General features: G+C 26.4%; 42 protein-coding genes (1 of these 42 running past the window's edge). 17 read left to right on the forward strand and 25 right to left on the reverse strand.

Annotated features, from left to right (window positions below):
- Nucleotides 1-121: 121 nt before the first annotated feature.
- Nucleotides 122-517: a secondary thiamine-phosphate synthase enzyme YjbQ gene (locus R4K56_RS03180; protein ID WP_335757289.1), complete on the forward strand. Its 396-nt coding sequence runs from the start codon at nt 122-124 to the stop codon at nt 515-517.
- 353 nt (nt 518-870) lie between these two features.
- The gene (locus tag R4K56_RS03185) at nt 871-1,878 is read left to right on the forward strand and encodes an aldose epimerase family protein (protein ID WP_335760516.1); all 1,008 of its coding nucleotides are present in this window, start codon (nt 871-873) and stop codon (nt 1,876-1,878) included.
- 80 nt (nt 1,879-1,958) lie between these two features.
- Here R4K56_RS03185 and R4K56_RS03190 read toward each other — a convergent pair whose 3' ends face one another.
- The 5 genes from R4K56_RS03190 to R4K56_RS03210 form a co-directional block, all read right to left on the reverse strand.
- On the reverse strand, nt 1,959-2,645 hold the full coding sequence (locus R4K56_RS03190; RefSeq protein WP_335771827.1) for a hypothetical protein: 687 nt from the start codon (nt 2,643-2,645) through the stop codon (nt 1,959-1,961).
- A 12-nt stretch (nt 2,646-2,657) separates the two neighbouring features.
- A complete protein-coding gene (locus R4K56_RS03195; RefSeq protein WP_335771826.1) occupies nt 2,658-3,368 on the reverse strand; it encodes a hypothetical protein in 711 nt (236 codons plus the stop codon).
- Nucleotides 3,369-3,419: 51 nt separating this feature from the next.
- Entirely contained in the window at nt 3,420-4,586 is a 1,167-nt protein-coding gene (locus R4K56_RS03200; protein WP_335771825.1) for a hypothetical protein, read from the reverse strand.
- Nucleotides 4,587-4,598: 12 nt separating this feature from the next.
- Nucleotides 4,599-7,967, reverse strand: coding sequence for a DUF4132 domain-containing protein (locus R4K56_RS03205; RefSeq protein ID WP_335771824.1), 3,369 nt, complete (start codon nt 7,965-7,967; stop codon nt 4,599-4,601).
- A 519-nt stretch (nt 7,968-8,486) separates the two neighbouring features.
- Nucleotides 8,487-10,445 (reverse strand): hypothetical protein, encoded by a 1,959-nt coding sequence (locus R4K56_RS03210; RefSeq protein ID WP_335771823.1) that lies wholly within the window; start codon nt 10,443-10,445, stop codon nt 8,487-8,489.
- Between the two features lie 251 nt (nt 10,446-10,696).
- On the opposite strand from R4K56_RS03210, the gene R4K56_RS03215 reads away from it, so the two are divergent.
- From R4K56_RS03215 to R4K56_RS03225, 3 genes are all read left to right on the forward strand, one after another.
- Entirely contained in the window at nt 10,697-11,467 is a 771-nt protein-coding gene (locus R4K56_RS03215) for an HAD-IIA family hydrolase (RefSeq protein WP_297299800.1), read from the forward strand.
- A 113-nt stretch (nt 11,468-11,580) separates the two neighbouring features.
- Complete coding sequence (locus tag R4K56_RS03220; RefSeq protein ID WP_335770373.1) at nt 11,581-12,753, forward strand: MFS transporter; 1,173 nt, start codon at nt 11,581-11,583, stop codon at nt 12,751-12,753.
- Nucleotides 12,754-12,786: 33 nt separating this feature from the next.
- Complete coding sequence (locus R4K56_RS03225; RefSeq protein WP_335771822.1) at nt 12,787-13,713, forward strand: DMT family transporter; 927 nt, start codon at nt 12,787-12,789, stop codon at nt 13,711-13,713.
- Between the two features lie 39 nt (nt 13,714-13,752).
- Here R4K56_RS03225 and R4K56_RS03230 read toward each other — a convergent pair whose 3' ends face one another.
- The 16 genes from R4K56_RS03230 to R4K56_RS03305 all read right to left on the reverse strand — a co-directional run bounded on the left by R4K56_RS03230 (nt 13,753) and on the right by R4K56_RS03305 (nt 35,773).
- Complete coding sequence (locus tag R4K56_RS03230; protein WP_335757298.1) at nt 13,753-14,259, reverse strand: DUF2147 domain-containing protein; 507 nt, start codon at nt 14,257-14,259, stop codon at nt 13,753-13,755.
- Nucleotides 14,260-14,457: 198 nt separating this feature from the next.
- Nucleotides 14,458-15,363: a hypothetical protein gene (locus R4K56_RS03235; RefSeq protein ID WP_335760508.1), complete on the reverse strand. Its 906-nt coding sequence runs from the start codon at nt 15,361-15,363 to the stop codon at nt 14,458-14,460.
- A gap of 83 nt (nt 15,364-15,446) precedes the next feature.
- Entirely contained in the window at nt 15,447-15,947 is a 501-nt protein-coding gene (locus R4K56_RS03240; RefSeq protein WP_297299790.1) for a DUF2147 domain-containing protein, read from the reverse strand.
- A 104-nt stretch (nt 15,948-16,051) separates the two neighbouring features.
- Entirely contained in the window at nt 16,052-17,683 is a 1,632-nt protein-coding gene (locus R4K56_RS03245) for a phytoene desaturase family protein (protein WP_335771821.1), read from the reverse strand.
- A gap of 425 nt (nt 17,684-18,108) precedes the next feature.
- Nucleotides 18,109-18,666, reverse strand: coding sequence for a flavodoxin domain-containing protein (locus tag R4K56_RS03250; protein WP_335771820.1), 558 nt, complete (start codon nt 18,664-18,666; stop codon nt 18,109-18,111).
- 82 nt (nt 18,667-18,748) lie between these two features.
- Nucleotides 18,749-20,791 carry a GTPase ObgE gene (gene obgE / locus R4K56_RS03255; protein WP_335771819.1) on the reverse strand — a complete coding sequence of 681 codons (2,043 nt, stop codon included), beginning with the start codon at nt 20,789-20,791 and terminating at the stop codon, nt 18,749-18,751.
- Between the two features lie 236 nt (nt 20,792-21,027).
- Nucleotides 21,028-22,239, reverse strand: coding sequence for an OmpA family protein (locus R4K56_RS03260; RefSeq protein WP_335757303.1), 1,212 nt, complete (start codon nt 22,237-22,239; stop codon nt 21,028-21,030).
- Nucleotides 22,240-22,254: 15 nt separating this feature from the next.
- Entirely contained in the window at nt 22,255-25,104 is a 2,850-nt protein-coding gene (locus tag R4K56_RS03265; protein WP_335771818.1) for a methyl-accepting chemotaxis protein, read from the reverse strand.
- 213 nt (nt 25,105-25,317) lie between these two features.
- Nucleotides 25,318-28,152 (reverse strand): methyl-accepting chemotaxis protein, encoded by a 2,835-nt coding sequence (locus R4K56_RS03270; RefSeq protein WP_335771817.1) that lies wholly within the window; start codon nt 28,150-28,152, stop codon nt 25,318-25,320.
- A gap of 73 nt (nt 28,153-28,225) precedes the next feature.
- The gene (atpD, locus tag R4K56_RS03275; RefSeq protein WP_335771816.1) at nt 28,226-29,638 is read right to left on the reverse strand and encodes a F0F1 ATP synthase subunit beta; all 1,413 of its coding nucleotides are present in this window, start codon (nt 29,636-29,638) and stop codon (nt 28,226-28,228) included.
- A gap of 60 nt (nt 29,639-29,698) precedes the next feature.
- Nucleotides 29,699-30,619 (reverse strand): inositol monophosphatase family protein, encoded by a 921-nt coding sequence (locus R4K56_RS03280; protein ID WP_335771815.1) that lies wholly within the window; start codon nt 30,617-30,619, stop codon nt 29,699-29,701.
- 27 nt (nt 30,620-30,646) lie between these two features.
- Nucleotides 30,647-31,423 carry an MlaD family protein gene (locus tag R4K56_RS03285; RefSeq protein ID WP_335771814.1) on the reverse strand — a complete coding sequence of 259 codons (777 nt, stop codon included), beginning with the start codon at nt 31,421-31,423 and terminating at the stop codon, nt 30,647-30,649.
- Nucleotides 31,424-31,461: 38 nt separating this feature from the next.
- Complete coding sequence (locus R4K56_RS03290; protein ID WP_335757068.1) at nt 31,462-32,241, reverse strand: ABC transporter ATP-binding protein; 780 nt, start codon at nt 32,239-32,241, stop codon at nt 31,462-31,464.
- 3 nt (nt 32,242-32,244) lie between these two features.
- Nucleotides 32,245-33,216: a type I phosphomannose isomerase catalytic subunit gene (locus tag R4K56_RS03295; RefSeq protein WP_335771813.1), complete on the reverse strand. Its 972-nt coding sequence runs from the start codon at nt 33,214-33,216 to the stop codon at nt 32,245-32,247.
- Nucleotides 33,217-33,254: 38 nt separating this feature from the next.
- A complete protein-coding gene (locus R4K56_RS03300; protein ID WP_335771812.1) occupies nt 33,255-33,692 on the reverse strand; it encodes a 2-thiouracil desulfurase family protein in 438 nt (145 codons plus the stop codon).
- Between the two features lie 98 nt (nt 33,693-33,790).
- Nucleotides 33,791-35,773 (reverse strand): tetratricopeptide repeat protein, encoded by a 1,983-nt coding sequence (locus R4K56_RS03305; protein WP_335771811.1) that lies wholly within the window; start codon nt 35,771-35,773, stop codon nt 33,791-33,793.
- Between the two features lie 190 nt (nt 35,774-35,963).
- Between R4K56_RS03305 and frr the strand changes: the two genes are divergently transcribed.
- From frr to R4K56_RS03350, 9 genes are all read left to right on the forward strand, one after another.
- A complete protein-coding gene (gene frr / locus R4K56_RS03310) occupies nt 35,964-36,512 on the forward strand; it encodes a ribosome recycling factor (RefSeq protein ID WP_297297181.1) in 549 nt (182 codons plus the stop codon).
- Complete coding sequence (locus R4K56_RS03315; protein WP_335757072.1) at nt 36,509-37,231, forward strand: isoprenyl transferase; 723 nt, start codon at nt 36,509-36,511, stop codon at nt 37,229-37,231. Before frr ends, R4K56_RS03315 begins: the two co-directional genes overlap by 4 nt.
- Before the next feature lie 7 nt (nt 37,232-37,238).
- Nucleotides 37,239-38,144 (forward strand): phosphatidate cytidylyltransferase, encoded by a 906-nt coding sequence (locus tag R4K56_RS03320; protein WP_335771810.1) that lies wholly within the window; start codon nt 37,239-37,241, stop codon nt 38,142-38,144.
- Between the two features lie 52 nt (nt 38,145-38,196).
- Nucleotides 38,197-39,525 (forward strand): ABC transporter substrate-binding protein, encoded by a 1,329-nt coding sequence (locus R4K56_RS03325; protein ID WP_335771809.1) that lies wholly within the window; start codon nt 38,197-38,199, stop codon nt 39,523-39,525.
- Nucleotides 39,526-39,697: 172 nt separating this feature from the next.
- On the forward strand, nt 39,698-41,017 hold the full coding sequence (locus R4K56_RS03330; RefSeq protein ID WP_335771808.1) for an ABC transporter substrate-binding protein: 1,320 nt from the start codon (nt 39,698-39,700) through the stop codon (nt 41,015-41,017).
- Between the two features lie 171 nt (nt 41,018-41,188).
- Nucleotides 41,189-42,511: an ABC transporter substrate-binding protein gene (locus tag R4K56_RS03335; protein WP_335757077.1), complete on the forward strand. Its 1,323-nt coding sequence runs from the start codon at nt 41,189-41,191 to the stop codon at nt 42,509-42,511.
- Nucleotides 42,512-42,716: 205 nt separating this feature from the next.
- Nucleotides 42,717-44,051, forward strand: a complete 1,335-nt coding sequence (locus tag R4K56_RS03340) for an ABC transporter substrate-binding protein (RefSeq protein WP_335771807.1) — start codon at nt 42,717-42,719, stop codon at nt 44,049-44,051.
- Nucleotides 44,052-44,161: 110 nt separating this feature from the next.
- Nucleotides 44,162-45,019: a carbohydrate ABC transporter permease gene (locus tag R4K56_RS03345; protein WP_335759880.1), complete on the forward strand. Its 858-nt coding sequence runs from the start codon at nt 44,162-44,164 to the stop codon at nt 45,017-45,019.
- Entirely contained in the window at nt 45,016-45,849 is an 834-nt protein-coding gene (locus tag R4K56_RS03350) for a carbohydrate ABC transporter permease (protein ID WP_335757080.1), read from the forward strand. Before R4K56_RS03345 ends, R4K56_RS03350 begins: the two co-directional genes overlap by 4 nt.
- Nucleotides 45,850-45,955: 106 nt before the next feature.
- Here R4K56_RS03350 and R4K56_RS03355 read toward each other — a convergent pair whose 3' ends face one another.
- The 3 genes from R4K56_RS03355 to murD all read right to left on the reverse strand — a co-directional run bounded on the left by R4K56_RS03355 (nt 45,956) and on the right by murD (nt 50,883).
- Nucleotides 45,956-47,536, reverse strand: coding sequence for an amidohydrolase (locus R4K56_RS03355; RefSeq protein ID WP_335771806.1), 1,581 nt, complete (start codon nt 47,534-47,536; stop codon nt 45,956-45,958).
- Nucleotides 47,537-47,552: 16 nt separating this feature from the next.
- On the reverse strand, nt 47,553-49,370 hold the full coding sequence (locus R4K56_RS03360) for an ABC-F family ATP-binding cassette domain-containing protein (protein ID WP_335771805.1): 1,818 nt from the start codon (nt 49,368-49,370) through the stop codon (nt 47,553-47,555).
- Between the two features lie 97 nt (nt 49,371-49,467).
- On the reverse strand, nt 49,468-50,883 hold the full coding sequence (gene murD, locus R4K56_RS03365) for a UDP-N-acetylmuramoyl-L-alanine--D-glutamate ligase (RefSeq protein ID WP_335771804.1): 1,416 nt from the start codon (nt 50,881-50,883) through the stop codon (nt 49,468-49,470).
- A 203-nt stretch (nt 50,884-51,086) separates the two neighbouring features.
- On the opposite strand from murD, the gene R4K56_RS03370 reads away from it, so the two are divergent.
- From R4K56_RS03370 to R4K56_RS03380, 3 genes are read left to right on the forward strand one after another with little or no spacing between them, the layout of a single operon-like run.
- Nucleotides 51,087-52,748, forward strand: a complete 1,662-nt coding sequence (locus R4K56_RS03370; protein WP_335771803.1) for a dynamin family protein — start codon at nt 51,087-51,089, stop codon at nt 52,746-52,748.
- Between the two features lie 17 nt (nt 52,749-52,765).
- Nucleotides 52,766-55,057, forward strand: coding sequence for a dynamin family protein (locus R4K56_RS03375; protein WP_335771802.1), 2,292 nt, complete (start codon nt 52,766-52,768; stop codon nt 55,055-55,057).
- Nucleotides 55,058-55,078: 21 nt separating this feature from the next.
- The gene (locus R4K56_RS03380) at nt 55,079-56,971 is read left to right on the forward strand and encodes a dynamin family protein (RefSeq protein WP_335759874.1); all 1,893 of its coding nucleotides are present in this window, start codon (nt 55,079-55,081) and stop codon (nt 56,969-56,971) included.
- A gap of 189 nt (nt 56,972-57,160) precedes the next feature.
- Here R4K56_RS03380 and R4K56_RS03385 read toward each other — a convergent pair whose 3' ends face one another.
- A protein-coding gene (locus R4K56_RS03385; RefSeq protein ID WP_335757084.1) for a cation diffusion facilitator family transporter crosses the window boundary here: on the reverse strand, nt 57,161-57,671 show its 3' portion. 368 nt of this gene lie beyond the right edge of the window; the window shows 511 of its 879 coding nt (coding positions 369-879); its start codon lies off the right edge, out of view — the gene reads right to left on this strand; the stop codon is at nt 57,161-57,163.

Consider the following 57,671-nt stretch of genomic DNA (forward strand, 5'->3'; position numbering starts at 1 on the left):
TATAAGGAATACCATCTTTTTTTTAAACTAAAAGTGTGCAATATCTATGGCTCTTAAACAAATTGACAATCAAAGTATTATCGTATAGGATATAAACAATATAAAAATAAAAGGATAAAAAATGCATACTATTAATGTAAAAACAAATGCCAGATTTGATATTGTTGATATAACAAGCGAAGTTCAAAAATGTGTAAATGAAGAAAAAATACAAAGCGGAATTGCTGTAATATTTGTTCCTCATACTACTGCTGCTGTTGGAATAAATGAAAATGCTGATCCAGATGTAGTATTTGATATGAAAAATGCTTTTAATAAATTAGTACCTCAGCATGATAATTATGAACATGGAGAAGGAAATTCTCAAGCTCATGTACTTTCATCATTAGTAGCACCAAGTTTAACTGTAATAATTGAAAACTCTAAAATAGTATTAGGCACTTGGCAGGATATATACTTTTTTGAATTTGACGGCCCAAGAAACAGAAAAGTTCACATACAAGTGATCGGTAAATAAACAATTAATAAAATATCATAAATAATGTACCAAGGAAGAAATTAATCTTCCTTGATATCGATGGGGTAAATCAAATCTATTAAATATATGGTAAACTACTACCTAATTGTCTTAGTACCTTTGTTAAAGAATTTATTTTTTATAAAATTTGTAATTGAACCAATTAACTCTATTAATAGTCACATATTATACCTTATAAATATTATCTATACTAAATAGTATATACATAAAAACTCATTTGTCAATATACCTTATACATGTATATAAAAATAATTTATTCTAAACTTTTTCTATATAAATAAAATTCAAAATAATGTATAATATATAATATAAACCACTATAAGGATATTATTATGTTTAGATCAAAAAAAGAAGATTTTGGCAACAATTCATACCTGTACATTTTAGAAAATGATAAGGGATTAAAAGTAAAATTAGCTGAAGTTGGAGCCACTATAACAGGAATATTTTTTAAAGATAAAAACAATAAAGAAATAGAAGTGGGATTCGGCTCTGATGATATAGAATTTTATTCAGAAAAAGCTAAAAATGGTCACATGGGAGCTACTGTCGGCAGAGTGGCAGGAAGAACTATGGGAGCTAAATTCAAAATAGATGATAAAGAATACAATATAACTCCTAATAAATCTCCAGATCATACTCATGGCGGTGTAAAAGGTTTTTCTTATGTAACATTTAATTCTGTACAAAAAAAGGATAATGAAGTTTTATTCTCATACGTTTCAAAAGATGGTGAAGAAGGATATCCCGGAAATGTTAATTTAATGGTAAAATACACTATAACTGATGAAAATGAAATAATAATAGACTATATTGCTACAACTGATAAGGCAACTCCTTTAAATATAATGAATCACTCATACTTCAATTTAAATGGAGGCGGTAAAATAAATGATCATGAAATATTTATAGATGCTAAATATTATTTGCCTAGTGATGAAAATGATATGACTTCCGGTGAAATATTAAAAACTAAAAATACTCCTTATGATTTTACTGAATCTAAAAAAATAGATGAAATAATAAAAGCTAAAGGCGGATGTGATAACTGCTTTATATTTGATGATAATGATATAAACAAAAAAAGAGTAAAAGTTTTATCAAAAGAAACTTCAATAAGTTTGGAAGTATTTACTACTATGCCTTCTGTATTATTTTATACTGCTAATTCTCTTAATAATTGTAAGGTTAGAAATCAAACACTTAATAAACATGAAGCATTCTGTTTAGAAACACAATATTTCCCTTGTGCTTTGAATTTTAATCATTTCCCTAGTATAATTGTATATCCTGACAGAGAATTTAATCATAGAACAATATATAAATTTGGTTTAAATTAATTCAAAAATAATAATATATAAATAAAAAAGGGCTTTGTAATTAATACAAGGCCCTTTATTTTTATAATAAAATATTAATATTATCTGCTTAAGAAATACATACCAAATTGGAAGCCTATATCAAATGCTGCCAATGATTCTTTATTTATACTAATCTCTTGTAATGGTCCAGTTTTATCTATATTAATAGGAAAATCATAATTTGCATATACACCAAATGAAAGCATAAATTTTCTCTTAGTTTTAATCAAAAAATCAGCTGAAACTTTCACATAAGGTATATACCAATTTTCAAAAGAATCTTTTATATCCCCAAAATCTAATGAATATCTATCATGGCTGTAACCATCACCCTCTATGCTGTATTTTAAAGAAAATGGCAATTTAATACCACCTCCAACACCTATAGAGAAAAATCCTATATTAAGTCTAGGAAATAAACCAAATGATATACTGCTGAATTTATAATTTTCTAGAACTCTTTTTCCATTAAGTGTGTATTTTATTTCATATCTGTCTTTATTATATCCTATATCAAATAAAAATGCTGAAGATAATAAATCATCATATCCCCAAAATACGCCAGGCTGAAAAGAAAAAGAGCTGTCAAAATCTCTAAAATCTGTTGTGAATATTTTACTTCTGTCTGTTGTAGCACTGCTTGCACCAAATCTGCCAATAATACCTGCTATAAAATCAGCACCATAAGCTTGACTGAATGATGCAAATAAAAAAACAGATAACATAGAAATAATTATTTTTTTCATATATCCCCCCCATTACAAATAATAATATTTATCTCTATCAAAATCTATATTGATATAATAGCCAAATTGAATACCTATATCCAATGCACTTATTGAGTCTTTATTAATAATGACATCATTTATATAATTATTATATTGGAAATAAAGAGGAAAATCATAACTTGCATATACACCTATTAATAAATAGTTGAATACAGTAAAATCAAGTGAAAATCTCACATAAGGTATAACAACATTTTCAAATATATCGCTTAAATCTCCAAAATTAAATCTATAAAATCTATGACGGTCATAAGAATTTAGTTTATATGTGGCAGAACCTGGAATTTTAGCTCCTCCGCCTGCTCCTAATGATATAAATCCAAAATTTAATCTTGCATATCCGCCAACTAAAAAACTTTCAAACTGATAATTTTCAGTTGCCCTTCTTCCATCTATTGTATATTTAAAATCATAAGAATCATGATAATATCCTAAATCAAGCAATAATGAAAAAGATATCTTTGATGATGAAGAAATAGGCTGATTAAGTCCTATTGAAAAAGCAAATCCTGAATCAAAATCCCTGAAACCAGAAGGAAATATTTTTGAAGAATTTGTATTAGCGCCGCTCATACCAAATTGGCTTATAGCACCTAATGCTAAATTAGCCGCACTTGCATTATAAGGAATAATGATTAATACAAAAAAACTTATTAAAAATAATTTTTTACTAAAACTCATAAAACTCCTTATTTGTACCCATATCTAGTATAATATATAAAAATTATAAAGTCAATAAAATAATGATATAAATAAAAAGATTATATACAAATAATTATATAGAAATATGAATTTTATATACTTTTTAATAATACAAAATACTATATTATATATAAAATTGGTAATTATAATAATATTAAAGATTATAATAAATACTTCTGAAAATTTATTAATACAATTTATTAATATAAAGGCAGAAAATATTAATCCTGATACATTTGAAACAATATATATAATATAATCAAATATTTTAGCTTCTTTATCTATTCTAAATAAAATAATATTAAATACAAAAAATACCATGAAAACAAAACAGGCAAGCAATAAGAAATAATTATAATGATGATTAAACAAATTATATTTATAAATCATAACTATAATAAAAATTGAAAATGCTGATATAAATAAAGAAAGTACCCTTGAAATATTAATTGAGAGCTTAGTATTAATCATCTTATTATAAATAACATAAGAAAAATATATAATAGAAACCTTTAATACAATAAAAATTGACATTAGTATTTTTAATTTCTTCATATCATTTCTTAATAAAAATTTAATTGCACTTTTTATTTCTATCTTTCCATTAAAATAAAATAAAGCAATAACAGAAGATACTATCAAAGAAATTATAAATAATATTAATAAACTCCATATTATAATTTCAGCAATCATAGTATAAAAATCAGATAGAATATATAATTTTTTAATATCATATTTAATATATGCTAATCCCACAATAAAAAGCATAATAAAATTTGCTGCTATAATATGTATAATTAATTTTATAAAATAATCTAAATTATCAACAGGTTCTATCAATATATTATAAGGAAGTTTATATAAATAAAATGCAGTTAAAAAAATTAATACAAAAGATATTAATAAGGACTTTAAACTAATAGGATTCAGAACAAAAAGAAACATGAATATAAAAAAAGTTAATGGCATTAAAAAAGAAAAAAATATTTTTGTATAATAAATAAAATTTTCTGTTAAAATACTTTCTAATAATCCCAAATCTGTATTGGAATTTAATTGAGGAATATGAACATTAAATACAGAAGTAATATATATTATAGATACAAGCATTATAAAACTAATGCCTATAACTATATTAAAATTTCTCACTATATTTTTATAAAATATTGTATTCTTATTGTTTTCTATATTATCCACTATTATAAAACCTTACAATTCTTTAACTAAACCGCATATAGAAGATACAAATCTTTTATTCAATTCCAAAGGATTGCTTGGAGAATTAAAATCAAAATTATTATCTTCATCTAATTTATAAAACACTGCTCTTTCAATATCAACATCTTCTTCCTGAACATAACCAACCATCAAATAATTAAAATGAATTACAAACATTATTTTTGCTATTTCATCTTTCAAAGAATATTCAAAAAAAGTTCCTGCATCTAAAACATCTCCCCTTTTCATATCAAGAGAAGCTGCCAATTTCATTAATGCATAAGGATTAACCTTTTTATCATGATATACTATTTCAAGATTTTTATTTATATCTTTTTCTTCTGGAAGCTCATAAATCATATTAAGCTGTTCTATAGGCTGTGCAATATCATAATCTGCTAATTGATTTTTCCATTTCAATAAAATATCATTATCAAGTTCTATAGGGTGAATTAATGTTATATTCTTTTTATCTTTTAATTCATCTTTAAATATATATTCTTCATCATGTACTGTATTAAAAGAACCGTCTTCCGTATATCTGAATGACTCTATTAATTTATTATTATCATCATAAATGCCCCATATAAGTTTTTGAGAGAATATATTCATTAAAGGGTTATCCACAAATACTTCTTTAAATCCTTTATAACTCCATTTCCTGCCATTTAATAATACTTTTTTCAATCTTATAATTTGATTCTCTACAGTATTTTTTATAGATTTTTTTAATTCTGTTAATTCTTTTTTTGCTTTTGAGGCAGTATCTTTATCATCTTTACTATTTGGAGCTGGCAAAGATTTTATTATTTTATCATTTTGATTGTCTTTAATAGATAAACTAAAATCATTATTTATGCTTATAATAAAAGTTCTTTGAGCTTCTCCTCCATAAGATAAAATCTTTTGTCCTTTGCTGTCAAAACCAAAATCAGGTATTATTTTATCAATAAGTTCATCTCTGCTAATTCCAAGTATAGAAGAAACATTTTCTAATGCAGTTTTAGCAGCATTTTTAACTTGATTATTTTTATACTTTAAAGAAATAGAATCAAGCATAACAAGAACCAATTTATTTCCATTCAATGCCATACATTGTACTATATGTGCCGCCAATGCTCCTCTGGCATTATTAGTTAAATAATCAATTTCATTTTTTAATTTTAACACTGCTTCGTCATTCATATATAAAGAGTAAAGAATATATATGTTTTTTAATTCTATAGGATATTTCAAATTAACAAATTCATTATAAATATTTGATAAAGCATTTCTGAAAGATTCAATATCAAAATGATTAATGATTTTTTCTATATCTATTAATTTATTTATTTCTTTTAATGCTATATATTCAGTAAAAATATACTTCATTACTTTTAACGGCACTAATGTTTTTTTATCTTTTAATAATACATTTGATATTTCCTTTTCTATAAAGCTATACTTATTGATTTTTTCTTCATATCCTTCATTATAATATTTATCTACATGAGAGATTATTTCTTCTATATTTTCAAATTCAAAACTTTCATTAAATCTGCTCATATCCCAAATTCTTATTATGCTTTTTAATGAAGTTTCAAATTCTCCTTTAGCTTTATCAAGTTTCTGAATTACATCATCTTTTACTTTGCTTTCCGATTTTTCTAATATTTTAATGCATGTCTTTTTTATTTCTTTTGATTTTGATGTTTCAAGAAGTTTTAATACTAATTTATAATTTTCTATTTTACTTTCTTTGTTATATAAAGTATTCAAAAAATCTATGGTAAAATTAATATCCTTAGAAATATTTTTTATAAACTTATCATCATTAATAAACTTATAAATATCTTTTAAATAATCATTACCTATTTCTGTAATATTATATATATTCAACAATGTTTTTTTCTTGTTATCTGCAGAATATATAGCATTTGTATAAATATAGTAAGTTAAATAAATATCTATTATATTTACTTTATCATTTAAAGTAAATATTTCTTTTACAATATTGAAAACTGTTTCATCATATAAATAATTTCTAGCTGAAATAAAACTATTTATTGTAATATAAGAATAAAGAGTTGAGTTTATAAAGTTTTTAGCCTTATCATTATAATCGTATAATAAAGCAAGCATATAAGTATGATATTCAAATATATTATGTATCAAATATTTATAATCATTATAATCATCATAACATTCAGGAAGCGGATCTAAAAAATTAAATAGAAAATCTACTGCCCTATCAACTATATTATTGTATATAATTTCATTTTCTTTTTTATTAAATAAAAATGCAGACATAAGTAAATAAATATCAATACAATTATCTACAAAATGCATGTTATTATATTTTAATTGAGGATTAGAATTATTATAATCAAGCAATACAGATTCCTGATATAATTTATACATGCTATAAAAATTATCTCTATCATCATTATATAATAATTCTATTAATTCCAATTTTATACTTTGAGAATTAGATTTAAATAAATAAAACATTTTCTGTAATATTTCAGGAAGCTCATTAATAAATGGATATGTTAAAGTTACATTATTATATTTATTATCTGATGTGGTATAATTAACATCTATTATATACCTTATAAAATATTCGCTTTTATAAAAGACATTAATATCCTTCATAAATAAAGCTGATGAACCTTTATTATTTAATAAAATTTCTACAAACTTATTTTTTATTTCCTCTGACACATCAATTATTAAAAATAAAGAACATAAAATATTTCTAATTATTATATTTTCATTATTTTCTATTTTTGAAATTATAGATAATAATTTTAGAGCCAAGTTTTTATCTTTGGTATGTATTATTAATTGTGATAAAATATATAATGGACAGTATATTTGATAATCTTTATATTCATTAATTATTTCATCATCAGTTTTATTTTTTATTTCTTCTATAAATCTATTAAAAGAATTTTTTATTTTATTATCTATTGTTACTAATTCTTTAAAAATTAAATTATAACATTTTAAAAAATCTATAAAAAAATGAATTCCTATAATATTTTCTTTGTTTTCAAAAATATAATAAAGAAAAGCATTTTTTACAGAATCATCTAAATAATAAAATTTTATAATATTGTAAGTATTAGTTTCTCTATATTCATAATTATTATGTATATAAAGAATAAGCAGTCTTTTATATGATTCTCTCTCATCTTGTCTGCATTTACTTAAATCATTAATAAAAGCATCAAAATCATTTCTATTCATTATAGAATGAACTCTTTCAGGTACTTCATCACTTTTCAAATACACATAATCTTCAACACTACGCTTAATCTCATCTGAAATATCTTTACTATTTGTAACTTTTTTTATATGACTTTCTATACTTCCCATACAATATCCTACAATAAAAATTATATAAAATATATAATAGAATTCTTTTTAAATCAATTTAATTGAAACATTTGATATTATATACTGAAAATTTTTAAGTTTGTCATCTGATACACTTTATATAAATGTTACCTACTTTTTTGTCGCACAAAAAAGTAGCAAAAAACGCAATTGCTAGAACTTTATATTTTAATGATACATTATTAAATATAGGATATATTCTACATTTGGATTACACATAAAGGTGGACTTCGTCAAATGCAGTTGTTCGTGTAGTGTATCCAAGTTTATCAAGGATATAGGTTCTCGCCAAAGGCGGGCTATGCCTTATACCAATACTTACAGTACTTCCTTCGGTCGTAAAAGAAGTGGTGGTATTGCGTAAGCACGCAGAGCTGCACACTGTGTGCTTAGCAGTGGGTAAATCCCAATATATTAAAAAGAAAATATAATTTTATTTTTGATAAAATATAGCTGTTTAGGTAAATTTTAGATTATCAAAATAATTTAATTAATCAATTATTCTATACCAAGTATATTAAGCATTTCTTTTTCTATTCCTAAAACATCGCCATGTTTATCTTGAATTAATTTTATTTCGGCACGTCTGTTTTCTAATAGCTTATCACGTCCTTTTTCATCTAACTTTTCACGTTCTTTGTAGTAATTATCACTTATAAGTTTATCAGCCATTCTTAAAGTTTTATCAGATACTATAACCTTATCAGAATCGCTTCCTGCTTTAAACATATCAAAACTAGCATCAGTTTTTAAAGCTCCTTCTGGAACACCATTTTCTATTTCACCTTTCCATAATAATTTAGAATCAAAACTATAACTTTTATAAGTAAATTCATCTACCTTAACAACATCTTTATCACAGAATACATCTTGCGCTATATTAGCTATTGTATCTATAAGAAGAATTTTATTCTTTCCATTTTCATTATATATTTTTTGTTTAGAATTTAATCCCTGCCTATCTAAATTGTTTACAGCCTTACCAGAAATACTTTCCAAATCTAATTCTAAATTATCTTTTAAAAGCAAAGTATAAGATGCTATTCCACCCACTTTACCAGGATTCTTATAAGTACCGCTTAACATTATTTCTTCTTTACCATCATTATTTATATCACATAAGAAAATCAAAGGATTATTTAAAGGAAAATATAATATTTCATCTAAATACTTAGCATATTCCTCTTTATCTATTTTTCCATTAACTACAAATCTTGAATCTTTTGCCAATTCTATTACATCAGCAATCTTTATAATATTTGTATTTGAAGAAATTAATTTTGAATCATCACCAAGACGGAAATTGAATGTTTCTATTGTTTCAAAAGAAGCATACTTTGTATTTCCAATAAATGCCGGATTAAAATAATATACATCTTCTAATTTATCATTATAAAGAGAATAAACAAATGTATTTTTCTTAAACTCTAAGAAATATAAATCTGCCATTTCATCGTATTTTTCTTTAGGATATGAATTATCAAGATTATAAAAATTTCTATAATAAGCATCATTAGTCATTCTTGATTTAGGCAAAGTGGTTTTTACATAAGTTTGTAAATATTTATTCATTATATTAGTATTAACTTTATCTTCTACTATATAGAAATAGGCAAGATTATTATTTGTACCTTCATAAACTATTGAAGAAAGATTATAATTATTTTCATTATAAATATCTAAATAACCGGAAGTTTTAGATATATCATTCAAAAATCCATTTTGATAAGCATCTGCTACAAGTTTTTCAACAGCCAAATCTTTTGGAGCTTCTATTATATAATTAATAAATCTCATTTTATTAGAATAAACTTTATTTATATTATTAGCCTCACTAACAATACCTATCATCATATTAATATTTGATCCGCCTAATTTCTTCCATTCCTGTAAATAATTTTGCATATCATCAAAATAATATAATGAATCAGTAGTTAAATGAGATAAGAATAAAGCTAAGTAAATTTCAGGGTCTTTGTTTTTTATGCTTAAAAGTAAATCTCTTGCTTTTTTTAAAGCCAAATTCTGTTCTACATGATTATACTCTGAAGCATAATAATAAGAGTAATCATCTGTATTTAAATCGGCAGAATTCATTTCATTTACATAATGATTATGGTAAGCATTAGAAATAAAATCTATAGCATATTTTTTTATATCATTATCCCCAACAAGTTTTTTATTAAGGAAATCTTTATTTCTATTTATAATATTTGTATATTTAACATCTTGATAATAACTGAGCAAAGCATTATTAAAATTAGTTTGATTAACTCTAACTGCTTTATAAACATATTTCATATCAAAATAAGCATTTTCTTTTTGCGGAGTATTATTCGTATTTAATGTATTAGTATGTTGCTGAATATTAGTATTATCTGTTTGACTAGAATTTGAACAGCTATAAAAAATTAATGCAAAAATAAAAATTATAATATAAGCTGTTTTTTTCACCATAATCCCCCTAGAATTCGTTAGTAAAAACATTTTTACTATATTATTTTATTATATACAAAATATATTTTTTTACAAGTATAAGGCTTATATAACATTTTACACAAGTATAAAATAAAAAAATTATAATTGACTTTTTATTTTATATTTATACAATTTATTAGCAATAATATTAATAATAATGGTGTTATAATCTAAATTTAATAATCATAAAAAATTCAATGAAATAAATAGAATTAAATAAAGGGGAATAAATGATTAGCATAATATCAGATATGGACGGAGTTATATACAGAGGCAATAATTTAATAGATGGTGCTGAAGATTTTATTAATATGCTTCTAAATAAAGAGGTGCCATTTTTATTTTTAACTAACAATGCCGAACAAACTCCAAGAGATTTAAAAAGAAAATTAGAATCATTAGGCGTAAACGGATTGGAAGAAAAGCATTTTTTCACTGCAGCACAAGCAACAGCTATATTCTTACAAAGACAATTAGCTAACGGAACAGCTTATGTTATAGGTACTGGCGGCTTAGTAAGCGAATTATATAATGTAGGATATAGTATAAATGATGTTAATCCTGATTATGTTGTTGTAGGAAAGACAAATGCATTTAACTTTGATATGCTGACTAAAGCTACACATTTAATCAATAAAGGTGCAAGATTCATAGGATGCAATCCGGATATAGTAGACCCTGCTCCAAATGGAGAATTAGTACCTGCAGTAGGCCCAATACTTGCTGCAATAGAAACTGCTACAGGAAAAAAACCTTATATAGTTGGAAAGCCTAACTCTGTAATGATGTCTATTGCCAAAAATCAAATAAATGCCCATAGTGAAAATACATTAATGGTTGGCGATAGAATGGACACTGATATACTAGGAGGACTTGGTGCTGGTATGAAAACTGCTCTTGTACTATCAGGAGTTACTACAAAAGAAATGGTTCAGCAATTCCCATACAGACCAAATTACATCTTTAATTCTGTTGCTGAAATAAATATAGAGAAATTCTAATTTACAAATAAAAGTTTAAATATATAATATAAAAAGCTGTTTAATTTTCTATTAAGCAGCTTCATTTTTGTTAAAAACTTTTTCAAATAAATTACAAATCAGGGATACTATTTATGGCTCAATTACTATTTGCAATTATGACATTTTTATGGATATCATTATATGTATACATTCCATATCAAGTTACATACTTATCTTCTATAAATATAAGCTCATCTTTAATAGGAATTATAATAGGAGTTTATGGAGCAGCACAAATGTTCCTAAAATTTCCATTTGGACTCCTTAATGATTATGTAGGAAGATGTAAAATATTCATAATACTTGCGGGAATTCTCACTTCTCTTGGTGCTTTTGTAAGAATATTTAATTTAAATGCTAATGGATTTTTAATAGGCGGTACATTATGCGGAATATCAGCTTCTATATGGACAGTATTTATGGTTCTATATGCATCCTATTTTGATAAAAGAGAAGAATACAAAGCAACAAGTAAAGCATTAGTAGCAAGCGTTCTTGGTATGTTTATTGCTTTTTTAGTAGCAGCATTTTCTTATGATAAATTCGGTATGAAATTTTTATTATATGTAAGCGGTATTTCAGGAGCATTGGTAGCAATACTAGGACTATTTTTGAAAGATAAAAAACAAGATAGAAAATTATCAATAAAAGACTTATTTTCTGTAATAAATAATAAAAGATTAATAGTATTCTCTTTTCTAGCTATAGTAATGCAAGGCGTACAAATGTCAGCTGTTATATCATTCACTTTAAATAGAATAAAAGAACTTGGAGGATCTGCTCAAAATGTAGGAGCTGCTTCAATAATTAGTATGTTTTTTGCTATAGTAGGTTCATTTTTACCAAGTAAAATAAAGAATGAAAACAATATAAAAATATATATACCTGTTTCTTTTATAATTATGGCTATATATTGTGTAACTGTTATATCTACTTCTAATGTATATATAATTATAGCATCTCAAATATTAGGAGGTTTTTCTTCCGGTATATTAGCAGCATTATTAACAAGCGAATCTATAAAAGAAATAGATATGGAAAAGAAATCATCTGCTATGGGATTCTTCCAATCAACATATTCATTTGGTATTTTTATATTCCCAATTATTACTGGTAAACTAATAGATGTATATTCTATAAATATCGCCTATACTGTATTGACTATTATTGCTGTATTATCATCAATAATATCGGTAATTTATTATGCTACAAATAAACAAAATGATAAAAAACATTGTAAAAAAAATAATTTTATCATAATATAGTACGCTATTAATTAAAAATAAATGGAAAACAATATGTCTGAAAATAATTCAACTAATAAAAATTCTGGATACATACTAGCAATACTTGCCGTTATTATATGGAGCGGTAATTTTGTAGCCGCTAGATTTTTAACTCATTTAACTCCTATAGAAATTTCTTTTTATAGATGGTTTGTAACTTTTATAGTACTAACTCCATTTTGTATAAAAAAATTAATTAAAACTATTAAATACATAAAAGGTTCATGGATAAAAGTTATAATAATATCAATATTAGGTGTAACAGTATTTAATACTTTTGTATATTTGGCAGCACATACAAGTAATGCAACTAATATGTCATTGCTTGCTACTTTATCCCCTATCATAATAGCAATAATAAGCAGAATAGTATGGAAAACAAAATTAACTTTTAATCAAAAATTAGGATTATTAGTTGTTATATTGGGTGTTGTAATATTAATAACTAAAGGAAGCATAAATGTTTTAATGAATCTTCAATTTGCAATAGGAGATTTATATATGCTCTTTGCTGTTATATTATTTGCCATTTATACTTTAACATTGAAAATAAGACCTAAAGAAATGTCTCAATCTACATTCTTTTATCTTATGGTTATAATAGGACTTATACCATTAATCATTGGAATGATTTTAACATACATGACAAACAATGCTCATGCTTTAAATATGCAATCAGGTTTGATACTTGTATATGTTGGTATATTTCCATCAGCTTTAGGTTTTATATTATGGAATATGGCTGTAGCAAAAATAGGAGCTATAAAAGGTGCTATTATATATGACTCAATACCATTTTTCTCATCTTTAGAAGCGGTTATACTTTTAAATGAACAATTATTAATATCTCAAGTTATAGGCGGAGCATTAATACTTATAGGAATTATATATAGTACTATAGGCGATAAGATAAAATTTAATAAAAAAATAGGAGGCTGATTAAACCTCCTAATAAAAAATAGTTTATATTATGAAATATTAGTTCAATTTTCTTAATTGAGATCTATTCATAGGTTTATATTTTGATTTTTCAGAATCTGGAACTCTAGTCCATTTCATAGATTTACCCAATATTCCTGATTTATCTAAAGAACCTCTAACAGTAAGTGTTTTACCATCATCGGATAAAGACATTCTTCCATTATAAGTTTTTCCGTCATAAGGATTGTATATTTTACCGCCTTTCCATTCGCCTTTATCGAAAGAAAGTCCCATTAAATAAACTAATCCTTTTACAGGTAAATCTCTTAATTCTTTATTAGGATTTTTTACATCTTTCTTATCAGGACCATTATAAGGTTCTTTATAATCGAAAAAGTAACCAAAATACTGACCATTTTCCTCGTATATTTCTACAACAGGAATAAGACCGTCTGCATCCTTTTCAGAATACCATAAACCAACAACATCATTAGCATTTTGAGCCATTACCATAATGCTAGAACAAATAAACAACATACCAGTTAATAAAAATAGTTTTTTCATTTGTCTTATTTCTCCTTTTTTTCATTATATAGTATTTTATCAAATTAATTTCTTTAATTTTTTATAATTTGATAAAAATATTATTATTTATAACAAACTATAGAGATAAAAGTAAATTATTACAAAGATTATTATAGATATTTTAATCTATAATAATCTTTGCTTCTATTAACTAATATATGTATTGGGGATAAAATATTACTTGAATTTCCATTCTATACCAGCATCCAACTGTATAGCAAACTTATATTGTACATGCTTTTCAATAAGCCAAGTACCTATTTTAGTACTAACAAAAGGAGAAAGACTAGGTACACTTTTTAACGCCTTTTTATAAGAATAAGCAGCAAATAAACCAACTCTATATAACTCTTTGCTTGAAAGCATATGTTCTATTGTTGTATTGATAGCAAAAGCCATACCCCATTCCTTCATACTATAACCCAATTTTATATCATGATTGAAATATAAGTCCTCAGCTTTTACAACTATAGATTCTCTAGCTAAATAAACATATTCATTTTTGTCTACACCAAAAGCTCTAACATAATTTATATAAGGTGTATATATAAGAGCTATCAAACCAGGGCCAGCAGGTCCTCCCATTGTAAGTGTAGGAGCAAACTGAACATATATTGTATTACCGCCTACATACTGAGGTTTTCTAGTTTTAGGGTTAAGCCCTGTAAATGGAGGAAGTGCATGATTAAATTCTTTTGTATCACTATCAACTAACACAGGTTTTCCAGGATCAGCAAGTCCTGCTTCATAAGTAAACTTAAATAAAAACTTCAATGCTATTAAAGGCTGAAATTCCACATAAGCTGATGTTCTTGAAAAACTGCTGAATTCCTGTTCTATTCCAGCAAGTACATAAGAATCAGCAAAGAAGAAATTGTTCATTTCTCTAAATAAAGCCTTTTTATAAAATAATTGCCCCTGATATAAAGCTCCGAAATGATTCCATCTTCCCATAAAGTGATTTGAAAAATACCAACCCTCATCAGACTTATCAGTTAAATCTCTTTTAGGTTTTTCGTTTTCCTGTGCTAATAACGGAATATTTATCATTATAATAAGCATCATTACTAATATTTTTTTCATAATTATTTCATATTTTTTATTTTGTTTATATTATTTGTCAGTGTACAGTAATTACTATACACTGATTATTTGATTATATTAATTTAATTAAGTTTTCTTAATTCGCTTTTATTTAATGGTGTATATTTAGAAACTTCATTACTAGGCACTTTTTTCCAAGTAAGAGTTTTACCAAAAAGTCCTGCACCATCTATAGTAGCTTTTATTTTTAACTCTTGTTTATTATCTGAAAGACTAGCTTTAGCATTATATGTTTTTCCTTGTTCCGGATTATATATTTTACCGCCTTTCCACTCACCTTTTGAAAACTCTAAATCATATAAATATACAAGTCCTTTTAAAGGCAAGTTTCTTAATTCTGCTTTAGGATTATTAACATCATTTACGATATCAGTAGAATTCTGATAGGCAAATGAATAAGCATAGTATTTATTATTTTCTTTATATATTTGAACTACAGAAACTCTGTTTTTAGCATCTGCCTGACTGTACCATAAACCGACTATATCATCAGCATTTTGTCCAAAAGCCATTATACTTGATATCATTGTAAGAATTAGTATTGTTATAATTTTATTTCTCATTTATATTTCTCCTTTTTATTATTATCATTTATTTTTACTTTTATTTTTCACAGTCTTATCATCATTAACATAAATAAGACTGTGAAACTTTATTTATTACTTTATTACTTAAACAAGTTCATTAAAGCAGGAAGCCAATGATGTATAGTACCTACAGCAGTTCCAAAAGCAGCACAAAGAAGTATTCTTAACGCTATATAAGGTTTTATAGGGAACAATATATTTCTTGCTGCCAAATATCCGCTCATTATAGCTCCTGTAAATCCGCCGCCAGGGAATCCCCAAGCACTAGCAAAATGTAAATTCTTAACTGTAGGAGATACTCTTACAGAACGGCTCTTTTTCAAATAACCATCTTGAACAAATCCATAAGCTGTTCCTTCTGGAGTTTTAATATATCTCTTTATTGTTTTTGGTGTAGCAACTTCATAATACTCAATATTATCTCTGAATCCTGGATAATGCTGTTCTGCTCTGTCTATCAATTTTTCTGCTAATTCTTTTTTCTTAGCTTTATATTCTTCATCGCTTAAATCTTTCCATTCATCTAAATAAGAAGGACCTGTCAATACCGCAAATGAACGTTCATCACCTTCTTCTACAAGTCCGCTGTCTATTGTAGAATAATCAACAAATACAAAGTTTCTATCTTCTACTGGTATTCTTCTTTGTCCCTTAGCATCTTCTTTAAATGGAGTGTTCAACATTTTTTCTGTACTTATAAAAGTAGAGTATGCATTGTTAGGATAAAGTTCTTTAAATTTCTTCTTAAATATTATATAAACTGTATATAAAGAAACTGAGTTTTTAAGTTTATTTATTCTCTTATCTTCATATCCTTTTGGAAGAAGTTCATCATAAACAACCTTAGGTGCAGCATTAGCTATTACATAATCAGCATTTACTGTAACTTCTTGTTTTGTCTTTTTATCAAAATAAGTTACGCCTTCAGCAATATTTCCTTTTACATTTATTTTTTTAACTTCTGAAGAAACTCTAACCTCTCCTCCGTTTTCTCTTATTATATCAGCTAAAGCATCGGATAATTTTTGGCTTCCTCCTTTGATAAAACAAGCTTGGTTATAGTATCCGCCTTGAGCACAAGCATGGTAATACCAAGTAAATTCATAAGGATTATCATGATAGTAAGTTATATTGATATTTAATATTCTTTTTAACTTATCACTTTTTATTATTGAATCCAAAACATTTCCAAGTTTCTTTTGTGTAAATAAATGATATAAATTCATTGGGAATGTTGTTATAGGATAGAAAAAGAAATCAAAAAACTTCAAATCATAAGGAAGTCTTCTTATCATATACATTATTCTTGAAAGTCCGTCGAAATACTTTTTTATACCGCCTTTTTCCTCTGGGAATTCTTTTTCTAATGTATTCATAACATTCTCATAACCTTCTGGTATAACTAAATCTGTAGATTCTGTTTTTATTCTCCAAGTTTGAGGCAATTTAACAAAATCAACTCTGTCATAAATACCTAATTGTTTGAATATAGCATGTTTTCCGTCCCTGCTTTTTTTAGCCATATCCATTTCATGAAGACCTACTTCAAATTTAACATTTTTTCTTTTATATACTGTAGCACACCCGCCAACTATATTATGGCTTTCTAAAACCAATACTTTTTTTCCTTTTTTTGCTAAATAAGCTCCTGAAGTTAATCCGCCTAATCCTGAACCTATTATTACTATATCATATTTATTATTATTAGTCATATTTATATCCCCTTTAATAAATCGTTTATATTTCATAAGCGTTTTTATTTATTTTCGCTTATATATATAATATAACAAATACGAGGATAAATACAAGCGTTTTTTATAAAAAATACGTATATATAACTCGTTTTTTTAAAAAAATTTACAATTTTATAGAAATTTGTATTAAATGTATTGTAAAATTATATTAATATTTAATTTTCTATAACTATTTTTACATTATAATTACATTGAACAATAATAATATATGTTCAAAACTCTAATATAGGATATGATTTTAATAAAATAATCAATTAATATAAAGTATTAGTTATTTGAAAAAAGAAGTTAATTATTTATTTCAGATTAATATTTATTATATGAGGAATAATTATTTAAAATATTTGATTAAAAAATAATATAATTACATTTAAATAAAAATATTATTTATTTTGAAGTTCTTTATTTTTATTTTTTATATCCAAAACTATTTCTTCAACAGAAGTTTTATTAGTAAAATCTATTTTTTTACCATAATTTTCTAATAATGCTTTTTCATCTTCTGTTTTTACTGTTTTAGCAGATATTATTCTTTTTAGCATAAGCATCATCAAAGAATGATGAAGTTTCAATTTATCAAAATCTATGCATCCTCTTAGAAAATAAAATTTCATATTTTCTTTTTCATCGGAATTGAAATTTTTATTAACATAACCATTATATAATTCTTTATCTGAAGGATCTCCAAGACCTACTATAACACAATATAAATTTTTTCTTCCCTTTAATTTCTTATAGAATTTTTTTATGCCTTTAGCTGATGAAAGTTTACCTGCATACAAAGCACCAGCAAAAACTATAAAATCATAAGTATCTAAATTTTGAAAAGTTACATTGTCAATACCATATAGATCCCCATGAAGTTTATCTGCTATCCATTTAGCATAAGTTCTTGTAGTTCCATATTTACTTTTATAAAGTACTGCAATTTTATTTGACATAAAATAATCCTATAAAAATTTAATTATATAATAAGCAATTATAATAAAAATAAATAATTTTGTCAAAAAGTATTTTTACAAATTAAATATTAACAGCATAAGATAATACGCCATTAACTATTTCTTCCCTAACCTTTCCGCTTTCAACTAAATTTTTTAATAATTCATTAACCCTGCTCTCATCTTCATTGAAACTAATAGCAATCATATGAACTGTATCAGGCTGTCTTATTAAAAAATTTACTATATCTTCTTCAGTTATTTTTTTAGTATTTCCTTTAGCTTTATCTGATACACTAGGAACATCTATTTCAATATCACAATGAGCATTAAAATATTTTTTAGCATTTTCCATTTCTTCATCGCTCAATGCCTTAGCCTTTTCATTAGCTGTTCTTCTAGTGGCTGTAACAAGCTGTACTTTATCAGGTTTTATCTTATTTACTATTTTTATTATATCATCAAGTTCTTCTTTACTGTCGTTGTTTCCTTTAAGTAAAAATACCTCAAGCCAATACTCACCTTTAAAAACTCTCCTAAACTCTATGAGGCCATTAACCATTTTATCAAAATCTATTTCTTTATTAGGCTGATCTATTAATTTAAAAGTATCAATATTTCCAGCATCAAGTGAAGGTATAACCAAATCTGCCATAAGCAAATCAGAACGCATTTCTTGTTTATATAAAAGTGAACCATTGGTAATAATACATACTGGAATATCTGTTATTTGTTTGATTTCATAAATTAACTTTTTTAAATCCTTATATAAAGTAGGCTCACCGGAACCAGCAAAAGTTATATAATCAATATTTTTATTATTAAGCAAAGCTTCTTTTAATTCATATATTATTTCATCAACTGAATAATAACTTGCAAGATTAGTTTTTGTATTTTCTTCAGAACCCAATTGACAATATATACAATTATAACTGCAAGTCTTATGAGGTATAACATCTATTCCCAAAGAATTGCCAAGTCTTTTTGATACTACTGGCCCGAATACTCTTTTAGTTTTTAATTTTGATTTATTTTTATTTTGATTAAGTAAAAGAGGCTCTCTAGTTTCTTTTTTAGTATTGTCATATCTTTCTTCATTTGCTTTATAGAATGCATTTATTACATCATCTAATAATTCACCATCTAAACTAAATACTGATAAAGCAAATATTTCAGGTTCTTCGTAATGTGTTTCTTTATTATTTTTATATTCTTTTTTTACAGCCTTTTCTATAGCTTTTACTTTTTCTTTTATCTCATCTTTTTCAAGCATATCAGTTTTATTTAATACTATTATAGATTTTTTCTTTATTAACTCTTTACTATACTGCTTTAATTCATTTCTAAGTTTTTTATAAGTATCGACAACATCTTCATCAGTTAAATCTATAACAAAGCATAATGCTCCAGTTCTTTCAATATGTCTTAAAAAAGTAAGACCAAGTCCTGCACCTTCGCTTGCTCCTTCTATAATTCCCGGTATATCGGCAATAACAAAACTTCTTTCATAATCTAAATAACAAACACCCAAATTTGGAGTAAGTGTAGTAAATGGATATGAGGCAATTTTTGGATTGGCTCTTGTAAGTCTTGCAAGCAAACTTGATTTACCGGCATTAGGCATTCCAACAAGTCCAATATCCGCTATAAGTTTTACTTCAAGTCTTATATTTAATTTTTCACCGTCTAAGCCATGCTGTGCATAGTCTGGTGCTTGATTAGTAGCTGTAGCATAGAATTTATTTCCCTTTCCGCCTTTTCCGCCTCTTGCAACTGTAAAACTTTGTCCGTCTTCAAGTAAATCAGCTAGAATATTGCCTGTATCCTCATCATAAACAACTGTACCAATAGGAACTCTTATAACAATATCATCACCTTTTTTTCCGTCACTAAGTCTTGCTCTGCCAGGTTCTCCGTCTCTTGCTCTGAATCTTTTTCTGCTTTTTATTTTTCCAAAACTGTTTATTCTTGCATCAACAGTAACAATAACATCTCCGCCGTCTCCTCCGTTACCGCCGTCAGGACCGCCCATAGGTACATGTGCTTCTCTTCTGAAACTTACGCTTCCAGCTCCTCCATGTCCTGCTTCTATTTCAAAACTTACTACATCTATAAATTGTTCCATATTGTCATTACCTTATTATTTGTATATTTAAATTATTTATTTTCAGACATTTATTATATTACAAAAATATATTTTATCAATGCTATTATTTTTCAATAATTAATCATTATATCTTTTATAAATTATTATTAAATAAATATTATATATTTAAATGATTTTTTTAATATTGCAAGACTATTACAAACAATCTATATCACAAAACTGTTTATACATATATTTGATTAAATATAAATGCATTATCTTAATTTGATTATAATATCAACTCTTCTGTTTTTGCTTCTGCCATCTGGAGTTTCATTTGAAGCTATAGGTTCTTCGTCAGCTAATCCTTTATAAGATAATTTATCATGCTCTAAATTGGGAAGCATATAATCAGCAACCGATTTTGCTCTTTTTTCAGATAATTCCTGATTGTATTCTTTTCTTCCTGTATTATCAGTATGACCTTCTACTATAATTTCTCTGTCTGGATAAGTTTCTTTTATAGCTTTGACAATATTATCTATTGTATTTTTAGCCTCTGGTTTTAAAGTATATGAATCAGTATCAAAAAGTATTTCACCAAGTCTTACAACTAAACCTTCCGGAACTGTGTCTACAGTAACACTGTCATCATTATAAAGATTATCTTCTAATTTTTTTCTATTGTATTCTTCTTCTTCTCTTGTAATAGCATCATATATTTTATATGTACTTATAATATTCATCTTATATTGTAAACTAGCATAAGATAATTCTCTGCCGTAACCAAATAATATTTGATATCTTTCCTGCTGAGATACTGGAATATTTTTCTCCATATCCCATAAAAAAGTACCATAATTAAAACCATAAATTCTTTCAGGATATCCTTTTCTTGAAAGTCCAGCCTGAAGTAAATCTTTATCTGTCATAATATGATATTGTATAACAGCATTTCTGCTTCCATCATCATTAGTTTCAACATTAGCAAATAAATAATCAGAAGACAAAGCCATTGTTAAATTAGGAGCATTATTTACTTTAACTATTTCTATAGACTCTCTATTCCAAGATTCAGTAAGTTTTACTTCATTATCTGGGAATGTAGGTACATGTCTTACATTAGGCATAAAATAATTATAAGGAACTTCAAATTTTCCATTTGTATGGATAATAAAATCGCTTGCATATTCTTCATCAAGATGGAAAACTTTTTCGCCTTTCATCATTCTAAATATTTTGAATACTCCGCTTACTCTATATCCGCCTTTCGGAGCAATAGCAATAACGGTTAAATCAACAATATTTCTCTCTTTATATGTGCTTGTTAATATGCCATTTTCATAATATTCAACATCTGCAGTTTTTACAGATTCTATTCTTTTTCCCTGCTCTAAATTCCAATAGAATTTATGAGATATCTCCGAATGTACTATACTAAATAGTAATAGCTGAAATAATAAAATAAAAATAGTAACTCTTTTCATAATAAAATCAAAATATTATTTTTTTTCTCTATTACTCTCTCTTCTTAACTCTTTTAATCTCTTTTTCTCATCTTTCATTCTTTGTTTTTCGGCTTTTCTTTCTAATCTCAATTTAGCTTTATCTACAACAGTTATTTTAGCCTTTTCTTTAGCAATATCTTCTTCTGTTTTTTCTGTTTTGAAAGAAATAACCAATTTATATAATTGTAAGAATATATATTGCAACTCTTTTATTCTTTTATCCATTGTCTGCATGTTATTACTGCTTGTTGCGGATAAATTAGAAACATTTTGTATAGAAGTAACAAGGTCTTTCATCTCACTTTCTGTAGCATTAACTACATTAACTACATCTTCTGCCAATTTATCAACACTTGAAATATTCTGTCTAACTGCTGAACTCATCTGCATTTGTTTAAGAGAAAGTTCCTGAACATCTTCTGTAATATTATTCAAGTTAGTGATATTCATTAATATTTCTCTTCTTCCTACATCAAGCTCATCATTAGCACCAGATATTGTAGCTATCAAATCAGCAAGAGTGCTAGAACCTTCCAAAATCTTTTCCATAGATTCTGAACTTCTAAATGCTAAAGAAACTGTATGATCTATAGCTTGAGTTGTTTCATTAATAATTTCATTAATGATTTTTGAGTTCTCACCAGTATCCTCTGCCAATTTTCTAATCTTATCAGCAACTACTGTAAATCCGCGTCCATGTTCTCCGGCATGTGCAGCTTCTATAGCAGCGTTCATTGCTAAAAGGTTAGTCTGCTCAGCAATACTATGTATAACTTGTGTAATATTTGTTATCTGTTTAGAATATTCTTTAATACTTTGAATAGAATCTACAACAGACTCACCTATATTGCTTCCGTCTTGTGCCTCTGTATAAAGTATCTTAGCATAATCATTAGCTTTAGCAGCTCCCTGGCTTACTGTAACAATATTTGCCATCATCTGCTGAACTGAACTACTTGTTTTAGAAACAGCTTCTGACTGTGATTTCATTTTATCATTAATTTCATTAATATTTTCTAATAATAATTGAACTGTTTCATTAACTGCTGTAAATCTAGTTCTTTGCATGAAACTTACCCTTGCAGCATTTGCAGAAGATTCAGCAATTTTACTAGAATTTTCAAGTTCTGTTTCAAACTCTTTATATATAGTACTAAAATCACTTATACTTATACTAATAGAAGCTCTCATGTTTTGAATGTTTCCTGTCAAAGTATAAGCATTGTTTTTTACGCTAACAATAATATTCTTTATTTTGTCCAAGAATTTATTGAATGAATGCACCAATTCTCCAGATTCATTATTACTAATAACCGGAAGTCTTATAGTTAAATCTCCTGCACCTTCACTCAAAGATTCTGAAACGTTTTTAGCAAATACTAAAGTCTTTCTTAAAGAAAGAATCAAAAGAAGAATTACAAATAGGAATGCTGCCAAACCTAAATATATTGTTATAGAAGACTTAATAATAGTTTCTCTAAACAATTTATTATCATAAGCATTCACATGTTCCCATACATTAAGCATATACAAATTAAATATGGAGTATTTTATAACAAATCTATTTGAATCTTTTAAATAAAGAACCTTTACATCGCTAATATTATTTCTATAACTATTATTTCTTACATCTTTTATTTCTTTAGCAAATTCAGCTTCGTCTAAATTCTTTTGAGTATCCGCCAATAATGCTGGATTATTTGAAGCTTTTATAGAATATAAATCATCTACTAAGAAAATATCTAAAACATTTTTAAGAGTTGCATCATTTATTATATCTTGATATACTGAACTTCTAACTTCTAAAGTAACAAAACCAATATTTTTACCGCTTATAATTATAGGATTATATATAAAAAATGTTTCAGCATTTTGTGGAATATCTATTAAAAAATTAGTATCTTGAGATAATCTTGTAAGGTTATTTCCAGAAATATTAGGTCTGAAATTAGTATTTATTGTAACTAAATTGTTAATATCATATCTCCAATTTAAAAGCAAATTATTCATATCTGTTTTATTAAGAGCTATATTAACAGTATCTAAATCATTAATAAATATTGATAATGTAGAAATATTGTGGTCATTAGCATATCTTGTACTTAAATATAATGATATATTCTCAATATAATCATTTAATGTATGAGTACTTCCATTTAATATATTCATATAAGTTGATACACTTTCTGTAATATTAGCATATCTACCAACACCATTATAGAAATTATTTATAAAATCATTAGCATAACCTTTTCTTGATATAACACTATATTCTCTATCGTAAATTATTTCAGATCTATAGTGCATACCATTAATTAATGTAACAATAAATATCATAGTAGCCATAGAAACAGGTAAAAAACTGTATACCATAGGTAAATAATATTCTTTTCTTCCGCTACTTTTATATAAAGGCTTAACTAAAATATTAAAGAATATAGATGCAACAGTCATGGCAATGGTAATCAAAAATATTACCATTATAAGACGTATATTAATTATTTCAAATAAAGTAACACTTCCATCTAATATATAAATTGTATATGATAAAATAGCAACTAAAACTACAGCAATACCAGATTTAATTACATATATTCTGCCTAATGGTATTGATTTTCCTTTTTCTACTTTTAAGCCATCAAAAAACAGACTCAATGCAGTAAATAAAGCTAAAAAAAGTATAAATATATATACATAACCTCTTAATGAACTTGTTTGTCTATAAATTGTTTTAAGTAAAATTGAATAAGAACCAACAGAAACAGAAGCTACAATAAGAAAACCTATTGGTATATAAAATTTTAACTTTCTTTTTAATTTATCTTCATTTACTTGAAAAATCATATAATACAACCTATTAAATATTTTGGTTATTAATTTAATTTTCGGTATAATAATCTCAATATTTAGAAAAATAGAATATCAATAAAATATGCTATTTTTCATATAATTATTAAATACCATTAATATTCAGCTATATAAGCTTATAAACTACAATAAAAATTATGAATTATTTTTAATAATAATTCAAATTACTAAATATTTTTACTTCTTTTTTTATTGCTTTCTTTTTTTAATTCTTTTAATCTTCTTTTTTTCTTCTTTCGATCTTCTTTTTTCTTCTTTTCTTTCTAATTTTAATTTAGCTTTATCTGCTCTGTTTCTTACTCTTTCTCTATCAATATCTTCCTCTGTTTTTTCTGTTTTGAAAGAAATAACCAATTTATATAATTGTAAGAATATATATTGCAACTCTTTTATTCTCTTATCCATAATTTCCATATTATTGCTGCTGGTTGTGGATAAATTAGAAACATTTTCTATAGAAGTAACAAGAGCCTTCATTTCGCTTTCTGTAGCATTAACTACATTAACTACATCTTCTGCTAATTTATCAACACTTGAAATATTTTGACTAACTGCTGAACTCATCTGCATTTGTTTAAGAGAAAGTTCCTGAACATCTTCTGTAATATTATTCAAGTTATTAATGTTCATTAATATTTCTCTTCTTCCTATATCAAGTTCATCATTGGCATTTGATATTGTAGCTATCAAATCAGCAAGATTATTAGAACCTTCCAAAATTTTACCCATAGATTCTGAACTTCTAAATGCTAAAGCTACTGTATGATCTATAGCTTGAGTTGTTTCTTCAATAATTTCATTAATGATTTTTGAGTTCTCACCAGTATCCTCTGCCAATTTTCTAATCTTATCAGCAACTACTGTAAATCCGCGTCCATGTTCTCCGGCATGTGCAGCTTCTATAGCGGCATTCATAGCCAAAAGGTTAGTTTGCTCAGCAATATTATGTATAACTTGAGTAATATTTGTTATCTGTTTAGAATACTCTTTAATATTTTGAATAGAACTTACTACAGATTCACCAAGCGTACTTCCATCTTGAGATTCTGTATAAAGAATTTTAGCATAATCATTAGCTTTAGTAGCACCATGGCTTACTGTAACAATATTTGCCATCATCTGCTGAACTGAACTGCTTGTTTTAGAAACAGACTCTGACTGCAATTTCATTTTATTATTGATATCATTTATATTTTCTAATAATAATTGAACTGTTTCATTAACTGCTGTAAATCTAGTTCTTTGCATGAAACTTACTCTAGCTGCATTTGATGAAGATTCAGCAATTTTATTAGAATTTTCAAGTTCTGTTTCAAACTCTTTATATATAGTACTAAAATCGCTCATACTTATACTAATAGAAGCTCTCATGTTTTGAATGTTTCCTGTCAAAGTATAAGCATTGTTTTTTACACTAACGATAATATTTCTTACTTTATCTAAGAATTTATTGAATGAATGCACCAATTCTCCAGATTCATTATTACTAACAACTGGAAGTCTTATAGTTAAATCTCCTTCACCTTCACTCAAAGATTCTGAAACAGCTCTAGCAAATACTAAAGTCTTTCTTAAAGAAAGTATCAAAATGAATATTACTATTAAAAATGATAACAATCCTAAATATATCGTTATAGATGAATTTATAATTGTATTTCTAAATAATTGGTTTCTATAAACATCATTATGATTCCAAGTATTTATAACATATAAATTATTAAATAAGAAATATTTAATAAGATATCTATTGGAATCTTTAATTTTAATAACTTTCAAATCAGTTATTTTATTTAAATAGTTATTATTTAATGGATCTTTTATTTCTGATCCTGTAACCAGATTATCCAAATCTCTTTGCATACCAGCTATTAAATCAGGATTATTTGAGGCTTTTATAGAATATGAACTATCTGCTATAAAAACATTTAAATTAGTTTTAATAACAGAATTATTTAATGCTTCAATATAAACTGAATTTTTAATATCTATACTTACAAAACCTATATTCCTATTATTAAACAAAATTGGAGTATAAATTGAAAATGCATCGGAATTGATATCCATATTTATTAAACTATTTGTTTCTGTTGCAAGTTTATAAATATTATCTCCAGAAACACTAGGATTAGCATTAGTATTAACAGTTATATCATTGTTAATATCATATCTCCAATTTAATAACAATTTATTAATGACATTAGTATTAATGTTAAGATTTTCTACATCACTAAAAAATAGCTGCAATGATACTACATTATAATCATTATCAGCATACATAACATTTAGGTATTTTGATAAAGTAATTAAATAATCATTAAAATTATAATTACGAGATGAAATAAAAGTAACATACTCTGATACATTTTGGGATAATTTAACATATTTTGAAATAGAATCTGATACATTATTAACTAAGTCATTTGCATAACCTTTTTTAACATTTATATCATATTCTCTGTCATATACTATTTCAGATCTGTAATGCATACCATTAACAAGAGTAACAATAAATATTACAGTAGCCATAGAAATAGGCAGGAAATTATATGCTATAGGAAGATAATACTCCACTTTTCCTGTTTTTTTATACAATGGTCCAACCAACAAGTTAAAAAACATAGAGGCAATAGACATAGCTATACTTATCAAAAATATAACCATTATAAGACGTATATTAAGCATTTCAAATACAGATATTCTGCCAAGATATATGTGAACACTATATGAGAAAACAGCAACTAAAACTACGGCTATTCCTGCTTTTACTACGAATACCTTACCTATAGCAAAAGATTTTCCCTTCTCTAATTTAACACAATCAAAGTAAATACTTATACAAAAAACAACTACCAAAACAAAGATAAATAAATATAAATAACTTACCAATGAACTTGATAATTGATAAACTGTTCTTAATAAAATAGAAAAAGTAGCTACCGAAACAATTCCTGTCACAAGAAAAAGGGCAGGCATATAAAATTTTAATCTTCTTTTTAGTGTTTCCTCGTTCGCCTTAAAATTCATATCATACAACCTATAAAAATTATATACTCTTTAAATCGTCGGTAAATACTTTTAATTATTTAGCAGTAATATATCAATTAGTCATAGTTTTAGCTTTAGAAACAGCTTCTTCTATAGAACCAACAAATCTGAAAGCTTGATCTGGCAAATCATCATAATCACCATTACAAATACCTTTAAAACTTCTTATAGTATCTTCTAATTTTACATATCTTCCTTGAAGTCCTGTAAACTGCTCTCCTACAAAGAAAGGCTGACTCAAGAATTGTTCTATTTTTCTAGCACGTGATGCTACTAATTTATCATCTTCAGAAAGCTCATCAGCACCCAATATAGCAATAATATCCTGTAAATCTTTATATCTTTGCAATATATGCTGTACTTTTCTTGCAACCTCATAATGTTCTCCACCTAAAATATTAGGGTCTAATATTCTGCTTGTTGAAGCAAGAGGGTCTACTGCAGGATATATACCTTTTTCACTAACTTCTCTTGATAATACTGTAGTAGCATCAAGGTGAGTAAATGCTGTAGCAGGAGCTGGGTCTGTAAGGTCGTCAGCAGGTACATAAACGGCCTGTATTGAAGTAATAGAACCGTTTTTAGTAGATGTAATTCTTTCCTGTAAAGCACCCATTTCTGTTGCCAATGTAGGCTGATATCCTACTGCTGAAGGCATACGTCCAAGTAATGCTGATACTTCACTTCCTGCCTGAGTAAATCTGAATATATTATCTATAAATAAAAGTACATCTAATCCAGCTGAATCTCTGAAATATTCTGCCATAGTTAATGCTGTTAAAGCTACTCTTAATCTAGCTCCAGGAGGCTCATTCATCTGTCCGTAAACAAGACAAGTTTTGTTAATAACTCCTGATTCTTTCATCTCACACCATAAGTCATTACCTTCTCTTGTTCTCTCTCCTACTCCGGCAAATACAGAATAACCGCCATGTTCGCTTGCTATATTGTGTATAAGTTCCATTATAAGAACTGTTTTACCTACTCCGGCACCTCCAAATAATCCTGTTTTACCGCCTTTAATATATGGTGCTAATAAATCTATTACTTTTATACCTGTTTCAAAAATTTCCAATTTAGGCTCTAAATTTTCAAATTTAGGAGGAGCAGCATGTATAGATCTATGCTCTTTTGCCTCTATAGGTTCTCCTTTATCAACTGTCTGACCTAATACATTAAATACTCTTCCTATAGTTTCTGTTCCAACCGGCACCATTATATGATTGCCGCTGTCAAATATATCATCGCCTCTTGATATACCGTCAGTAGATTCTAATGCTATGGCTCTAACTCTGCCGCCGCCTAAATGCTGCTGAACTTCACAAATTATATGTCTTTGAACACCTTCTATTTCTTTATCTATATAAAGTGCATTTAATATAGCAGGAAGATGTCCTTCTTCAAACTCAGCATCTAGGGTAGAACCTACAACCTGAACAACTTTACCTCTTTTTCCTTCCACCATAAAATATTCCTTATATTCTTGATTAAATTTAATTGCTTTTATTTTATATCTATTAAAAACTTATTCAAGTACCTTTATCATTTCTTTGTGAATTTTTTTATTGCTTGCAATATACTGTTTTTTAGAGAAAATATCATATTCTTTCATATTTATATTGCTTACTGTACCGCCAGCACGTTTTAATATTACAGTACCTGCACATACGTCCCAAGGAGAAAGCCCATACTCAAAAAATCCATCTGCTAATCCCTCTGCAACCATACAAATATCAAGAGCTGCTGAACCATCGCGTCTTAAGGCTAAAGTTCTTTTTACCATATTGGCAAAATCTACCATTCTGTCATGCAAAAAGTCATCATCTGTGCTTGCATTGTAATAAAAACCAGTTATTATCATAGATTCTATTAATTTATTTGTATCGCTTACTCTAATAACTTTTTTATTCTTATATGCTTTTGATTTTATATGTGCTTTATAAACTGTATCTGTTAAAGGAGCATATACAACTCCAAGTATAGGAACACCTTTATATGCAAGACCTATAGAAATACAATAAAAAGGATAACCATGTATAAAATTACTTGTACCATCTATAGGATCAACAACCCAAGTAAATCTTTTCTCATCTGATTTATCTGAAGCACTTGATTCTTCACCATAAAATCCAAATTTAGGATAACATTTTAACAAATATTCTCTAATTATTCTTTCATTTTCCAAATCAACTTCTGTAAATAAATCTGTTTTTCCTTTTTTAGACACTTTTCTAGGGCATCCGAAATATTTTAATGAATATTTACCAGCTTTTATAGCTATATGCTCTGCTGCCTTCAAACATTTATCAAGTTTTGCTTTAGGAAGCTCTTTTATTTCTTTTTGTATATTCATATATTCCATTTCTTTTTCTGATAAAGGCTGTTTAACCTCTTCTTTTTTTGAAGAAAAAGACTTCATAAATAATGTTACAATATCATCTATCATATATCATACTCCATTAAAATGCAGATATTATTTTTTGGTTTCTCTAAACAGTAAAATTGATGGATTTTCTTTCAACTTTTCACTAAATATCTTAAAATTATTTACTATTTCTGTTAAATTGGTTTGTAAAGTTGGATCTTTCATTACAGAACCTATAGCACCTTTTCCGCTTTCAATATCATTTATAACATAAGATAAATCTCTAGTTATATTGTTAATATGAGATAAACTGTCATTAACATTTGAAATAGCTTTTGTAATTGTTGCTTCATTTGTTCCTATAACATCAGCTATCATATCTATAGTTTGTGCCAAATTTGTTATTACTGAAGAAAACTGCTCAAAATTAAGGTCTTTTCCTATATCACCAATAGAACCCAAAGTAGTTTCTATACTAAACGGCTCAACACCTTTTAATACCGTTCCAGCTGGAATACTAGCCATACCTGTAGTAGTAGTTGAAGGAGGTGAAACCATTATATATTTTTCTCCCAATCCTAAACCAACTGTTTGTATTGAAAATTTTGTTCCTTCCGGTATTATAACTGTTTTATCTGTTATAAATAATGTTACTCTTATTGTTCCGTCAGGGTTAATACCTATTTTTTCAATAAAACCTATTTGTATTCCGCCGCCTCTATATGAAACTTTACCGTTTTCCTGTAAGTCACCAATGAAAACATAATCTACATATAGTCTGTAACCATCACCTTTCAATTTTATTTTACCTAATAATATTATAGCACCTACAAATATTATTAATGTAATAATAAAGAATATACCTAATTTAACTTTATTTTTCATAATAGTTTCCTTATCCTAAAAATTATATATAAACAACTTTAATCTTTTGGTCTAATACTTTCTATATCTTCGCCTTTTTTAGCAATACTGCTCATGAAGAAGAATTTCAAATGAGGATTTTCCGTTTCATGTAAATGATCAGGATCTCCTCCCTCAATAATTTGTCCTTTATAAAGCATAACAACTCTATCAGACATTCTAAATACACTTGTCATATCATGAGTTATAACGATACTTGTAACATTAAGGAGTTCCTGCATTTTTACGATTAAATCATCTATAACCCTAGACATAACTGGATCAAGTCCTGTTGTAGGTTCATCATAAAGTAATATTTCTGGGTCCATAGCAATAGCTCTTGCCAAACCAACACGTTTTTTCATACCTCCGGAAAGTTCTGAAGGCATTTTATGTTCTATATTAGGCATACCAACCATTTCAAGAACCTCAGCTACTTTAACTTTGATTCTATCTTCAGGCATATCTTTTTTTATTCTTCTAAGCCCAAAGCTGACATTCTCATATACATTTAATGAGTCAAATAAAGCAGCTCCTTGAAACACCATAGCGAATTTCTTACGTACTTCTGTAAGTTCATTATCAGATATTTTATTAATATCATGCCCATCTACTACTATAGTTCCAGAATCCGGCTGAAGCAACCCTATTAAATGTTTTATAAGTACACTTTTTCCGCAGCCTGAATTACCTATAACAGATAAGGTTTCTCCTCTGTTAACCTTCAAATTGACACCATTAAGTACTTTTTGCGGTCCAAATGTTTTATAAACATCTTTTAATTCTATAATTGTATCCATTTTTTATATAGTTACCCTCAAAAATTTCATACCTTTACTACTTTTTATTGTATAATCCCCTAAGCTAGCAGGTACCAATACAGTTTTTCCTATCTTCAAATCTACACTATTAACACTAGATTCTATTGTTCCGTCACCTTCTAAAACAATTATTATTTCAAAACTTTCTTCATTAGTTTTTGAAGAATAATCTCCATTGATAATATATTCTTCTGTTGTAAAATAATCATTAGTGAAGACTGTATTAATTTCTAGTGTATTAGTTTTTATTTTATTATTTTTACTAGATTTTAAGCTGAAAGCATTAATATTTTTTATAACATTAAATGAATCTTCAATATGAAGTTCTCTTGATTTTCCGTTCTTATCAACTCTATTCCAATCGTAAAGCCTATAAGTAACATCGCTAGGAGTTTGAATTTCAGCTATAATAACATTTCCTAATATAGCATGTATACAACCGCTTGGTATATAAAAAGCATCGCCTTTTTTAATATCAAAGTAATTGAACATATCTTCTATATTTTCTTTATTATCTATAGTCTTTTTTAAATCTTCCTTAGTTACATTTTCTTTAAGACCTATAAGAAGCTCAGCATCGCCGTAAGTATCCATTACATACCACATTTCATTTTTACCATGCTTATTATGTCTTTTATTAGCATATTCTTCATCTGGGTGAACTTGTATTGATAATTTATCCTTTGCATCTATCAATTTTATAAGCAATGGGAAATAATCTTCTTTATATTTAGTTCCTAACAATTTAGAACCATATTCTTTTACTAAATAAGATAAAGTTTTTCCTTTAAGCTCTCCATTAGATACAACATTATTATCATTAGGCAAATCACAAATTTCCCAACTTTCACCTATAGTTTTATCTTTATCAAATGGTTTTGAATATACTGTGGATAAAGAGTTTCCACCCCAAATAACTTCTTTTGATATCTCATTAAATTCTAGTAAATACATAGTCTAATTATATAAGATAAAATAAATAATTCAATATACTATAATTTAAAATATTCTTTTATCTTACTTTCTCCTATAATTTTTATTTTATTATTAAAAAGCAAATCGGCACAAATACCATTGCCATTTATAAGCCTTTTACTGAAAGTTCCGTCATATATTTCTCCAAAACCGCAAGAAGGACTTCTCTCTTTTAATATAGCATATTCAGCATTATATATTTTTGCTAATTTTAATGCTTCTTCAGATCCTTTTATAAATTCATTAGTAACATCTTCACCGCATTTATTAATAACTTTACCATCAATAATTTCTGAAGGCTCTCTTGGTGTTGTAAGCCCTCCTAACTGTTCAGGGCATATTGGTATAATATTATATCCTTTAGATATGAGTTTATGCAAATAACAATCTTCATTATCCTTTCCATCATATCTGCATTTTACACCAAGCAAACATGCACTAACTAATATATTCATAAAACATACTCTATTTTCAATTGTAACATTATATATTAAAATAATTTTATTTGTATAGAATATAAAAAATAATTTATCTATTATAAAAATAAATTGCATTAATGCTTAATAAATTTAATATTTTTATTAAAATGTACTTTTTTTGATTCTTTAACAGACAAAAAACGATTATAATATTCTATTCCTGCCTTAATTTGATTTATTATTTCATAGTATTTTTTTGATTCATCATAGCTTCCAATTTTTTTATATAAATCTGCTAAACGCTCTAATACATCTTTATATTTAGGATATACTTCTTTAATTTTTAAAAATACATCAATAGCTTTCTGATATTCACTATCATCAGTATAAACAATACCAATACAATATAAAATAGAAATATCATTAGGAAATAATTCTAAAGCTTTTTTCAATGTTTCCAAAGCATTTTGATATTCTCCATTATCATTATACGAAACTCCTAACCAATGCCATACCGAAACATTATTAGCATCTAATTTTATACATTTTTTTAATGCATTAATAGCATCATTATATTTTTTATTGTTATAAAAAGAAATACCAAGCCAATAATAACTATTAGAATAACAATCATTTAAATCTACCGCTTTTTTTAATGCTTCTATTGCTTCATCATACTGTTTATTATTATAATAAGAAGCACCAAGCCAATTCCAAACAAGATGATCATCAAACTTTAAATCAGCAGTTTTTTTAAATGCCTCTATAGCTTTATCATAATCTTTATTATTGTAATAAGAACAGCCAAGCCAGTACAAATTTTCCATATCAGCAGAATCTAATACTATTGTTTTTTCAAATGCATTTACAGCTTTATCATATTGTTTTTTACTATAATAAGAAATTCCTAACCAATGCCTAGCAAGCTTATCATCAGAATTTAATTCAACAAGTTTTAATAATACAGCTATAGCTTCATCATAACATTCCTTTTTACTATAAGATACACCAAGAAAATATAGTGATTTTAAATCATTTATATTGAATTCCAAATATTTTTTTAATGCATCTATTGCCTCATCATAATACTTAAGATTATGATAATAAACACCTATCCAATAATAACTTTCTATTTCATTAGGAAATAAACTCATAGCTTTCTTTATAATATTTAAAGCTTCTTCAAATTTACCTATTTCATTATACGAGCTTCCTAGCCATATCCAGCTTTGATAATAATTGAAATCCAATTCTATAGATTTTTTCAATGCATTAATAGCAAGCTCATAATCTTTATTTTTATGATAATTGCGTCCAAGATGAAACCAAGTAAACACATTATTTGATTCTAATTCTGATAATTTTTTTAATATTTCTGCTGCTTTATCAAATTCATTATTTCCAGAATAAGAAAGTCCGAGCCAATACATATTGTCTAAATAATTTGGATTTAACTCCATAGCTTTTTGAAATGCATTTATAGCTTCTTTATATTCCTGTTTCTCATAATATGCATTTCCAAGCCAATACCAATTATTCATATTACAAGGATTTAATGAAACAGTCTTTTGAAATAATTCTATAGATTTATCATATAAACTTTTTTTATAAAAAGTATATCCAAGCCAATAATATATACCTGCATTATTTAAATCCAATTCTTCTGCTTTTTCTAAAGATAATAAAGCATCATCATATTGACCATTCTTTGCATAAGAACTTCCAAGCCAGTACAAATTATCAATATCATCAGGAAGTAATTCACATGATTTTTTTAATGCATTTATTGATTTATCATACTCAAAATTTATATGATAAGAACAGCCTAGCCAATACCAATAAACACCATTATTGGGCTCCAAATCTATAGCTTTCAAGAAATATTTTATAGATTCTTTATATTGATTATCTTTATAATAAGAAAAACCAAGCATAAATATATAAAATGATTCATCAGTATATAAATCTTTTAATTTAATAAAAACTTCTATTGCTTTTTTATAATTACAATTAATTAAATATTTCTTTCCTAGATATAGTAATCTTCCATCCTTTAATTTATCAAACAAACTTATTTTATCTTCAAATTCTTTATAAATATTCAATATATCTTTCATTTATACTCATCTATTTATCATATATAAAAATTAATGATATTGAGTGTACATATTTTATAACCTTTGTCAATTATAAAACTGAACAAATACTGTTTAAATTTATAAATAAAGAATTAACTTGACAATAGTATTATATTAAATTATAATCTATAGAAATAAATATATTAAAAATTAAAGAGGTTTTTTATCTATGTCAAAAGAATCATATAAAGATAGAATGGAAAAAGCTGTTTCAAGTTTACAGAATGATTTAAAAGGTATAAGAACAGGAAGAGCAAATGCATCTATATTAGACGGAGTAAAAGTAGAGGCTTATGGCAGCAATATGCCATTAAAACAAGTTGGAAACGTTTCAACACCAGATTCAAGAACTATTATGATACAGCCATTTGATAAAGGATTGGTTAGCGACATAGAAAAAGCAATATTAAAAGCAGATTTAGGTTTTAACCCTTTCAATGATGGCGGAAATATTAGAATAGTAGTACCAGAATTAACTAAAGATAGAAGAGAAGAATTAAAAAAAGGTGTTAGACATAGAGGCGAAGAAGCTAAAATTGCTATACGTAATATAAGAAGAGATGAAAACGACAGAATAAAAAAAGAATTAAAAGATAAAGTTATAACAGAAGATGAATCAAAATCACAAGAGAAAAAAATTCAAAATGAAACTGATTCATACATAAAGAAGATTGACGATTTAATTACTACTAAAGAGAAAGAACTAGATACTATATGATTACTGAAAAGTCTCAAATACCCGTTCATGTAGCAATAATCATGGACGGTAATGGAAGATGGGCCAAAGCTCATAATAAAAGCAGAAGTTACGGACACAGAGCTGGAAGCGAAAATGTTATCAACATAGTAGAAGCATGCTGTGAACTTAATATAAAGTATTTAACATTATATGCTTTTTCTACAGAAAATTGGAAAAGACCGGAAGAAGAAAAAAAAGCCCTATTTCAGTTATTAAAAGAATTCTATAAAAAAGAAATTAAAAGACTTATTTCTAATAATATTCTAGTAAAACATATAGGAGATATATCTGCTTTTCCGAAAGATACTATAAATACTATAGTAGAAACAGAAAAAGAAACTTTAGAAAAATGCAAAAATCCGATATTAACAGTAGTATTGGCTTTAAATTATGGTTTTAGAGACGAATTAAAAAATGCCATAAAAAATATATGTAATGATGCTAAAAATAATACTATAGATATAGAAAATATTGATGAAAATACAATCAAAGATTATCTATATACAAAAGAAATGCCGGATCCTGATCTTATAATAAGAACTTCAGGTGAAGCAAGATTAAGCAACTTTTTAATGTATCAAGCATCATACAGTGAATTATATTTTACAGATGTATTATGGCCTGATTTTTCTAAAGATAATTTTAAGCAAGCTATAGAAGAATATTCAAACAGAAACAGAAGATATGGAGGTCTGTAGTTATAGTATGAAGAAAAGACTAATCTCTGTAGCGCTTACTCTGCCGCTATTTACTATTATACTGCTTTATGATAAAGTTATTTATTTATTTCATTTACTTATATTATCCATATCAATTTTCAGTGCTTTAGAAATATTCTATATGGCTAAAGTACATAGACAAAAGAATTTAAGAACAGTTATTGCCACTATGATAGCTATGGTTTTAGGATATATAATTACCATTTGCGGTATTAATATATTTAAAGGTGATTTTTCTGCCCTTTATAAAATAATAGAAACAAAGAATCCTTCTATGGATTTATCATTAGTAATGGTTTTCGCTTTAATAGCTACCCTATTTATTATCAACATGTTTAAAGTACATGTATCAACTTTTGAAGAAAGAGGCAGAGCTATATTAACCGCCGTTTTTTGTTTTATATATGTAGGACTAGGCGTTTGGCATATGTCGCTTATGCGTTTTATGCCTAGCGGAAAATATTATATAGTATTTATATTATTATGTGCTTGGATGAGTGATACAGGCGGATATGTAGTAGGAAGAAAATTAGGAAAACATAAACTTTCAAACAGTGCTTCTCCAAATAAAAGTTATGAGGGATTGGTAGGAATGTTCTTATTTACTATACCAATAGGTCTCTTATTTTATTATTTATCAGCTAAAGGATATTTAGCACCAGTACTTGGAAAAAATATACCAAATTTAACATTGCCTCAAATGATGTTATTAACTTCAATATTTACAATAACAGGTTTTCTTGGAGATATGGGAGAAAGTCTTATAAAAAGAATGTATGACACTAAAGACTCAAGTAAATTATTCCCAGGACATGGCGGAGTATTTGATATATTTGATAGTGTAATATTAACAACTCCTATATCATATTATATATTCCTTCTTCTGCAATAATATATAATAACTTTATCATAAAAAATGATATAAAAAATCAAGGAGTTATTATATGAGACATTATCTAAATGTTTTTCTAGTTCTTTTATTCTCTATATTTCTTTTTTCATGTGGCGGCGGTAATAAAAAAACAGAAACTAAAGCTGTTGAATTACCTACAATAGATGAAAATACAGAAACAGAACTTATCGTTTGGGGTTGGAATGTTGCTGCTAAAGCTTTAGAAGAAACTGCAAAAACATTCAATGAAAAATATCCAAAAATAAAAATTACAGTACAAGAATTTGGCGGTGCCGGTCAATTATATGAGAAAGCTGGTGTTGTACTTTCTTCTGGTCAAGGTGTTCCAGATATAATGCAATTAGAAAGCGACTATGTACAAACTTATGCTGAAAATTATCCTCAGCATTTCTTAGATTTAAAATCATTGGCACCTGCAGACATAGATACTAAAGTAGATCCATCTAAAGTATCAACTAGCTATGATACTACAGGAAAATTAGTTGCTATAACTTGGGATTCTGGTCCTGTAGTTATGTTCTATAGAGCTGATTTATTTAAAGAAGCTGGTATAGATCCTAATTCTATAGAAACTTATGATGACTATATTGCTGCTGGTAAAAAATTCCAAGAAAAATTTCCTAACATGAAATTCTTTGGTAATATGTATATACAAGATGACGGAGTTTGGAGAAATATGATGGTTCAAAATGACACTTATTATCTAAACAAAAATGGTGAAATAACTATAGCATCTCCAAAAACAATAGAAGCTACAAAAGTATTAAGAAGTTTTGCTGATGAAGGTATAATGGTTAATACTGTTAACTGGGACGGTTCAATAAGAGCTAATAAAAGCGGAGAGGTAGCTACTTATATGTCTGGTGCTTGGTGGGCTGGTACTATAAAAGACCAAATGCCTGAAATGAAAGGTAAATGGGGAATTATGCCTATGCCTGCTTATACTAAAGGCGGCGTTAGAGCTTCTTCTCATGGAGGTTCTACTTTAACTATAACTGCTTCTGATCCTGTTAAACAAGCTGCTGCTTGGGCTTTTGTAGAACATTCATTATTAAATGTTGACAATCAAATATTAATGTATAAAAACTATGGATTATTCCCATCTTATTTACCTGTTTATGATGATCCTAGATTCCAAGAAGCTGACGAGTATTTTGGAGAAGGATTCAATCAAATGTTAGGTCAAATAACTAAAGAAATACCTGCTGCAATATACACTTCTTCTGATTATTCTGAAGTTAGAAATATTTGTGTAGGTGCTTATGAAGCTATTTTAAATAATAATGCTGATATAGAAAAAACTTTACAAGATTCAGCTCAGCAAATAAGCAGTGCTACAGGAAGAAAAATAGCTAAATAATAATAGCTAAAAATATAATGAAAGCGTCTGATATTGAAATATTGGACGCTTTTTTATTGCATTAATAAAATTAATATAGACAAAATTATATTTTTTCATATTTGAAATTGATTTTTTTATAAATACTATTAATATAGTATATAAACTTATAAAAATAAAATAGGAGTTTTTTATGGCAAAGAATTTTTTTACTAGAGCATTGTTAGTATTAACTGCAATAGTTATCTTATCATGTTCTGGAAACAAAACTGTACAGCAGCAAAATGTTGAGCTTCCTACAATAGACGCTAACACCGAAACTGAATTAGAAATATGGGGTTGGAATGTTGCTGCTAGAGCATTAAAAGAAATGGCAGATATTTTTATGCAAAAGTACCCAAAAATAAAAGTTAATGTTCAAGAATTTGGCGGCGTACAAGCTTATGAAAAATATGGTGTTGTATTAGCATCTGGAAAAGAAATACCTGATATAATGCAAATGGAAAGTGATTATGTTCAAACATATACAGAAACTTATCCTCAAAGATTCTTTGATTTCAAAAACTATATAGATATTGAAGGTAAAGTAGACCCATCTAAAATTTCAACAAGCTATGACAGTGAAGGAAGATTAGTATCTATACCTTGGGATTCTGGTCCTGTAGCTATGTTTTATAGAACAGATTTATTTAAAGAAGCTGGAATAGATCCTAATTCTATAGAAACTTATGATGACTATATTGCTGCTGGTAAAAAATTACAAGAAAAATTCCCTGAAGTAAAAATGACTGGTTTTCCTTATAGTAAAGATGATAATTTATGGAGATGTCTTTTAGTACAGAATGAAGTATACTTCTTAAACTCTAATGGAGAAATTACAATTTCAACTAAAAAAGCAAATGAAAGTATTTCTATGTTAAAAAGATTTATAGATGAAGGCATAGCAATGAATACTGTTAACTGGGATAGTTCTATTATGGCAAATAAAAATGGAAATATAGCTTCTTATATAATTGGCGGCTGGTGGGGCGGTACTATAAAAGACCAAATGCCTGAAATGAAAGGTAAATGGGCTATTATGCCTATGCCTGCTTACACTAAAGGCGGTGTTAGAGCTTCTTCTTTAGGAGGTTCTGATTTAACAGTTACTGCTACAGACCCTATAAAACAAGCTGCAGCTATAGAATTTATAAAACAAACATTAATGGATGTTGATAATCAAATATTAATGTATGAAAAATATGGTTTATTCCCTTCATACCTTCCAGTTTATGATGATCCAAGATTCTTAAAGTCTGATGATTACTTTGGAGATGAATATAACAAAATTTTAGCAAATATAACAAAAGAAATACCTCAAGTAATATATACAACAAAAGACTACGCTGAAATTAGAAGTATTTCTATGAGCACTTATGAAGAAATTCTAAACAATAATGCTGATATAAAAAAAACTTTACAAAATGCTGCTGATCAAATAAGCAGTTCTACTGGAAGAAAAATAGCTAAATAATAATAACTAAAAAATATAATGAAAGCGTCTGATATTGAAATATTGGACGCTTTTTTATTATTCTACAAAAATAATAGAAATAACTTACATTTTTTTCATATTTAAAATTGATTTTTTTTATAAATATCATTAATATGTAGTCATAAACTTATCAAATAAAAAGGAGTTCTTATGGTAAAGAATTTTTTTACTAGAGCATTGTTAGTATTAACTGCAATAGTTATGTTATCATGTTCTGGAAACAAAGCTTCAGAAGAAAAAAGTGTTGCTCTTCCTACAATAGATGCTAACACTGAAACTGAAATTACAGTATGGGCTTGGAATGTTGCTGCTAAAGCTTTGATGGAAACAGCAAAAACATTTAGCGAAAAATATCCAAAAATCAAAGTAAATGTACAAGAATTTGGTTTAGCTCAAAATGTATATGAAAGATATGGAGTAATATTATCTTCTGGAAATGGCGTACCTGATGTTATACAAATAGAAAGTGATTATATACAGACTTATGCAGAAAATTATCCACAATACTTCTTTGATATGAAAGATTATATAAAAATTGATGGTGTTGTAGACCCTTCAAAAATCGCTTCAAGCTATGACAGTACAGGAAAATTAGTATCTATACCTTGGGATTCTGGCCCTGTAGTTATGTTCTATAGAGTTGATTTATTTAAAGAAGCTGGAATAGACCCTAATGCAATAGTAACTTTTGATGACTACATTGCTGCTGGTAAAAAATTACAAGAAAAATTCCCTAATGTATATATGACTGGCTTACCTTTTACTCAAGATGAAAATTTATACAGAGCATTATTGATAGCAAATAAATCATATTATTTAAATAGCAAAGGTGAAATAACAGTTGCTTCTCCAAAAGCAATAGAAACTCTTCAAATGGTAAAAAGACTTATAGATGAAGGAGTTGCTAAAAACGTTGTTAACTGGGACGGTTCTATAGTTGCCAACAAAAATGGAGAAGTTGCTTCATATATAATTGGCGGCTGGTGGGGCGGTACTATAAAAGACCAAATGCCTGAAATGAAAGGTAAATGGGGAATTATGCCTATACCTGCTATTAATAAAGATGCTGCTAGAGCTTCTTCATCTGGCGGTGCTGGATTATCAATAACAGCTACTGACCCTGTTAAACAAGCTGCTGCTTTAGAATTCATAAAATATAGTTTAATGGATGTGGACAATCAACTTATGATGTATGAACAATTCAGTTTATTCCCATCTTATTTACCTGCTTATGATGATCCTAGATTCTTGAAAGCTGATGAATATTTTGGAGATAATTTCAATAAAATATTGGCAGATGTAACTAAACAAATACCTAATGTTATATACAATTCTGATGACTTTGCTGAAGTTAGAAATACAGTTGTAAGTACTTATGAAGATGTATTAAACAATAATAAAGATATAGCTGCTGCATTAAATGATGCTGCTAATCAAATAAGCAGTTCTACTGGAAGAAGCATAGCTAAATAAAATATAGCTAAAATATAATAGCTGCGTCTAATAATATACACTATATTGTTAGACGCTTTTTTTATATTAAATGATTCGCTAAAACAATAATATCATACATATCAAACATAACAAATCATTTTAGTCATATTTTTCATATTTAAAATTGATTTTTCTTCAATTATTACTATAATATAGTGTATAAATAATAAATAGGAGAATTTTTATGATTAAGAAACTTTCAATTTTCCTATTGTTGGTATCGGTTACAATTATGATATCTGCTTGTTCCGGCGGCAACAAAACAGAACAAACAGTTGTTGATTTACCAACAATAGATGCAAACACTGAAACCGAACTTAATGTTTGGGGTTGGAATGTTGCAGCTAAAGCTTTAATTGAAACAGCAAAAACATTCAATGAAAAATACCCTAAAATCAAAATCAATGTACAAGAATTTGGCGGACCACCTCAATTATATGAAAAAGCTGGTGTTGTACTTTCTTCTGGTCAAGGAATACCAGATGTAATGCAAATCGAAAGCGATTTCATTCAAACTTATGTAGAAACTTATCCACAAAGATTTTTAGATTTAAAAACTCTAGCTCCTGCTGATATAGATTCTAAAGTAGACCCTTCAAAAGTACCTACAAGTTATGATACTGAAGGAAGATTAACTTCAATACCTTGGGATTCAGGCCCTGTTGTAGTTTATTATAGAGAAGATTTATTTAAACAAGCTGGAATAGATGTAAATACTATTGAAACTTATGATGATTTAATAAAAGCTGGTAAAGATTTACAAGCTAAATTACCTAATGTTAAATTATTAGGATTCAGCTTTACTCAAGATGATGGTATATGGAGAACTTTAATGGTTCAAAATAATACTTACTATCTTGATACAAATGGAAATATTACATTATCTTCACCAAGAGCTATAGAAAGTATGCAAATGGTTAGAAGACTTATAGATGAAGGTTTAGTATTAAATACTGTAAACTGGGATACTGGAATAAGAGCTCATAAAAATGGTGAAATAGCTATAAGCTTCAACGGCGGCTGGTGGGGCGGTACTATGAAAGACCAAATGCCTGAAATGAAAGGTAAATGGAAAGCTATGGAAATGCCTGCTTACACTAAAGGCGGTGTTAGAGCTTCTTCTTTAGGCGGTTCTACTTTAACTGTAACTGCTACTGATCCTATAAAACAAGCTGCTGCTTGGGCTTTCGTAGAACATTCTTTACTTAATACTGACAGCCAGCTTTTAATGTATGAAAAATATGGTTTATTCCCTTCATATCTTCCTGCTTATGAAGATGAAAGATTTAAACAGCCTGATCCTTATTTCGGCAATCAAAATTATAATGAATTATTAGGTGAGATAACTAAAAATATACCTCCTGCTTTATATAATTCAGATGACTATTCTGATTTAAGAAACGTAGCAGTAAGTGCTTATGAAGAAATCATTAATAATAACTCTGATATAAAAGAAACTTTAGATGCTGCTGCTCAACAAGCAAACAGTATAACTGGAAGAACTATTATAGATAAATAAAAATCTATAATTCACAATTCATGCGGTATTAAATATATAATTTTAATACCGTATGAAATACAAATTATTATATTAATTTATATTCTTCATAATATAAGGATGGTAGCATTATGAAAATCAAAAAAAATATTACTCCTTGGCTGTTTATTGCTCCAGCTTTAGTATTCATACTATGTTTTAGTATATATCCGCTTATAGAAACAATATTCTTAAGCTTTATGACACAAACAAGAGGACATCTAGTTTTTAATGGTATTGATAATTTTAAAAGACTTTTATCCGACCAATATTTTTATGTTTCTCTAAAAAATTCACTTATATATTTACTTATACAAGTTCCAATAATGACAATATTAGCTATATTATTATCTATAGCTTTACATAAAGGAATTACTAAATTAAAAGGTTTATTCAGAACTGTTTTCTTTATACCATTTATTGTAGAATCAGTTGCTTATAGTTTAATGTTCGTATTGTTATTCCAAGAAAGAGGTGTAGTTAATTATATATTATCTTTATTCCATCTTGGACCTGTTATGTGGTTAACACAGACTTGGCCTGCAAGAATAGTAATAATGCTTATAATGACTTGGAGATGGACTGGATACAATATGATAATAATATTGGCAGGGCTTCAAGGAATACCAGATGATTATTATGAAGCTGCTAGAATAGATGGTGCTAATGCTATACAGCAGTTCATACATATAACAATACCAATGCTTAAACCTGTTATATTATTCTCAACAATATTATCAACTATAGGTACTCTAAACTTATTCACTGAACCTTACTTGTTGACTAATGGAGGCCCTAACAACTCTACTATAAGTTTAGGATTATACATATACAGACAGGCATTCCAATCAGTTAATTTGACTTATGCCGCAACAATATCTGTAGCAATACTTGTAATAGTTGGACTTCTTTCTAGATTACAATTAAAATTTGGAGGGGATAAAAAATGACAAATGCAAAACAGCAAAAAATAACTAGAATAATATTATACATAGTACTATCAATAGGAATGATAGCTTGTGTTTATCCGCTATTTTTCATGTTGATAGCTTCAACAAGGGTATCTGGTGATATATTCTTATTTCCGCCTCCTATAACTTTTGGTGATAATTTCTTTGAAAACCTTAAAAATTTACAAGAAAGAATACCTATTTGGAATGCATTATTTAATTCATTCAAAATAGCTGCTATATACACATTAATCAACTTACTTGTATGTTCTATGGCTGCATACTCAATTTCTAAATTTAACTACAAAGGAAGAAATATAGTATTTATAATCATAATGCTTACTATGATGTTGCCAGCTCATGCTAAATTGGTTCCTTTATACAGAATGATGACTACTTTAAATATACAAGATACTCACTTGGCTATAATATTACCTGATATAGCTGGTGCTTTCGGTATATTCTTAATGAGACAAAATTTCCATTCTGTACCAGATACATTAATAGAAGCAGCTAGAATAGACGGAGCTAATGAATGGACTATATTCTTAAAAATAGTTATGCCTTTAATGGTTCCTGCTTTAACTGCTTTAGGTATATATATGTTTGTTGCTCAATGGACTAACTTCACTTGGCCATTGATTATATTAAATACTCCAGAAAAATTCACTTTGCCTGTAGCATTGGCTCAATTAAAATCTGATACTAGAATAGACTACGGACAAATAATGGTAGGTGCAATATTTGCTGTTGTTCCTATAATGGCTGTATTCTTGGCATTACAAAAACACTTTATATCTGGTTTGACTGGCGGTGCTGTAAAAGAATAATTAATTAAAGAATAATTTTAATCAATTAATTTAGTTTGATGTATAAAATAAAAGGATTTAGTAAATTACTTACTAAATCCTTTTTAATTATGAAATATAATCAAAATCAAGCACTATAAACTATATCACCATCAACTATAGTTTTTAATACTTTTATATCTTTTATTTCTTGTGTATCTACTTCAAATATATCTCTGTCTAATACTATAAAGTCAGCTAATTTATCTTCTTCTATACTTCCTTTAACATTATCTTCAGAAGACATATAAGCACTTCCCATAGTATACAAATAAACTGCTTCTTTAACAGTAAGTTTTTCTTGAGGCATCCAACCGCCTTCAGGCCAGCCATTCAAGTCTTGTCTATTAACCGCACAGTATATACCTTCCATAACACTTATGCCATCAACGAAACCTGCAGAACCAAATGCCACATTAACTCCCATATCCATAGCTGTCTTATAAGCATAACTTGTAGAAGCTTTCTCCTTACCTACTCTCTCCTCAGCAATATGCATATCATTATGAAGGAATATAGGCTGATAATATATACCTACATTTAATTCTTTCATTCTTTCAAATAAATCTTTATCTGTTATTTGACAATAAACTAATCCATTTCTTCTATATTTGAAATTTTTAGTATCTTTTATTTTTTCTATAGAATTTAATGCCATTTCTATAGCACCATCGCCTGTAGCCTGTATAGCAAGAGAGTAATCCAAACTATTAGCATAGCTTACTAAATCATCAAGTTCTTCCTGATTATACTGAGTAACACCTCTAAATCCTGAAAGATCATTATAATCATCTCTTAAAAATGCTGTTCTTGAACCTATACCGCCATCTATAACAAGTTTAATACGTGATACTTTAAATCTATCATCATTTATATATTGATAATAGTAGTATTGTCTAAAATCATCTATATCTTTTTTATTTATAAATTGAGCATGTTCACAAACTCTTATTTTTAATTTTTTCTCTCTATGTAATTTTTGATAAGCATCTATAATTTTTCTATAATCAAAATCCGGCAAACTTCTTAAATCGTCTGTTTGTATTGAAGTAATACCCATTTTGAAGAATCTTTCCTGAGCATCTAATATTATTGATTTTAAAGTATCTATTTCTAATGATTTAATCTTTGATAAAATCAAAAACATATCTTTAGAACTGATTAAACCATTTTCAAAATCTATACTATCTGATGACATTTCATCTGTAATGCCGCATATTTCAAGGGCCTTACTATTAGCAACTATCATTTCACCGCAGCATCTTCTAAAAGCAACTGGAATTTCACTGGATATCTCATCTAAATCTTTTTTATTAAGCATTCTTTGTTCTTCAAAATAATCCTGATTCCAGCCCCAGCCTATAATCCAGCCTTCATATTGTTCAGCTTTTTGAGCAAGTTCTATTACTTGTCTTATAGATTCGCATTCACTTAAATCAAGCATAGTATTAAAACGTGCATAACCAACTAAATTAACACTGCTGTCATTAAAACCTGGTATTACTGTATTTCCTTCTAAATCAATTACTTCTTCAGCATTTGGATATTTTTTTAATACTTCTTCATTAGTTCCAGCAAAAGAAATTCTTCCGTTCTCAACTGCAAGAGCTTCATAAACACTATCGTTTTTATCCATAGAATAAATTTTAGCATTCTTAAAAATTCTCATTCAGTCCTCCTTTTATTTATTGTAACATAGACTTTATATTATCTATATCTTCATTGACTAAGAGCCATTCATTCTCTGTTTCTTCTATTAATTTTTTTACTTCCAATAAACGTTTGCTTTTTTCATCATCATAGCTAGAAGAAGTTTCAAAAAATTTCAATATTTCAGCTTCTTCTTTTTTATAATCTTCTATTTGCTTTTCATATTTTTTTAACAATGATTCGCATTTAGAAAGTTTATTTCTGATTTTTTTTCTTTCTTCATAGCTATTATTGTTTTTATCTTCATTACTTACATTTTCTTTGTTATTATTTGCCTGATACTCAAGTTCTTTTTCTTCTTCTTCCAAAGCATCAAGTCTTACTCTATAAACATAAGCTTCATAATCTCCTGAATAAAGAGAAAGTTTTTTGTCTTTAACTTCTATTATTGTATCAGCGAGCAAACTAGCAAATGTTCTATCATGCGATGTAAAGAATATTGTTCCGCCGTAATCTCTCAAAGAATTAGCAAGTGCCTCAACTGTTTCAAAATCCAAATGGTTTGTAGGTTCGTCTAATATAAGAACATCAGCACATTGTGTAATAGCAGCCAAAAGAGATAATCTTGCCATCTCTCCTCCGCTTAACACTTTAACATCTTTATTAACATCATCACCGGAAAATAAAAAACTTCCTAAAAGTGTTAAAAGTTCCTGAGTTAATAATCCTTGTTTAGCATTCTTTTTAAGATATGATAATACTGTATCATTAGAAGTTACATTTTTATAAGTATCTTCACCAAAATACGCTATCTTTATACCATAAGAATAATTATAAGTACCTGATACTGGATTAAGTCTTCCTGCTATAGTTCTTAAAAAAGTAGTTTTACCTTCTCCGTTCTGACCAAGTACTGCTACCCTACTTCCTCTTGCTATTTCTATACGTCCGCTTTTAGCTACTATTTTATCACCATACCCAACAGCTAAATCATCTGAAATAAGCGCAAAACCTTTCTTTTCCGGCACCTCTGGAAGTTTTATTCTAACATTCTTTGCCGGGTGATTTATTTCTATAGTTTTTAATTTCTCTATTTGTTTTATACGTGATTGTACTGCTTTTGCTTTTGTAGCTTTATATCTGAATCTTTCTACAAATCTCTCTAAATGAGCCTTTCTTTCTTCAACATTCTTATTATACTTTTTTATTGTATATTCTTTTTCTTCTTTATATTCAAAATAATCTTCTATATTTCCTGGAAAATATGTTAACTTTCCGTTTTCCATTTCTACAGTTTTATCACAAGTAGTTTTCAAAAACTCTCTATCGTGAGAAACAATTAAAAAGCCTCCATTATAATCCATTAAAAAATTTTCTAAATCTATTAATGTATTCAAATCCAAAAAGTTTGAAGGTTCGTCCAATATTAAGAAATTTGGTTCATAAAGCATCATTTCTGAAAGTTTTACTCTCATTCTATAACCGCTTGATAAACTTCCCAAATTATAATTTATTTTAATATGGTCTATGCCAAATCGGCTGGCTATTTTTGAACATTTCCAAGATTCTTTTGATGTAACTCTTGTAAGATAATCTATTACTTTTTCATTATCATCAAAATCACCCTGCTGACGCAAATAACCAATTCTTACATCATCTGAAAATACTATTTCTCCGTCATCAGGATCTTCAATCCCCATAAGAATTTTTAAAAGAGTAGTTTTACCTGCTCCATTGCGCCCTATCATACCTATTTTGGATTTTTCCTCTATAAGTAAATTTACGCCGTCAAGCAAAACTTTATGAACAAATCTTTTAGATATATTTACTATATTTATTATACTTCTAGCCATAATATTTTCAAATCTTCTTTATAATTAGTGAATAATTCTATAATAATTTTAAAAAATATTCAAATATAATAATGAATTATTTTTGATTAATTTTTAATTATTCTTTTGTAATGGTATCAAGTTTATAAACTAAACTCTTGAAATATTTTCCCCTTTCCTCGTAATTTTTAAACATATCAAAACTAGTACATCCAGGAGATAATAAAACTGTATCACCATTGATTGATATAGCAGAAGCATAATTAAAGGCATCTGTAATATCTTTAATAATTATTTTATTCTCAAAACGAATCATATCATTTAGTGCCTCAGCTGCCTCTCCAATAAGAATAAGTTTTTTAACTCTGCTTTCTATGAGATTATTTAATGATGAAAAATCTATATTCTTATTGCGTCCGCCCATTATAAGTATTATATTATTATCAAAAGATTTCAAAGCACTCATAACAGCATTCATTGATGTGGCTTTAGAATCATTAATATATTTTACTCCATTTATAGTGGCAACAAGCTCAACTCTATGTTCTATGCCGTTAAAATTATTAACAACATGTTCTATATGCTCTACCGGTATATCGTTTTTTAAACATACTAAAACTGCTGCCAATATATTTGCTACATTATGTTTACCTATTACTTTTCTGTCTTTTATAGAAAATAATTTTTCATTTTCATAATATATATATTCATCTTCTTCATTATAATATACAGTAGCAAATTTACTTTTTAAAGAGAATGTCAAAAGCTTCATTTTGCAATTGTTATTAAGTTCATTATAATAAATATTTGTATATATATTATCATAATTTAATATAAGAAAATCATTTTTATTCTGATTAATACTTATATTCTTTTTAGCATTAAAATATTCATCTATATTTGCATATCTGTCAAGATGATCCTCTGCTATATTAAGTATTGCTGCTATATGAGCATGAAATTTCTCAAGGGTTTCTAATTGAAAACTAGATAACTCTAATACTATATCCTCATCTTCCTCTATGCTTTCTATTTCTTTAGAAAAAGTATTTCCAACATTACCTACAAGTTTTGCTTTTTTATATGAACTTATTATTTTATGAATAAGTGTAACTGTTGTTGTTTTTCCATCTGTACCAGTTACTGCAATATAGTTTCTATTAGGCAATAAATTATAAGCAAATTCAATTTCGCCTATAATTTTTATGCCTCTCCTTTTTGCTTCAACTACTAATGGTATGCTTTGAGGAACACCCGGAGATATTATAATAAGTGTAATATCATCTAAAATAGATAATTCCTGATTACCAAAAAAAAGTTTAGCATCTTTATCTTTTAATGCTTGTATACTTTCTTGGAGTTCTTCCTCTGTTTTACTGTCACTTAAAGCATATTTTATATTAACATCCATATTAGTATTGATGTCATATAAAACATTTGCTATACTTACTCCGCTTCTAACTGTAGCACCTAATATCAAAATATTTTGTTTTTTTAATACTTTTATATATGTCTTATTTAAATCTAAAATCATCTTTTACACCAAAAAAATTATGTTACTTCTATTATAACAAAAGAATAATAAATTTAAATCATTTTTCATTACTATAAAATAATTACAACAAAAATACAACATATATTATTTTTTTATACCAATTATTATAAAACAATATATTGTAAAAACAATACATACATGATATAATTTTATATATTATTATAAAAATAAAGAGGCTTTATATGATAAATAATCAGAAAAAATTTATTGATATATTAGAGCAATTAGAATCAATTTCTAAAGATTCGGATATAGATTATAAAAATATATCATTTTTTATAAATATAATAAATAATACAAAATTCTTAATACCAATAGTAGGAGATTTCAGTGCTGGTAAAAGTACACTTTTGAACCACTTTATTGGCAAAGATATATTAAAAACTAATGAATTGCCAGAAACAGCTGTTGCTACAGAATTATATTACAGCGAAAAAGAATATAATATAGCTGTTGATAAAAACGGAAATGAGATAGAAATATATGATTTAAGTAAAGAAAATGTCAAAAATTATTCTTATATAAAAAGATATATTAATAGTGAAAATTTAAAAAAAATATCTCCTATAATATTGGTAGATATGCCTGGTTTTGACTCACCTTCAGAAAATCATAATAAATCTATAATAAGTTATTTGAATAAAGGAATTTATTATATAGTTCTTTCTTCAATGGAAGAAGGAGAAATTACTAAATCATTAATTACTCAAATAAAAAACATAATAAACTTTAATAAAGATTTTTCTATTTTTATTACAAAAACAGAATTTTATGGTAAAGAAGATATTGAACTTACAAAAGATAAAATGAAAAAAACTTTAAAATCTATTTCAATAAATAAAAATATAGAAACTATCAGCATAAAAGATATTAATATATTTGATTCTTTTATTAATAAATTAAATATAGAAAATATATTTAGCAATATTTATTTAGAGCCTATAAAAGATACTATATATGATTTAAAATCTTCTATAAACATAAAAATTTCAGCTTTAAAAAAGGATAAAAAATCAAATGAATATGTTATAAGAGAATTAGAAGAAGCAATTAATAAAATAGAACGTAAAAAAGCTGAACTAATAGAAGATGAAAAAAATAAAAGTTATGAAAATGAGGTAAACAAAATACTAAAAGAGATCAGCAAGGAATTAGATAATAATATAGATTATATTGTTAATTTGGCTCTTGAAGGAAATTCTATAAAACTGCAAAAAGAATTATCAAATATAATTCAGCCTATTCTTATAGAAAAAACAAATGATGTGTTAAATAATATTAATTTAGATATAGGGGCTGAAATTTCAAAAGACATAAAAAGTCTAGACGAAGTTTTAGCAAATTATAATATTCCTAATTTTATAAAAAAAATAGAAATGAATCTTGATAAATATAAAGATAACATCAAAATTCCTAAAATAGTAGCTGATGATGATACTAAAAATAAATATAAATTAATAACATCAACATTAGCTATTTTAACTAATGTTGTAAATCCATTAATAGAAATATTAATAGTATTTTTACCAGAAATACTTAATCTATGCTTTGGCATTATTCAGGAAAAAAATTATAAAGAAAATGTTAAAGAAAAAATTATAGATGATTTAACTCGTATAAAAAGAGAATTAAAAATAGAAATTACAAAAATTATTAAAGAAAATAATAAAGTTAGTATAGAAAATTTATCATCTTCATTCGATGAAGAATTAAGAAGAAAAAAAGAAGAAATAGAAGAAGTAGAAAAGCAAATAAATAAAAATGGAAATATAGATAAAATAATATCAAAACTTCAAAGCAATATATATAAAATTGATGAGATTTCATCTTGCCTATATGAATAATTTTTAAGGATATAAAAATGATTAGTAATGAACGTATAAATGAAATAAAAGAAAAAATATTAAATATAAAAAAGAATATAGATACTCTATATGATAATCATGCTGATGATGAAGAATTTTGTATTACTATAAAAAATTTATGTAATAATTACAAATTCGCAAGTGAAAAAACCATAGAGGAAGATATTAACAATCAGATAAATATGGACAGAGCTTTAAATTTAGGGATAATAGGAGTTATGAAAGCAGGAAAATCATCCCTTTTAAACTCATTATTATTTGAAGGAAAAAATATTTTACCTAAATCAGTTACTCCTATGACAGCAGCCTTAACATATATGAAATATTCAGAACAAAATTATATTGAAATAGATTTTGTAACAGAAGAAGATATTAAGACATATAAAAAAGTACATGATGATTTTGAAAATATTCTAAATAAAAAAGTAGAAGAAAAAATCAAAGAAAAAGAAAGAGCCATTAATTCTAATGAAAGTTTAACAGGCTCTTTCATAAATATGGTTTTGGGAGAAAGAAAAAATAATAATGAAGTAAATAATAATATTGATAAAGAAAAAATTAAAAAAGAATGTTTTGAAGAATTAAAAAAAGAAAATGAACATTTAGCATCAGGATATGAAAACTACAATGAAATGAACAAAATAAAAGATAACAAAAATCAAATTTTTAATAAAATATTATCAAAAGGTAAAGAAAGAATTGATTTTAATAATATAGAAGAAGTATCAAGTGAATTAAAAAAATATGTAGGTGCTAATGGTGAATATACTCCTTTCGTTAAAAGTATGAATTTATATCTGAATGCAGAAAAATTAAAAAAAATTAATATCATAGATACTCCGGGATTTAATGACCCTATAGAATCTAGAAACAAAAAAACAGCAGAACTATTAAAAAAATGTGAGGCTGTATTTATACTAACAAGATCTACTAAAGCTTTCACAGAATCGGATAAAGAAGTTATAAATAAAATAGTAAAAAAAGAAGGATTAAGAGAAATATACATCATCCTAAGTAAGATAGATTCTTCTTTAAACAGTAAAAGTGTAATAGACAAATCTAAAGGAGATTTAAAAGATGCTTTGGATAACATACTGAATGATTTTTATCCTTACTTGGAAGATAATATAAAAGATTTGGGATACGGTAATATTTTTGGAGATTTAAAGAAAAATCTTAAATCAAGAGTACTCTATTCATCAAGTATATCAAATATAATTATGAAAAATTATGATAATTTAGAAAAATTAGATGGAACAGAACAACAAGTATTTCATAACTTGAAAGAGGCTTACCCTCTTTATTTTGATTCAAAAGAAAGCAGTATGCGATATTTAAAATTATTATCAAATATTGAAAATATAGAAAATGTGTTATATTCTATAGCAGAAAAAAAAGATCAAATATTCGAGGAAAAATTAGAAAAAATAGAAGATGTATACGAAGAAAATGCAGAAGAAATACAATATAAATTAATGGAATATGCACAAAGAAGAATATCAAATATAGAAAATATGAAAATAGAAAAAGAAGTTGCTAAATTGGAAATATTAGAAAATAATTATACTAATATAGCAAAAAATATACAGCCTTACGCTAAAAAAGCAATAGATGAATGGTATCGTGAATCAGTTAATTCTGCACAAAGGCATTTAGATAAGTTTTATACCAAAGTAAAATCAGGAGCAAAAGATGCACAGGATATCGAAGAAGAAAAAAAATCAAAAAGAGAATGGATAATTTTTAAAAAAGAATGGATTGAAAAACATCCTACAGTTCATACTAATGAAGTTCTTGCTATTATAGATGATTATATAAATAATTTTAACAGACAGCTTGAAGTATTTTTAATGGAAATATATCAAGCTCTAAATAAAAATTTGGTTTCAAAAATAACACCTATTTTTACTAAATATGATGAAACAATTGAGGAGATAGATATATCTAATATTGTAGAATCAATTACAAATGAATATCGCTCAAAAATAAAACAATATAAAAATGATATCCCATTTACCAATAAAGGTATACTTAAAGATAACGAAGCAGAAAGTTTTGTAAATGAAATTCAGGAATATATAAAAGTATTAGAAAGAGAATTTTACAATCTACTTGTGGAAGATAATATATCTGCTTTAAATAGAGATTTGCTGAAAATAAGTTTTGATACTGAAATATTAGATACTAGAAAAAGTATTCTAAAAAATAGAAAATTTGAGCTTGAAAATCAAAAACAGTCTAAATATAAATGGAATAAAATAAAAGGGGAAATAGATTTAATATTATAAAATTATTAATTGGGTAAAAATATGAATAATATACTTTATCTTTATATATTATCAGGAAGTATTTTTATTCTAATAGCTGTGATAGTATACATTATACTATCACAGAATAAAAGAATAAATAAAGCTTTATGTAAAAATTTATCTCATTTGAATTCACTTTTAAATAATGACAGCAGTGAAAAATATGATAAAGCTACGAAATTGCAGGATATATTAAAAATAACAGAAGAAAATATTATTCTAAAAAATTATAAAATTATTCACTTAAATGAAGAAATCAACAAAAAAGATGATGATATTAATATATTAAGATGTGATGTGGATGATAAAATTAATGATATTTTAATAAAAGAAAAAAATATATCAACTCTAAAAGAAGAATTAAATAATGCTAATGAAAAAGTAGAATCTCAGAAAGAAGAAATCGAATTTCTTAATAGAGATATAAACTTTTCTAAAAGACAGATAGAAAAAAATAATAATAGATTGGATAAACAAAAAACAGAAATAAAACATTTAACAGAATCTATAGAAAAACAAAAATCAGAAATAAATGATTTAAATGAAACTATAGATGAAAGTAATGAAAAAATAAGAAAAAAAGATAAACATATTCAATATGTAGAAAACTTATTGAACTCAGTATTAAATATTATAAATGCTGAAAATGAAAACAACAAAAATTTAGAAGAGTACAAAAAAATAATATCTATAGATTCATATCAAAAAACTTCTAAATTTTTATTTATGATGCTTTATGAACTTAATAAAATATATTATGAACTAGAAGAAATAGAAAAAAATATTCATGTATATCAAAAAAATATTGTATCTGTAGGAGGAGGCTTCAGTGCTGGAAAATCATCTTTTATCAATACTTTATTTGATAATAATAATGATACCACACTTCCTACTGGGGATCTTCCTATGACATCTATACCGTCATATATAATAGACAGCGATGAAGCATTTATAGAATGCTTAACATTAAATAATAAAAAAGTAAAAATTGATAAAGAAATATTTGATAAAATATCTGTAAAAAATAACAGTGAAGAAGACTATAATAATCAATTAAATCCAAAAAATATAATAAAACATTTTTATATTAATGATAAATTAAAAAAAGAGGTTAAAAATATATGTTTCATAGACACTCCTGGGTATGATCCAGCTAAAGGAACAAAAGAAGACAGAGAAACAGCTATTGAATATATTTCTAACACTAATAATCTTATATTTGTGATTAATATAGATGATGGTGATATTGCTGACAAAGGTGTATACTTTATTAATGAAGTAATAAAAATAAAAAAGAATATAAATATATATGTAATTTGTAATAGAGCTGATGAAAAGGGTGAAGATGATATAAAAAAATTTTGTGATGACTTATATAAAAGATTTGAAACATTAAATATAAAAATTTTAGGAATGACTCCTTATACATCAAAAAATTTAGAGACGAATAATTATTATTTTTATAATTTTAAATATGGAATGTCTTTTAATGAATTCTTAAAAATATTAAATACTAATAATGGAAATGAAAAATATAGAACTATAAAAAATAAAATAGATAATATATTTGAAAATTACAGAAATACATGTGAAGAAGTTTTAAATGAATGTCAAAAATATAAAAAAGAATTAGTACATATTAATAATAAATACATATTGGATACTTCATATTTAGAAAAACTTGTTTATACATATAGGGCTAAACTAGATTATAAAGATTTGGAAAATGATAAAGGTATAGAAAAAAAGAAAGAAAATATTAATTTAAACATTGATGAAATAAAAAGATATATAAATAATATAACAGAAGAATACAATGAATACATATCAGATTCTCATGATATTCAGAACAAAATAATGCAATGTATTAATAATATTTTTAATATACAATAACACTTAAAATTATAGTCTATAATTAAGTAAAAGCATTAATAACAATATAAATATTTAGTTAGTATATTATTTTTTTAACTTATCTACATATTAAAAAAATAAAATTAACTATAAATAATGGTAAATATATTTAACATGTGATACATTTTTTATATTAAAACATGTTAAATATATTTATTTAATAATATTTTACTTATATGCCTCTATATGTATAGTAGGCTCTATATTTAATTTTTCTCTAATAGCATTTTCAAAAGTACTAGCATTCTTATGTGCTTCAAGTACAGTCATATCTTGAGGAAAACGCATATGGAAAGTAATTTCTGTATGTGCCCCATAAGTATGTATATGAAAATGGTGCAAATTAGTAGAATCACTGTTTATATTAAGTTCATTAGCAATATTATTTATTTCTTTTATGATATCATCTGAAGGACTTTCACCTATTAATGGTTTTACACTTGATCTAATAACATCATAAGCAGCATAAAATATTACAAGTGAAACTAATATACTTAAAACACTATCTATCCACCAGAAACTTTTACCGAATACAATACCAACTAATATAATTATAGATGTAATACTGTCGCTTCTATGGTGCCAAGCATCAGCATATAATGATTTAGAGCCTGATTTTCTATATCCCCAAAAAGAATATTGAGCCAACAATTCTTTTATAAGTATAGAAACTACCATA

It is taken from the genome of Brachyspira pulli, from assembly GCF_036997785.1.
In the GTDB taxonomy this organism is placed as follows: domain Bacteria; phylum Spirochaetota; class Brachyspiria; order Brachyspirales; family Brachyspiraceae; genus Brachyspira; species Brachyspira pulli.

Coding starts and splice junctions, on each gene's coding strand:
- R4K56_RS03260 (WP_335757303.1), bottom strand. CDS start 22,239: ATGAAAAGAGTTACTATTTTTATTTTATTATTTCAGCTATTACTATTT.
- frr (WP_297297181.1), top strand. CDS start 35,964: ATGTCAAAAGAATCATATAAAGATAGAATGGAAAAAGCTGTTTCAAGT.
- murD (WP_335771804.1), bottom strand. CDS start 50,883: ATGATTTTAGATTTAAATAAGACATATATAAAAGTATTAAAAAAACAA.
- R4K56_RS03210 (WP_335771823.1), bottom strand. CDS start 10,445: ATGGTGAAAAAAACAGCTTATATTATAATTTTTATTTTTGCATTAATT.
- R4K56_RS03270 (WP_335771817.1), bottom strand. CDS start 28,152: ATGAATTTTAAGGCGAACGAGGAAACACTAAAAAGAAGATTAAAATTT.
- R4K56_RS03370 (WP_335771803.1), top strand. CDS start 51,087: ATGATAAATAATCAGAAAAAATTTATTGATATATTAGAGCAATTAGAA.
- R4K56_RS03180 (WP_335757289.1), top strand. CDS start 122: ATGCATACTATTAATGTAAAAACAAATGCCAGATTTGATATTGTTGAT.
- R4K56_RS03245 (WP_335771821.1), bottom strand. CDS start 17,683: ATGACTAATAATAATAAATATGATATAGTAATAATAGGTTCAGGATTA.
- R4K56_RS03290 (WP_335757068.1), bottom strand. CDS start 32,241: ATGGATACAATTATAGAATTAAAAGATGTTTATAAAACATTTGGACCG.
- R4K56_RS03350 (WP_335757080.1), top strand. CDS start 45,016: ATGACAAATGCAAAACAGCAAAAAATAACTAGAATAATATTATACATA.
- R4K56_RS03195 (WP_335771826.1), bottom strand. CDS start 3,368: ATGAGTTTTAGTAAAAAATTATTTTTAATAAGTTTTTTTGTATTAATC.
- R4K56_RS03265 (WP_335771818.1), bottom strand. CDS start 25,104: ATGATTTTTCAAGTAAATGAAGATAAATTAAAAAGAAAGTTAAAATTT.
- R4K56_RS03225 (WP_335771822.1), top strand. CDS start 12,787: ATGTCTGAAAATAATTCAACTAATAAAAATTCTGGATACATACTAGCA.
- R4K56_RS03340 (WP_335771807.1), top strand. CDS start 42,717: ATGATTAAGAAACTTTCAATTTTCCTATTGTTGGTATCGGTTACAATT.
- R4K56_RS03295 (WP_335771813.1), bottom strand. CDS start 33,216: ATGTATTTACTAGAATTTAATGAGATATCAAAAGAAGTTATTTGGGGT.
- R4K56_RS03220 (WP_335770373.1), top strand. CDS start 11,581: ATGGCTCAATTACTATTTGCAATTATGACATTTTTATGGATATCATTA.
- R4K56_RS03190 (WP_335771827.1), bottom strand. CDS start 2,645: ATGAAAAAAATAATTATTTCTATGTTATCTGTTTTTTTATTTGCATCA.
- R4K56_RS03355 (WP_335771806.1), bottom strand. CDS start 47,536: ATGAGAATTTTTAAGAATGCTAAAATTTATTCTATGGATAAAAACGAT.
- R4K56_RS03330 (WP_335771808.1), top strand. CDS start 39,698: ATGGCAAAGAATTTTTTTACTAGAGCATTGTTAGTATTAACTGCAATA.
- R4K56_RS03285 (WP_335771814.1), bottom strand. CDS start 31,423: ATGAAAAATAAAGTTAAATTAGGTATATTCTTTATTATTACATTAATA.
- R4K56_RS03375 (WP_335771802.1), top strand. CDS start 52,766: ATGATTAGTAATGAACGTATAAATGAAATAAAAGAAAAAATATTAAAT.
- R4K56_RS03185 (WP_335760516.1), top strand. CDS start 871: ATGTTTAGATCAAAAAAAGAAGATTTTGGCAACAATTCATACCTGTAC.
- obgE (WP_335771819.1), bottom strand. CDS start 20,791: ATGGAACAATTTATAGATGTAGTAAGTTTTGAAATAGAAGCAGGACAT.
- R4K56_RS03215 (WP_297299800.1), top strand. CDS start 10,697: ATGATTAGCATAATATCAGATATGGACGGAGTTATATACAGAGGCAAT.
- R4K56_RS03250 (WP_335771820.1), bottom strand. CDS start 18,666: ATGTCAAATAAAATTGCAGTACTTTATAAAAGTAAATATGGAACTACA.
- R4K56_RS03235 (WP_335760508.1), bottom strand. CDS start 15,363: ATGAAAAAAATATTAGTAATGATGCTTATTATAATGATAAATATTCCG.
- R4K56_RS03315 (WP_335757072.1), top strand. CDS start 36,509: ATGATTACTGAAAAGTCTCAAATACCCGTTCATGTAGCAATAATCATG.
- R4K56_RS03240 (WP_297299790.1), bottom strand. CDS start 15,947: ATGAGAAATAAAATTATAACAATACTAATTCTTACAATGATATCAAGT.
- R4K56_RS03325 (WP_335771809.1), top strand. CDS start 38,197: ATGAGACATTATCTAAATGTTTTTCTAGTTCTTTTATTCTCTATATTT.
- R4K56_RS03300 (WP_335771812.1), bottom strand. CDS start 33,692: ATGAATATATTAGTTAGTGCATGTTTGCTTGGTGTAAAATGCAGATAT.
- R4K56_RS03205 (WP_335771824.1), bottom strand. CDS start 7,967: ATGGGAAGTATAGAAAGTCATATAAAAAAAGTTACAAATAGTAAAGAT.
- R4K56_RS03345 (WP_335759880.1), top strand. CDS start 44,162: ATGAAAATCAAAAAAAATATTACTCCTTGGCTGTTTATTGCTCCAGCT.
- R4K56_RS03335 (WP_335757077.1), top strand. CDS start 41,189: ATGGTAAAGAATTTTTTTACTAGAGCATTGTTAGTATTAACTGCAATA.
- R4K56_RS03360 (WP_335771805.1), bottom strand. CDS start 49,370: ATGGCTAGAAGTATAATAAATATAGTAAATATATCTAAAAGATTTGTT.
- R4K56_RS03280 (WP_335771815.1), bottom strand. CDS start 30,619: ATGATAGATGATATTGTAACATTATTTATGAAGTCTTTTTCTTCAAAA.
- R4K56_RS03320 (WP_335771810.1), top strand. CDS start 37,239: ATGAAGAAAAGACTAATCTCTGTAGCGCTTACTCTGCCGCTATTTACT.
- R4K56_RS03380 (WP_335759874.1), top strand. CDS start 55,079: ATGAATAATATACTTTATCTTTATATATTATCAGGAAGTATTTTTATT.
- R4K56_RS03230 (WP_335757298.1), bottom strand. CDS start 14,259: ATGAAAAAACTATTTTTATTAACTGGTATGTTGTTTATTTGTTCTAGC.
- R4K56_RS03305 (WP_335771811.1), bottom strand. CDS start 35,773: ATGAAAGATATATTGAATATTTATAAAGAATTTGAAGATAAAATAAGT.
- atpD (WP_335771816.1), bottom strand. CDS start 29,638: ATGGTGGAAGGAAAAAGAGGTAAAGTTGTTCAGGTTGTAGGTTCTACC.